General features: G+C 70.9%; 50 protein-coding genes and 2 pseudogenes (1 of these 52 cut by a window edge). 18 read left to right on the plus strand and 34 right to left on the minus strand.

All coding sequences use genetic code 11. The annotated features are described in order from the left end of the window. Together hisS and O7620_RS12550 are read right to left on the minus strand one after the other, a co-directional pair. A protein-coding gene (hisS, locus tag O7620_RS12545) for a histidine--tRNA ligase (RefSeq protein WP_278123154.1) crosses the window boundary here: on the minus strand, positions 1–915 show its 5' portion. The gene continues 411 nt to the left of window position 1, outside the view; only the first 915 of its 1326 coding nucleotides appear in the window; the start codon lies at positions 913–915; the stop codon falls past the left edge of the window. Positions 916–986: 71 nt separating this feature from the next. After that, the gene (locus O7620_RS12550) at positions 987–1697 is read right to left on the minus strand and encodes an MBL fold metallo-hydrolase (RefSeq protein WP_278123155.1); all 711 of its coding nucleotides are present in this window, start codon (positions 1695–1697) and stop codon (positions 987–989) included. A 266-nt stretch (positions 1698–1963) separates the two neighbouring features. Between O7620_RS12550 and O7620_RS12555 the strand changes: the two genes are divergently transcribed. After that, entirely contained in the window at positions 1964–2842 is an 879-nt protein-coding gene (locus O7620_RS12555; RefSeq protein WP_151492082.1) for a peptidylprolyl isomerase, read from the plus strand. 58 nt (positions 2843–2900) lie between these two features. Continuing rightward, positions 2901–3740, plus strand: coding sequence for a peptidylprolyl isomerase (locus O7620_RS12560; RefSeq protein WP_151492083.1), 840 nt, complete (start codon positions 2901–2903; stop codon positions 3738–3740). A 66-nt stretch (positions 3741–3806) separates the two neighbouring features. Here O7620_RS12560 and O7620_RS12565 read toward each other — a convergent pair whose 3' ends face one another. The 8 genes from O7620_RS12565 to ruvC all read right to left on the minus strand — a co-directional run bounded on the left by O7620_RS12565 (position 3807) and on the right by ruvC (position 13204). Beyond that, the gene (locus O7620_RS12565; protein WP_192580432.1) at positions 3807–6296 is read right to left on the minus strand and encodes a bifunctional (p)ppGpp synthetase/guanosine-3',5'-bis(diphosphate) 3'-pyrophosphohydrolase; all 2490 of its coding nucleotides are present in this window, start codon (positions 6294–6296) and stop codon (positions 3807–3809) included. Between the two features lie 194 nt (positions 6297–6490). Beyond that, positions 6491–7057 (minus strand): adenine phosphoribosyltransferase, encoded by a 567-nt coding sequence (locus O7620_RS12570; RefSeq protein ID WP_151492085.1) that lies wholly within the window; start codon positions 7055–7057, stop codon positions 6491–6493. Between the two features lie 99 nt (positions 7058–7156). Beyond that, complete coding sequence (gene secF, locus O7620_RS12575) at positions 7157–8350, minus strand: protein translocase subunit SecF (protein ID WP_278123156.1); 1194 nt, start codon at positions 8348–8350, stop codon at positions 7157–7159. 1 nt (position 8351) lies between these two features. Further along, positions 8352–10256 carry a protein translocase subunit SecD gene (secD, locus tag O7620_RS12580; RefSeq protein ID WP_278123157.1) on the minus strand — a complete coding sequence of 635 codons (1905 nt, stop codon included), beginning with the start codon at positions 10254–10256 and terminating at the stop codon, positions 8352–8354. Between the two features lie 278 nt (positions 10257–10534). Next, a complete protein-coding gene (gene yajC / locus O7620_RS12585; RefSeq protein WP_151492087.1) occupies positions 10535–10891 on the minus strand; it encodes a preprotein translocase subunit YajC in 357 nt (118 codons plus the stop codon). 122 nt (positions 10892–11013) lie between these two features. Then, a complete protein-coding gene (gene ruvB, locus O7620_RS12590; RefSeq protein ID WP_151492088.1) occupies positions 11014–12081 on the minus strand; it encodes a Holliday junction branch migration DNA helicase RuvB in 1068 nt (355 codons plus the stop codon). Continuing rightward, positions 12078–12680 (minus strand): Holliday junction branch migration protein RuvA, encoded by a 603-nt coding sequence (ruvA, locus tag O7620_RS12595; RefSeq protein WP_278123158.1) that lies wholly within the window; start codon positions 12678–12680, stop codon positions 12078–12080. The genes ruvB and ruvA overlap by 4 nt, the downstream gene beginning before the upstream one ends. Beyond that, complete coding sequence (ruvC, locus tag O7620_RS12600; RefSeq protein ID WP_278123159.1) at positions 12677–13204, minus strand: crossover junction endodeoxyribonuclease RuvC; 528 nt, start codon at positions 13202–13204, stop codon at positions 12677–12679. Before ruvC ends, ruvA begins: the two co-directional genes overlap by 4 nt. Positions 13205–13538: 334 nt before the next feature. Between ruvC and O7620_RS12605 the strand changes: the two genes are divergently transcribed. Next, the gene (locus O7620_RS12605) at positions 13539–14321 is read left to right on the plus strand and encodes a 3-hydroxybutyrate dehydrogenase (RefSeq protein ID WP_151488400.1); all 783 of its coding nucleotides are present in this window, start codon (positions 13539–13541) and stop codon (positions 14319–14321) included. 14 nt (positions 14322–14335) lie between these two features. Then, positions 14336–16255 (plus strand): helix-turn-helix domain-containing protein, encoded by a 1920-nt coding sequence (locus O7620_RS12610; protein WP_151488399.1) that lies wholly within the window; start codon positions 14336–14338, stop codon positions 16253–16255. A gap of 23 nt (positions 16256–16278) precedes the next feature. On the opposite strand, the gene O7620_RS12615 is transcribed toward O7620_RS12610, so the two are convergent. From O7620_RS12615 to O7620_RS12650, 8 genes are all read right to left on the minus strand, one after another. Next, positions 16279–16887 (minus strand): TetR/AcrR family transcriptional regulator, encoded by a 609-nt coding sequence (locus O7620_RS12615; RefSeq protein ID WP_278123160.1) that lies wholly within the window; start codon positions 16885–16887, stop codon positions 16279–16281. An 11-nt stretch (positions 16888–16898) separates the two neighbouring features. Next, a complete protein-coding gene (locus O7620_RS12620; RefSeq protein ID WP_278123161.1) occupies positions 16899–18467 on the minus strand; it encodes an MFS transporter in 1569 nt (522 codons plus the stop codon). 141 nt (positions 18468–18608) lie between these two features. Further along, complete coding sequence (locus O7620_RS12625) at positions 18609–19232, minus strand: transcriptional regulator (RefSeq protein WP_278123162.1); 624 nt, start codon at positions 19230–19232, stop codon at positions 18609–18611. A 76-nt stretch (positions 19233–19308) separates the two neighbouring features. After that, a complete protein-coding gene (locus O7620_RS12630) occupies positions 19309–20322 on the minus strand; it encodes a branched-chain amino acid ABC transporter permease (RefSeq protein ID WP_278123163.1) in 1014 nt (337 codons plus the stop codon). Further along, the gene (locus O7620_RS12635; protein WP_278123164.1) at positions 20319–21200 is read right to left on the minus strand and encodes a branched-chain amino acid ABC transporter permease; all 882 of its coding nucleotides are present in this window, start codon (positions 21198–21200) and stop codon (positions 20319–20321) included. Before O7620_RS12635 ends, O7620_RS12630 begins: the two co-directional genes overlap by 4 nt. Further along, a complete protein-coding gene (locus tag O7620_RS12640; RefSeq protein WP_278123165.1) occupies positions 21197–22447 on the minus strand; it encodes an ABC transporter substrate-binding protein in 1251 nt (416 codons plus the stop codon). The genes O7620_RS12635 and O7620_RS12640 overlap by 4 nt, the downstream gene beginning before the upstream one ends. A gap of 51 nt (positions 22448–22498) precedes the next feature. Continuing rightward, entirely contained in the window at positions 22499–23191 is a 693-nt protein-coding gene (locus O7620_RS12645; protein ID WP_151488393.1) for an ABC transporter ATP-binding protein, read from the minus strand. Further along, positions 23178–23939 carry an ABC transporter ATP-binding protein gene (locus tag O7620_RS12650; protein ID WP_278123166.1) on the minus strand — a complete coding sequence of 254 codons (762 nt, stop codon included), beginning with the start codon at positions 23937–23939 and terminating at the stop codon, positions 23178–23180. The genes O7620_RS12645 and O7620_RS12650 overlap by 14 nt, the downstream gene beginning before the upstream one ends. A gap of 224 nt (positions 23940–24163) precedes the next feature. On the opposite strand from O7620_RS12650, the gene O7620_RS12655 reads away from it, so the two are divergent. Further along, the gene (locus O7620_RS12655; RefSeq protein WP_151488391.1) at positions 24164–25021 is read left to right on the plus strand and encodes an SPFH domain-containing protein; all 858 of its coding nucleotides are present in this window, start codon (positions 24164–24166) and stop codon (positions 25019–25021) included. Positions 25022–25033: 12 nt separating this feature from the next. On the opposite strand, the gene O7620_RS12660 is transcribed toward O7620_RS12655, so the two are convergent. From O7620_RS12660 to O7620_RS12690, 7 genes are all read right to left on the minus strand, one after another. Then, the gene (locus O7620_RS12660; protein WP_278123167.1) at positions 25034–26302 is read right to left on the minus strand and encodes an FAD-dependent monooxygenase; all 1269 of its coding nucleotides are present in this window, start codon (positions 26300–26302) and stop codon (positions 25034–25036) included. Beyond that, a complete protein-coding gene (locus tag O7620_RS12665) occupies positions 26295–26858 on the minus strand; it encodes a TetR/AcrR family transcriptional regulator (protein ID WP_278123168.1) in 564 nt (187 codons plus the stop codon). The genes O7620_RS12660 and O7620_RS12665 overlap by 8 nt, the downstream gene beginning before the upstream one ends. A gap of 151 nt (positions 26859–27009) precedes the next feature. Further along, positions 27010–28386: a permease prefix domain 1-containing protein gene (locus O7620_RS12670; protein WP_278123169.1), complete on the minus strand. Its 1377-nt coding sequence runs from the start codon at positions 28384–28386 to the stop codon at positions 27010–27012. After that, on the minus strand, positions 28383–28748 hold the full coding sequence (locus O7620_RS12675; protein WP_278123170.1) for a PadR family transcriptional regulator: 366 nt from the start codon (positions 28746–28748) through the stop codon (positions 28383–28385). The genes O7620_RS12670 and O7620_RS12675 overlap by 4 nt, the downstream gene beginning before the upstream one ends. A gap of 144 nt (positions 28749–28892) precedes the next feature. Beyond that, a complete protein-coding gene (locus tag O7620_RS12680; RefSeq protein WP_278123172.1) occupies positions 28893–30086 on the minus strand; it encodes a zinc-binding dehydrogenase in 1194 nt (397 codons plus the stop codon). Then, positions 30083–31537 (minus strand): aldehyde dehydrogenase family protein, encoded by a 1455-nt coding sequence (locus tag O7620_RS12685; protein ID WP_278123173.1) that lies wholly within the window; start codon positions 31535–31537, stop codon positions 30083–30085. The genes O7620_RS12680 and O7620_RS12685 overlap by 4 nt, the downstream gene beginning before the upstream one ends. Positions 31538–31614: 77 nt before the next feature. Beyond that, positions 31615–32271, minus strand: a complete 657-nt coding sequence (locus O7620_RS12690) for a TetR/AcrR family transcriptional regulator C-terminal domain-containing protein (RefSeq protein ID WP_278123174.1) — start codon at positions 32269–32271, stop codon at positions 31615–31617. Between the two features lie 97 nt (positions 32272–32368). Between O7620_RS12690 and O7620_RS12695 the strand changes: the two genes are divergently transcribed. Then, a complete protein-coding gene (locus O7620_RS12695) occupies positions 32369–33541 on the plus strand; it encodes an acyl-CoA dehydrogenase family protein (protein ID WP_151488385.1) in 1173 nt (390 codons plus the stop codon). Positions 33542–33548: 7 nt separating this feature from the next. On the opposite strand, the gene O7620_RS12700 is transcribed toward O7620_RS12695, so the two are convergent. Continuing rightward, positions 33549–34586: an aminotransferase class V-fold PLP-dependent enzyme gene (locus tag O7620_RS12700; RefSeq protein WP_278123175.1), complete on the minus strand. Its 1038-nt coding sequence runs from the start codon at positions 34584–34586 to the stop codon at positions 33549–33551. 152 nt (positions 34587–34738) lie between these two features. On the opposite strand from O7620_RS12700, the gene O7620_RS12705 reads away from it, so the two are divergent. Both O7620_RS12705 and O7620_RS12710 read left to right on the plus strand, forming a co-directional pair. Continuing rightward, the gene (locus tag O7620_RS12705) at positions 34739–34876 is read left to right on the plus strand and encodes a hypothetical protein (RefSeq protein WP_278123176.1); all 138 of its coding nucleotides are present in this window, start codon (positions 34739–34741) and stop codon (positions 34874–34876) included. After that, on the plus strand, positions 34873–35214 hold the full coding sequence (locus tag O7620_RS12710) for a hypothetical protein (RefSeq protein WP_192580138.1): 342 nt from the start codon (positions 34873–34875) through the stop codon (positions 35212–35214). The genes O7620_RS12705 and O7620_RS12710 overlap by 4 nt, the downstream gene beginning before the upstream one ends. On the opposite strand, the gene O7620_RS12715 is transcribed toward O7620_RS12710, so the two are convergent. The 4 genes and pseudogenes from O7620_RS12715 to O7620_RS12725 all read right to left on the minus strand — a co-directional run bounded on the left by O7620_RS12715 (position 35197) and on the right by O7620_RS12725 (position 40606). Continuing rightward, positions 35197–36615, minus strand: a complete 1419-nt coding sequence (locus O7620_RS12715; RefSeq protein WP_278123177.1) for an FAD-dependent oxidoreductase — start codon at positions 36613–36615, stop codon at positions 35197–35199. The two genes, O7620_RS12710 and O7620_RS12715, sit on opposite strands and share 18 nt — an antisense overlap. A gap of 278 nt (positions 36616–36893) precedes the next feature. Continuing rightward, positions 36894–37409, minus strand: coding sequence for an RICIN domain-containing protein (locus O7620_RS32060; RefSeq protein WP_347403796.1), 516 nt, complete (start codon positions 37407–37409; stop codon positions 36894–36896). Next, positions 37407–39029 (minus strand): annotated as a pseudogene (locus tag O7620_RS12720) (serine/threonine-protein kinase); the annotation flags it as partial. The gene O7620_RS32060 and the pseudogene O7620_RS12720, both read right to left, overlap by 3 nt. Positions 39030–39217: 188 nt before the next feature. Beyond that, entirely contained in the window at positions 39218–40606 is a 1389-nt protein-coding gene (locus tag O7620_RS12725; protein ID WP_278123179.1) for a cation:dicarboxylase symporter family transporter, read from the minus strand. A 76-nt stretch (positions 40607–40682) separates the two neighbouring features. Here O7620_RS12725 and O7620_RS12730 point away from each other — a divergent pair, with 76 nt between their 5' ends. From O7620_RS12730 to abc-f, 3 genes are all read left to right on the plus strand, one after another. Further along, complete coding sequence (locus O7620_RS12730; RefSeq protein WP_278123181.1) at positions 40683–42272, plus strand: sensor histidine kinase; 1590 nt, start codon at positions 40683–40685, stop codon at positions 42270–42272. Beyond that, positions 42269–42964, plus strand: coding sequence for a response regulator (locus O7620_RS12735; RefSeq protein ID WP_278123182.1), 696 nt, complete (start codon positions 42269–42271; stop codon positions 42962–42964). The genes O7620_RS12730 and O7620_RS12735 overlap by 4 nt, the downstream gene beginning before the upstream one ends. 266 nt (positions 42965–43230) lie before the next feature. Continuing rightward, a complete protein-coding gene (gene abc-f, locus O7620_RS12740) occupies positions 43231–44868 on the plus strand; it encodes a ribosomal protection-like ABC-F family protein (RefSeq protein ID WP_278123183.1) in 1638 nt (545 codons plus the stop codon). A gap of 49 nt (positions 44869–44917) precedes the next feature. Here the strand turns inward: abc-f and dnaE are convergent, their stop codons facing one another. After that, on the minus strand, positions 44918–48448 hold the full coding sequence (dnaE, locus tag O7620_RS12745; RefSeq protein ID WP_278123184.1) for a DNA polymerase III subunit alpha: 3531 nt from the start codon (positions 48446–48448) through the stop codon (positions 44918–44920). Positions 48449–48592: 144 nt separating this feature from the next. Here dnaE and O7620_RS12750 point away from each other — a divergent pair, with 144 nt between their 5' ends. The 7 genes from O7620_RS12750 (at position 48593) to O7620_RS12780 (ending at position 54807) form a co-directional block, all read left to right on the plus strand. After that, positions 48593–49213, plus strand: coding sequence for an L-threonylcarbamoyladenylate synthase (locus O7620_RS12750; RefSeq protein ID WP_151488376.1), 621 nt, complete (start codon positions 48593–48595; stop codon positions 49211–49213). Between the two features lie 126 nt (positions 49214–49339). Then, positions 49340–49681, plus strand: a complete 342-nt coding sequence (locus tag O7620_RS12755) for a PadR family transcriptional regulator (protein ID WP_151488375.1) — start codon at positions 49340–49342, stop codon at positions 49679–49681. Next, the gene (locus O7620_RS12760; RefSeq protein WP_278123185.1) at positions 49678–50625 is read left to right on the plus strand and encodes a permease prefix domain 1-containing protein; all 948 of its coding nucleotides are present in this window, start codon (positions 49678–49680) and stop codon (positions 50623–50625) included. Before O7620_RS12755 ends, O7620_RS12760 begins: the two co-directional genes overlap by 4 nt. A gap of 122 nt (positions 50626–50747) precedes the next feature. Continuing rightward, positions 50748–52079 (plus strand): sensor histidine kinase, encoded by a 1332-nt coding sequence (locus O7620_RS12765; RefSeq protein ID WP_278123186.1) that lies wholly within the window; start codon positions 50748–50750, stop codon positions 52077–52079. After that, positions 52076–52774, plus strand: a complete 699-nt coding sequence (locus tag O7620_RS12770; protein ID WP_278123187.1) for a response regulator transcription factor — start codon at positions 52076–52078, stop codon at positions 52772–52774. The genes O7620_RS12765 and O7620_RS12770 overlap by 4 nt, the downstream gene beginning before the upstream one ends. An 81-nt stretch (positions 52775–52855) precedes the next feature. Next, the gene (locus O7620_RS12775; protein ID WP_151488372.1) at positions 52856–53749 is read left to right on the plus strand and encodes an ATP-binding cassette domain-containing protein; all 894 of its coding nucleotides are present in this window, start codon (positions 52856–52858) and stop codon (positions 53747–53749) included. Beyond that, positions 53746–54807: an ABC transporter permease gene (locus O7620_RS12780; protein ID WP_278123188.1), complete on the plus strand. Its 1062-nt coding sequence runs from the start codon at positions 53746–53748 to the stop codon at positions 54805–54807. Before O7620_RS12775 ends, O7620_RS12780 begins: the two co-directional genes overlap by 4 nt. Before the next feature lie 119 nt (positions 54808–54926). Here O7620_RS12780 and O7620_RS12785 read toward each other — a convergent pair whose 3' ends face one another. The 3 genes and pseudogenes from O7620_RS12785 to O7620_RS12795 form a co-directional block, all read right to left on the minus strand. Continuing rightward, positions 54927–55553, minus strand: a complete 627-nt coding sequence (locus O7620_RS12785; RefSeq protein WP_278123189.1) for a DUF402 domain-containing protein — start codon at positions 55551–55553, stop codon at positions 54927–54929. A gap of 179 nt (positions 55554–55732) precedes the next feature. Further along, positions 55733–55924 (minus strand): DUF397 domain-containing protein, encoded by a 192-nt coding sequence (locus O7620_RS12790; RefSeq protein WP_278123190.1) that lies wholly within the window; start codon positions 55922–55924, stop codon positions 55733–55735. Next, positions 55917–56782: pseudogene (locus O7620_RS12795) on the minus strand (helix-turn-helix transcriptional regulator). Before O7620_RS12795 ends, O7620_RS12790 begins: the two are co-directional and overlap by 8 nt. Positions 56783–57191: the final 409 nt, after the last annotated feature.

A 57191-nucleotide genomic window follows, 5' to 3' on the forward strand; every position in this document is an offset into this window, starting at 1 on the left:
GCCGCCGGAGCAGATCGACCCGAACCGCTCGTAACCGCGCAGCTGGGTCTCGTAGACGGTGCCGGTGTAGTAATCCAGGCCGCGGGCGATGCGCAGGTCCGCCACGCACAGGCCGGGCGAGTGCTCGGCGGCGGTCTGGACCACCCGGACCAGCTCGTCGATACCCTCGTCGAGCAGCGGGTCGGTGACCCCCAGCGCGCGTACGGCGTCGGCGAACGAGGCGTCCGGCGCGGAGATCTCGGCCAGCGCCAGGCACGCCTTGGCCTGCGCCTCGCTCGCCCCGGCGGTCTGGGCCAGCAACTCGGCCACCTTCGCCGGACCGATCTTGTCGAGCTTGTCCACGGCCCGCAGCGCCGCCTCCGGGTCGGTCAACCCGATGCCCCGGTAGAACCCCTCGCAGATTTTGCGGTTGTTGACCTGGATCGTCACCGGCGGGATCGGCAGCGAGCGCAGCGCGTCGCCGATGACCAGCGGCATCTCCGCCTCGTGGTGCGGAGCCAGGGTGTCCCGGTCGACGATGTCGATGTCGGCCTGGACGAACTCCCGGTAGCGCCCCTCCTGCGGCCGCTCCCCCCGCCACACCTTCTGGATCTGGTAGCGCCGGAACGGAAAGGCCAGCTTGCCGGCGTTCTCCAGCACGTACCGGGCGAACGGCACGGTCAGGTCGAAGTGCAGGCCCAGCTGGTCGTCGCCGGCACTGTCGGCGTCGGCGTGCAGCCGCCGGATCACGTAGACCTCCTTCGAGGTCTCCCCCTTGCGCAGGAGCTGGTCGAGGGGCTCCACCGCGCGGGTCTCCAGCGGGGCGAAGCCGTACAGCTCGAAGGTGGCCCGGATCTTGTCGAGCACGTACTGCTCGACCATCCGTTGGCCGGGGGTCCACTCCGGGAAACCGGAGATGGGCGTGGGCTTGCTCATCGTCGTACTCCTTGCGGTCCCGCGCCCGCGGCGCGGTGGTGTCGTGGGTCCGCGCGCGGCGCGGACAAGAACTAGAGGCCCCGGGTGGGCGCGGCCGGTGACGTGCCGGCCACCTCGACGAGGTACGGGTTGCTGGCGCGCTCGCGGCCGATGGTGGTGCTGGGGCCGTGGCCGGGCAGGACGACGGTGTCGTCGGCCAGCGGGAGGACCTTGTCGCGCAGGCTGGTGAGCATGGCCGGCATGCTCCCGCCCGGCAGGTCGGTGCGGCCGATCGACCCGGCGAAGAGCACGTCGCCGGAGAGGCAGATCTCGTCGGCCTCCCAGCCCGAGTCGGCGCCGGGCAGCCGGAACAGCACCGACCCGCCGGTATGGCCCGGGGCATGGTCGACGGCGATCTCCAGGCCGGCGAGGGTGAGGGTGCCGCCGTCGGTCAGCTCCGCCACGTCCTCCGGCTCGGTGTAGCTCAACCGGCCGCCAAAGAGCGACGTCAGGTCGGTGGACAGGCCCTTGGCGGGGTCGGCCAGCATCTCCCGGTCGCCGGGGTGGACGTACGCGGTGATGCCGCGCGCACCGCAGACCGGCGCGACCGAGAAGGTGTGGTCGAGGTGCCCGTGGGTCAGCAGCACGGCGGCCGGATGCAGGCGGTGCTCGGCGAGCAACGCGTCGAGCTGGTCGAGCACCCCGATGCCGGGGTCGACCACCACGCACTGCTCCCCCGGCGCGGTCGCCACCACGTAGCAGTTGGTGCCGAACGCGTCGGCGGGAAAGCCGGCCACGAGCACGGGCGCTGTCCTTCCGTCGAACTGTGGTCCTGCCCAGCAGCCTAACCGGCCCGGCGAACCGGTTTGTCGCGTCCGTCCCGCCGGCCCCGCCGGGCACAGTGACAACTCCCGATAAGCGCTGCTCGTAGCGGGGTGGACCTCGTACACCACATTCCCAGTCGCTAGCCGTACACTCTGGCGGGCGTGTGGCGCGGCACACGTGACGCCCGGACGGGCCGGGACGCCCGGCCGCCGGCGACGACCAGGCAGAGGAAAGGGGAGCACGGGTGGCTTCCAGCAGGGACCGGCAGCGCAAACTGGCGCGGGCCAAGCTCGATCGGCAGTTGGCCCGCCGGGCCGCCGCCACGCGGCGCCGTCGGCAGATCCAGGCCGGTGTCGGCGCCGCCCTGGTCCTCGTGCTGATCGTGGCCGGCTCGGCGTGGGCGCTCGGGGCGTTCGACTCCGACCCGAAGCAGAACACGGCCGCCGAGGACACCTGCCTCTGGACGCCGCAGGACGCGGCGGCCAACACCAACCTCAAGGACGTCGGCACGCCGGAGACCAAGGGCCTGCCCACCGCCGGCACCCGGGCGATGACCGTGACCACCAACCAGGGCGGTCCGATCACCGCCGAGCTCAACCTCACCAGCTCGCCGTGTGCCGCGGCGAGCATCGCCCACCTGGCGAGCCGGTCGTTCTACGACAACACCACCTGTCACGAGATCACCGCCGACGGCGCGCTGCGATGCGGCGACCCCAGCGGCACCGGCCTCGGCGGGCCCACCTACTCGTTCTACGACGAGGACGTGCCGACCGTGCCGTCGGCCTCCCCGTCGGCCAGCCCGGCGCCCGGCCAGCCGCCGACGTACCCCAAGGGGACCGTGGCGATGATCTCCAACCCGCCGGGCAGCAACGGCAGCCAGTTCCTGATCTTCTTCAAGGACTTCACCACCACCGACCCGAAGTTCCCGGTGATCGGCAAGGTCACCGGCGGGCTGGACGTGGTCGAGAAGATCGGCGCCCTGCCGACCGTGGACAATGGGACCGGGGCGAAGGTCAAGCCCAAGACCGACGTGGTGATCCAGAGCCTCACGGTCGGCGAGCCGGCCACCGACGCGGCACCGTCGCCGTCCGGTGCCCCGGCCAGCAGCCCGAGCGCCGGCTGACCGGTCGCACCACCCACCCGAGCGGCACCCGGAAACAGACAGCCAGGAGGATCCAGGCGTGACGTCCACCAGAGAGCGGCAGCGCGCGGCGGCACGCGCCCGGCTCGAGAAGGAGATGGCCGAGCGTGCGGGCAAGGCCCGCAAGCGTCGGCAGACGCAGGCGATCGTCAGCGCGGGCGCCGCGCTGGTGCTCGTGGTCGCCGGCACGGTCTGGCTGGCGATGAGCCTCGGCGGCGACGACGACAAGACCGACACCGCCGCACCGGCGGCCGGCGCGTCCGAGTGCGTCTACAACGAGGTGCCGGCGGACCAGCGGTCGCCGCAGATCAAGGATGTCGGGCTGCCGAGCAACCAGCAGTCCGCCAAGGGTGTGCAGACCATGACGATCACCACCAACCTCGGGCCGATCACGGCCAAGGTCGACCGGTCGCTGGTGCCGTGCACGGCGGGGGCCTTCACGCTCCTCGCGGACAAGAACTTCTTCGACAACACCAAGTGCCACCGCCTGGTTACCCAGGGCATCAACGTGTTGCAGTGCGGTGACCCGAGCGCCACCGGCAAGGGCTGGCGCGACACCGACGGCACGGGTGGCCCGAGCTTCCGGCTGCCCGAGGAGAACCTGCCCACCGACAAGCGCCCGCCGTACCCGGAGGGCGTCATCGCGATGGCCAACTCCGGCCAGCCGGGCAGCACCGGCAGCCAGTTCTTCATCGTCTACGGCGACTCGCCGCTGGACCCCGCGTACACGGTCCTGGGCAGCGTCACCGGCGGCATGGACATCGTCAAGGACGTCGCCAAGGCCGGCGACGACGGGGCGTTCGCCCAGCAGGCCGGCGGTGGTCACCCGAAGAAGGAGGTCGTCATCACCGACCTCACCATGAGCCCGCCGCAGGGCTGAGGCCCCGAGCAACGACGAAGCGCCCGCCGGCTGAGCCGGCGGGCGCTGTCGTGTCCGGGGTACGCGTCAGGCGCCGGAGGTGACCCGGTACGCGTCGAACACGCCGTCGACCTTGCGGACCGTGGCCAGCAGGTGGCCCAGGTGCTTCGGGTCGGCCATCTCGAAGCTGAACCGGCTCACCGCCACCCGGTCGCGGGTGGTGGTGACGGTGGCGGAGAGGATGTTGACCCGCTCGTCGGAGAGCACCCGGGTGACGTCGGCCAACAGCTTGTGCCGGTCCAGAGCCTCCACCTGGATGGCGACCAGGAACGTCGAGGCGGACGTGAGCTTCCAGCTCACCTCGACGACCCGCTCGGCCTGGGCGCGCAGGTCCTCGGCGTTGGCGCAGTCGTCGCGGTGCACGCTCACCCCGCCGGAGCGGGTGACGAAGCCGAACACCGAGTCCGGTGGGACCGGGGTGCAGCACCGGGCCAGCTTGATCCAGACGTCGCTGACGCCCCGGACCACGACACCGGGGTCGCTGCTGCTCTGCCGGCTGCGCGGCGGCCGGGTGGCGACGGCGGTCTCGGCGATGTCCTCCGCCGCGCCCTCCTCGCCGCCGTACGCGGCCATCAGCTTCTGCACCACCGACTGCGCGGAGACCTGGCTGTCACCGACCGCCGCGTACAGCGACGCCACATCGGCCAGGTGCAGGTCGCGGGCGATCGACATCAACGCGTCGGAGGTGAGCATCCGCTGCAGGGGCATGCCCTGCTTGCGCATCGCCTTGACGATCGCGTCCTTGCCGGCCTCGATCGCCTCCTCGCGCCGCTCCTTGTTGAAGTACTGGCGGATCTTCGTCCGTGCCCGCGGGCTCTTGACGAAGCCCAGCCAGTCCTGGGTCGGGCCGGCCGTCTCGGACTTCGACGTGAAGATCTCGATCACGTCGCCGTTGGACAGCGTCGACTCCAGGGGCACCAGCTTGCCGTTGACCCGCGCGCCGATGCACTTGTGCCCGACCTCGGTGTGCACCGCGTACGCGAAGTCGACAGGCGTCGACCCGGTCGGCAGCGGGATGACGTCACCCTTCGGGGTGAAGACGTACACCTCCTGGCTGGACAGGTCGAAGCGCAGCGCGTCGAGGAACTCGCTCGGGTCGGCCGCCTCGCGCTGCCAGTCGAGCAACTGCCGCAGCCAGGTCATCTCGTCGATATGCGCCGGCGGGCCGACGATCTGGGTGCCCTTGTGCTCCTTGTACTTCCAGTGCGCGGCGATGCCGAACTCCGCGGTGCGGTGCATCGCGTACGTGCGGATCTGCATCTCCACCGGCTTGCCGGTGGGCCCGATGACCGTCGTGTGCAACGACTGGTACATGTTGAACTTGGGCATCGCGATGTAGTCCTTGAAGCGGCCCGGCACCGGCTGCCAGTTGGCGTGGATGACTCCCAGCGCCGCGTAGCAGTCGCGCACCGTGTCGACCAGGATCCGCACGCCCACCAGGTCGTAGATGTCGTTGAAGTCGCGACCCCGCACGATCATCTTCTGGTAGATCGAGTAGAGGTGCTTCGGCCGGCCGGTCGTCTCGGCCTTGATCTTGGCGGCCTTGAGGTCGGTGCCGACCTTCTGGGTGACCTGCCGCAACAGCGACTCCCGCTGCGGCTGGTGCTCCCCGATCAGTCGGTTGATCTCCTCGTAGCGCTTCGGAAACAGCGTCCCGAACGCCAGATCCTCCAGCTCCCACTTGATCGTGTTCATACCGAGCCGGTGCGCCAGCGGCGCCAGGATCTCCAGCGTCTCCTTGGCCTTCTGCTCCTGCTTGGGGCGGGGCAGGAAGGTCAGGGTGCGCATGTTGTGCAGGCGGTCGGCCAGCTTGATCACCAGCACCCGCGGGTCCTTGGCCATCGCCACGACCATCTTGCGGATCGTCTCGGCCTTCGCCGCGTCGCCCAGCTTGACCTTGTCGAGCTTGGTGACGCCGTCGACCAGCAGGGCGACCTCGCCGCCGAAGTCGGCACGCATCGCGTCGAGCGTGTATTCGGTGTCCTCGATGGTGTCGTGCAGCAGCGCCGCCACCAGCGTGGTGGTGTCCATCCCCAGGTTGCCCAGGATGGTCGCCACGGCCAGGGGGTGCGTGATGTACGGGTCACCGGACTTGCGGTACTGCCCGGAGTGCCACCGCGCGGCCGTGTCGAAGGCGCGCTGGAGCAGCCGCGCGTCGGCCTTCGGGTGGTTTTCCCGGTGGCTCGCGATGAGCGGCTCCAGCACCTCGCTGACCTGCGACGTCTGCCACGGCGCGTTGAACCGGGCCAGCCGGGCACGGACCCGCCGGCCGGTGGGCGCGTTGGACAGCGCGAAACCACCACTCGGCGACGGGTCGACGCCGGCGTCGGTCGGGAACGGGACCACCACCCCGTCCGCACCGGGGGACGCCTCGACGGCACCGGACTGCAGCGCCGCGCTCTCGCCCGGGGCTCTGCCAGCGCCGCTGCCGTTGCCCGTCACCCCGGCCGACGTGTCACCCGTCCGCTCGGTCACCGAGCCGTCAGCGTCGCCTGTCGGATGCACCGTGCCCTCCACCGGAGGGACGACATCGTGGGACACCGGCCTCCTCACCGCTCGCCGGAAACACACCGGCCGAACATCGGCCGGCCTGGTCTCGCGTCGCCGGACGGGGTACCGCCGACGTCAGCAAAGGGCAATGCTACCCGCACGGACGGTCCCCTGCCGCTCCGCCGGACGGCCGACGCCCGGCCCGGACAGCGGTACCGGGCTCAAACGGTCAGCAGGGCATGGACGGGACGCGGCGCCAGCCGCTCCCGGCCGCCCAGGAAGCCGAGCTCCAGCAACACCGTGAAACCGGTGACGGTGCCGCCGGCCCGCTCGACCAGGTCCAGTGTCGCCTCGGCGGTGCCGCCGGTGGCGAGCACGTCGTCGACCACCAGGGCCCGGTGCCCGGCGGTGAAGGCGTCCTCGTGCACCTCCAGGGTGGCCTCGCCGTACTCCAGGGCGTAGGAGACCGAGTGCGCCACGCGCGGCAGCTTGCCGGCCTTACGCACCGGCACCACACCCACCCCGGCCGCGTACGCGACGGCCGCCGCGACGACGAACCCCCGCGCCTCGATGCCGACCACGACGTCGAAGCCGTCCCGCCCGTGATACGCGACGATCCCGTCGACCACCTCGCGGAACGCCTTCCCGTCGGCGAACAGCGGCATCAGGTCCTTGAACAGGACGCCGGGCTGGGGAAAGTCGGGCACGTCCAGCACACGGCTGGCGACCAGCCGGGCGGCCTCCGGGCCGCTGTCCCCGCGGGCGGCGGTGCTGTGGGTCTCCGTCACGACTGTCTCGCTTCCCTTCCAACGACGACGGCGTCCGGCAATGCTGCTCGCACAGCATGCCGGACGCCGTTCGGGCGTTTCCTCCCGGGTCAGCCCCGGTCAGCGTCGCTTGGCGCCACCGGGCCGGTTGCCGCCGCCACCGGGGCGACCGCCCCGGGTGCCGGTCTGCCGCTTGCCCGCCGGTCGCGCGCCCACCTTCGGCGCGGCGCCGGCCAGCGCGGCCGCCTCCGGGTCCACGTCCGCGTCGATCGCGTCGGTCGTGGCCGGGCTCGGGGCGCCCTTGGGCGTGACCTCGCCGCGGGCCAACGCGCCCCGGCGGGTCAGCACCCGCTTGTTGTGCGCCTGGATCCGCGGATCGTAGTTCTTCAGCAGCGCCAGCAGCGGCGTCGCCACCAGGATGGAGGTGAGGAACGCCACCGCCATACCGACGAACAGCACCAGGCCGAGGTCCTTCAGCGTGCCCGCGCCGAGCAGGCCGGCACCGATGAAGAGCAGACCACCGACGGGCAGCAGGGCCACCACGGAGGTGTTCAGCGACCGCATCAGGCTCTGGTTGATCGCCAGGTTGGCCGCCTCGCCGTACGTCTGGTTGTTGTTGGCGGTGATGCCCCGGGTGTTCTCCTGCACCTTGTCGAAGACCACCACCACGTCGTAGAGCGCGAAGCCCAGAATGGTGAGGAAGCCGATGATCGTCGACGGGGTGACCTCGAAGCCGACCAGCGAGTAGATGCCGGCGGTGAGGATCAGGTTCATGAACAGCGAGGAGACGGCGGCGACGGCCATCCGCCACTCGAAGCGCAGGATCAGGTAGACCATCACCAGCGCGATGAAGATGACCAGACCGAGCACGGCCCGCTCGGTGACCTGGCTGCCCCACGCCTCGCTGACCTGGTTGCCGCTGATCTGATCAGCGTTGATGCCGAGATCCTCGGCGATCTGCGCCTTGACCGCGTTGGCCTGCTCGACGCTGAGCTGCGGCGTGCGCAGCTCGTACGAGTCGCCACCGGGGCCGCCGATCTTCTGGGTCGTGGCCACCTCGACGCCGGTGTTCTCGGCGGCGAGCGCCGAGTTGACCTCCCGCTCGGCGTCATCGAGGGTGCCGACGCTGGCCGGCACCTGGAACGAGTTGCCGCCGGCGAACTCGATGCCGAGGCTGAAGCCACGGATCGAGAAGCTGAGGATCGCGATCAGGACCAGGACTCCGGCGATGCCGAACCAGAGCTTGCGCCGGCCGACGATGTTGAGACCGGCCTCACCGTTGTAGAGGCGGCTCGCCAGACCGTTTTGAGCCATCTCAGGCCTCCTTGGCGCGCGGGTTGCGGGGCTGAGTCTGCTGGGTGCGGGCCGGAAGCGCCCGGCCCAGACCGCTGACCCGCGGGGACAGGAACGCCCGGGTCCGGGCGAACATCGTCATGATCGGGTGCCGGAAGAGGAACACCACCACGAGGTCCAGCACGGTGGCCAGGCCGAGGGCGAAGGCGAAGCCCTTGACCGTGCCGACCGAGACCACGTAGAGCACGACCGCGGAGAGCAGCGTGATCGCGTTGGCCGAGATGATCGTCCGACGGGCCCGGATCCAGGCACGGGGCACCGCGCTACGCGGGCTGCGTCCCTCGCGGATCTCGTCCTTCAACCGTTCGAAGTAGATGACGAACGAGTCCGCCGCCACACCGAGCGAGACGATCATTCCGGCGATGCCGGCGAGGGTGAGCGTGAAGCCGATCTGCCGGCCGAGCACCACCAGCGCGCCGAAGACCAGCAGCGCGGAGAGGATCAGGCTCAGGAAGATCACCGAGCCGAGCAGCCGGTAGTAGAAGAACGCGTAGATGATGACCAGCAGCATGCCGATGCCGGCCGCGAGCAGACCCGCGCGCAGGTGGCTGGCACCCAGCGTGGCGGTGACGTTCTGCGCCTCCTGCTGCTCGAAGGTCACCGGCAGCGCACCGTAACGGAGCTGGCCGGCGAGGGCGCTGGCGTCCTTCTGGGTGAAGTTGCCGGTGATCTGGGAGTTGCCGGTCAGCACGCCCTGGATCTCCGGGGAGGAGACGATCTCGTTGTCCAGCACGACGGCCACCCGGCACTTGCCGTCCTGACCGAGCGCGGTCGCGTCGCAGGCCTGGCCCTCGTTGTTGAACGCCTCGCGGGTCAGCGCGGTCCACTTGCCCTGGCCGTCGCCGGTGAAGTCGAGGCTGACCACCCAGGCGTTGGTCTGGTCGAGCACGGCGTCGGCGTCGTCCACGTCGGTGCCCAGCACCTTGGCCTGGTCGAGCAGGTACTTGGAGGCGCCGTCCTCGCAGGAGACCACCTGCTGCTTGGCGTCGGAGATCGACGCCGGGGGACGCTTGTCGAGCTGCGCGCAGGTGATCATCGGCACGTTGAACTGCATCTGCGCCGGCAGCACGGCCACCTCTTGCGGCGTCAACGCGCCGAACGGCTTGAGCTTGTCGGCGAGCGACGGGTCGGACGCCAGGTCGGCCGGAGCCTGCAAACCGTTGGCGGCCTGCCACGACGCGGCGCCGACCTTCTGCTCGACGGCCTTGCGCTGCTGCTCGATGCTGGCCGGCACCGGCTCGGCGCTGGCGCTCGGCGACGGCGCGGCGGCGCTCGGCGAGGTCGACGGGGTCGGGGTCGGGGTGGCGCTGGGCGACGCCGGGGCCATGCCGCCCTGGCCGCCGCTGGGCGACGCGGTCGCCTTCGGCGCGTTGCCCGACGGGGTCGGCGACGCGGCGCCGGACGGGGTCGGGTTGGCGCTGCCCGACGGGGCCGGCGTGGCGGCCGGCGGCGCGGCGGCCGCGCCGCTGCCGTCGGCGGCCTTGAGCACCTTGCGGAAGCGCAGCTCGGCGGCGCTGCCCACGTCGGTCAGATCCCGGTTCTCACCGGGCAGGGAGATGACGATGTTCCGGTTGCCCTCGGTGACCACCTCGGCCTCGGCCACGCCGAACGCGTTGACCCGGCTCTCGATGATCTGGCGGGCCTCCTCGAGGTTGTCCGCGGTCGGTGGCTTGCCGTCGACGGAGTTGGTCGCCTCCAGCGTCACCCGGGTGCCGCCGATCAGGTCCAGGCCGAGCCGTGGCTCAAGCCGGTCCTTCAAGCTGCCGCTGGCGCCGGAGAAGAACACCAAAAGATAAAGGACCACGAAGATGAACCCGAGCACGGCGAGCTGCCGCCCGGGGCGCATCTGTCCCTGAGGTGGTGCCACGGCTGTCCTGTCTCCCTGTACGGTCGCGCCGCTGTGTGCAGCGGCGGCGGTGTCGGGCCGGGGGTCCCGGCCGACGGGTCTGACCTGGGTCGGCGGGGTGCCGACACGGCTGGCCGGACGCGCCGACGGGACGCCGACGGTCACGGGAACGTGCCGACGCCCGGCGTCGACCCAACTATCCAGTTTTCACGTCTCGTCCGCTGCCCCGTCGGGCGCGGTGCCCCCGGGAGAATGCTCGACCGGCCGTACGCCGGACCGCACCACCCCGGGAGGGAGGGTCACTCCTTGATGGTGTCCGCGTCCCCGAGGGCCGGCTCGCTCGGCAGCTCCGCGCGGGTGACCACCCGGGCGATGGCGGGCCGGGCGTAGCGCGTCTGCACGCCGGGGGCGACCTCGATCAGGACGGTGTCGTCCTCGATGCCGGTCACCGTGCCGTAGAGCCCGCCGATGGTGACGACCTCGTCGCCGGGGCCGAGCGCGGACTGCATCGCCTCCGCCTCGCGGCGGCGCTTCTGCTGGGGTCGGATCATCATGAAGTACATGACGCCGAAGAGCAGGGCGATCATCAGGATCGGCGTGAAACCGCCGGCCCCGCCACCCGCTGCTGCGTATCGCACGGTTACTGACCTTCCCATTGGCCACCTGTCCGGCACGGGGAGTGCCGGAGCGGAGGCGGAATCTCACGTCCTGTACAGACCGCGGCGAAGTCTAATCCCTGCACCTGAGAACACCGAATGCGGCACAGATCACGTTCACATCACGGCTGATCGGTGTCCAACGAGAACAGATCGGGCGCGGGAGGGACATCTACACCAAATGTACCATTCGGTGGAGTTCGCCCCAGGTGCCGCCAAGCCGCCTCGGTGGCCACCCGCCCCCTCGGCGTCCGTGCCAGCAGGCCAGCCCGGACCAGGAACGGCTCGCAGACCTCCTCCACCGTGTCCGGCTGCTCCCCCACCGCCACGGCAAGCGTCGACAACCCCACCGGGCCACCCCGGAACGAGTCGACAAGCGCGGTCAGCACCGCCCGGTCCAGCCGGTCCAGGCCCAGCGCGTCCACGTCGTACACCAGCAGGGCGGCACGGGCGGTCTTCAGAGTGACCACGCCGTCGGCCCGGACCTCGGCGTAGTCGCGGACCCGGCGCAGCAGCCGGTTGGCGATCCGCGGGGTGCCCCGGGACCGGCCCGCGATCTCGGACGCGCCGTCGGCGGTGATCGGCACACCCAGGATCCGGGCCGAACGGTGCAGCAGCGTCTCCAGGTCGGCCGGGGCGTAGAAGTCCAGGTGCGCGACGAAACCGAACCGGTCCCGCATCGGCCCGGTCAGCAGACCCGAGCGGGTCGTCGCCCCGACCAGGGTGAACGGCTCGACGTCCAACGGGATCGCGGTAGCGCCCGGACCCTTGCCGACCACCACGTCGACCCGGAAGTCCTCCATCGCGCTGTACAACAGCTCCTCGGCCGGGCGCGCGATCCGGTGAATCTCGTCGATGAAGAGCACGTCGCCCTCGGCCAGGCTGGTCAGGATCGCGGCCAGGTCACCCGAGCGTTCGATCGCCGGGCCGCTGGTCACCCGGATGCCCGCACCCAGCTCGGCGGCGACGATGTTCGCCAGACTCGTCTTGCCCAGGCCCGGTGGACCGGAGAGCAGGATGTGGTCCGGCGGCGAACCCCGCCGCATCGCGCCCTGCAACAACAGGTCGAGCTGGTCACGCACCCGATCCTGGGCGATGAACTCGGACAGCCGTTTCGGCCGTACCGTGGCCTCCGCGTCCAGATCCGCGTCGCTCACGTACGCCGAGACGAGGCCGTCGGTCTCGCTCATCGGGTCCGGCCCAGCAGGCGGATGGCCTGCTTGAGCAGGACCGGCACGGGCGGTGTCGGACCGTCGATGGTCTCCGCGACGGCGGCCACCGCCTGGTCGGCCTGCCCGGCCGTCCAGCCCAGCCCGACCAGCGCTTGGCGGACCTGCTCGGACCAGCCGCCGCCGGTCACCCCGGCCACGCCGTCGGCGCCGATCGGCACCGGGCCGATCCGGTCGCGCAGCTCCAGCACCAGGCGCTCGGCGCCCTTCTTGCCGATCCCGGGCACCCGGGTCAACGCGCCCGTGTCGGCGTTGGCGATCGCCTTGCGGACCGCGTCCGGGGTGTGCACCGCCAGCACCGCCTGGGCCAGCCGGGGGCCGACCCCACTGGCGGTCTGGAGCAGCTCGAACAGCGCCTTGGCGTCGTCGTCGGCGAAGCCGTACAGGGTCAGCGAGTCTTCCCGGACGATCAGGCTGGTGGCGAGTCGCGCGGTCTGACCGACCCGCAGCTCGGCGAGCGTCCCGGGCGCGCAGTGCACGGCCAGGCCCACCCCGCCGACCTCGATCACCGCCTGGTCCGGACCCGTCGCGGTCACCGTGCCACGCACGCTGGCGATCATCGCGTTCCTCCTCGTCGTGCCCGGTCGGCCGCCGCCGCCAGCTTGGAGCGCGTCCCGCCGCGCCACACGTGGCAGATGGCCAGGGCGAGCGCGTCCGCGGCGTCGGCCGGCTTCGGCGGCTCGGCCAGTCGCAGCAGTCGCGTCACCATCGCGGTCATCTGCGCCTTGTCGGCCTGACCGGACCCGGTCACGGCCGCCTTCACCTCACTCGGTGTGTACGTCTGCACGGGCAACCCGGCGCGCGCTCCAGCCAGCACGGCGATGCCACTGGCCTGCGCAGTGCCCATCACCGTACGCACGTTGTGCTGGCTGAACACCCGCTCGACGGCGACACTCTCCGGCTGGTGCTCGGCGACCAGCTTGCCGAGCGACCGGTCCAGGTGCAGCAGGCGCAGGGCCAGGTCGTCCGCCGGGTCGGTGTAGACCACGTAGTAGGCGACCAGGGTGCAGGGCCGGCCGGGGACGCCCTCGACCACGCCCACCCCACACCGGGTCAAGCCCGGGTCGACTCCGAGTACGCGCACGCCGCCCCCTCCCCAACCCTCAGCAGTACGTGTGTTCGACACCCTAACCGTCGGCCTTCCCACCAGCCCCACGGGACACGCCCCCCGCGCCCTCGCGCCCTCACGCCCGGGCGTCGGGGGCCGACAGCTGGCAAGGTCATGCTCGAACCAGGATGTAGTGGCCACGAAGCGCCGGTAAGCCACTACATCCTGGATGTAGCACGATCTTGCAGGGCGCGAGGCGCGGCGGGGCCGCGGGGCGGGCGGCGGGGCGGGCGGGCCACACAGCTTTGGTACGGAGTATGTGTTGCCGGCCCATGTGCCGGAGAGCACACAGCTCGTAACTTCTTGCGCCATGACGGCAGAACCCGTGGCGGTCCCCCACGTCGTACAGGTCGACCTCGCCGGTCGCACCGCCCTGGTCACCGGGGGCGGCAGCGGCATCGGGCGGGCGTGCGCGCTGCGTCTGGGCGCGGCCGGCGCCAAGGTGCTCGTGGTGGACCGCAACCTGGATGCGGCCAAGGCGGTGGCCGCCGAGGCCGGCGGTCGGGCCGAGGGGGTGGATCTGGCGGACCCCGCCGCGGTGGACCGACTCGACGTGGACGTGGACATCGTGGTCAACAACGCCGGGCTCCAGCACGTCGCCCCGCTGCAGGACTTCCCCGTCGAACGCTTCGAGTACATCCAGCGGGTGATGGTCGAGGCGCCGTTCCTGCTGATCCGTCGCGCGCTGCCGCACATGTACGCCCGCGGCTGGGGCCGGATCGTCAACATCTCCTCGGTGCACGGGCTGCGCGCCTCGCCGTACAAGGCGGCGTACGTGTCGGCCAAGCACGCCCTGGAGGGGCTGTCGAAGGTGGTGGCGTTGGAGGGCGCCGCGCACGGGGTGACCGCGAACTGCATCAACCCGGCGTACGTGCGGACGGCGCTGGTGGAGAGCCAGATCGCCGATCAGGCGGCCAGCCACGGCATCGACGAGGCCGAGGTGGTCGAGAAGATCATGCTGGCCCGGGCCGCGATCAAGCGGCTGATCGAGCCGGACGAGGTGGCGGAGCTTCTGGCGTACCTCTGTTCGCCGCCGGCGGCCTTCATCACCGGCGCGTCGATCGCCCTCGACGGGGGCTGGACGGCCAACTAGTGCGCCCGAGCACAATGTCGACCATGTCGTCGCCGGTGGAGTTCCTGGAGCTGCTCGCCCGTGAGGCCGCTCCGGTCGAGTTCGAGGGACCGTTGGTGGCCGCGCGGGCCGCCGGGGTGTCCGCCGACCGGCTGGCCGAGCTGGAGCAGGCCAAGGCCGTGGCGCTGCGGGTCCGCGCGCTGCTGGAGCGCCGCCGCCGCCGGGAGACCGAGCTGTCCGGCCTGTACGACACGGTCAGCGATCTGGCCGGGCTGCGCGACCTGGACGACGTGTTGCGGGCGATCGTGCACCGGGCCCGCAACCTGCTCAGCGCCGACGTGGCCTACATGACGCTCAACGACGACGAGCGTGGCGACACCTACATGCGGGTGACCGACGGGTCGGTCTCGGCCCGCTTCCAGCGGCTGCGGCTGCCGATGGGCGCGGGCCTGGGTGGTCTGGTGGCGCAGTCCGGCGCCCCGTACGTCACGGCGAACTACGGCGAGGACGAGCGTTTCCACCACACCGGGGAGATCGACGCCGGGGTCGGCGAGGAGGGCCTGGTGGCGATCCTCGGGGTGCCGCTGCGGCTCGGGTCCACCTCGATCGGAGTGCTCTACGCGGCCAACCGCTCCGCCCGACCGTTCGCCCGGGAGGAGGTGGCGCTGCTGGTGTCCCTCGCCGCGCACGCCGCGGTGGCGATCGACACCGCCCGGTTGCTGGCCGAGACGCGTTCGGCGCTGGCCGAGCTGTCGGCGGCGAACACCACGATCCGGGCGCACAGCAGCTCGGTGGAGCGGGCCGCGGCGGCGCACGACCGGATGACCGCGTTGGTGCTGCGGGGCGGCGGGGTGGAGGACGTGGCCGCCGCGGTGACCGAGGTGCTGGGCGGGGCGCTGCTGGCGTTGGACGCCGAGGGGCGGCTGCTGGCCCGGGTGGGTGAGATCAACGAGCCGGATCGGACGGACATCGTCGAGGCGGTGGCCGCCTCGCGTACCGAGGGGCGCAGCGTGCGCCGCGGTCCACTGTGGTACGCGGCGGTGGTGGCGGGCGCGGAGAACCTGGGTGCCCTGGTGCTGCGCCCGGACGACGAGTTGGTCGACGCCGACCAGCGGATCCTGGAGCGGGCGGCGCTGGTGACCGCGCTGCTGCTGCTGTTCCGGCGGACCGTGGCGGAGGCGGAGGGTCGGGTCCGCGGCGAGCTGTTGGACGACCTGATCGCCCGGCCGTTGCGCGACACCGACGCGTTGCGCAGCCGGGCGCGCCGGCTCGGGGTGGACCTGGACGCACCGCACGTGCTGGTGGCGGTGGACGACGACGCGATCGCGGCGACGGGCTCGGCCCGGCAGCGGGTGCTGTCGTGGGCCACCACGTACGCCTCGGCGCGGGGCGGGCTGGCGGCGGCGCGCGACGGTCGGGTCGTCCTGATGCTGCCCGGCCAGGACGCCGGTGGCAGCGCCCGGGCAGTGGCCCGGGACCTGTCCCGGGTGACCGGCCGCCCGGTGACCGCCGGTGCGAGCGGACCGGCCACCGGGCCGACGGCGCTGGCCGGCACGTTCCACGAGGCGGACCGGTGCCTCACCGCGCTCGGGGCGCTGGGGCGGGCCGGTCAGGGGGCGAGCACCGCGGAGCTGGGCTTCGTCGGGTTGCTGCTGGGCACGGTGGGTGACCGGGGTGAGAAGGACGTGACCCAGTTCCTCACCGCCACGGTGGGGCCGGTGGTCGACTACGACGCCCGGCGCGGGACGGCGCTGGTCAAGACCCTGGAGGCGTATTTCGGGGTGGGCGGCAGCCTGGCCCGGGCCGCCGAGCAGCTGCACGTGCACGTCAACACGGTGACCCAGCGGTTGGAGCGGGTCGGGCAGTTGCTCGGCGCGGACTGGCAGCGGCCGGAGCGGGCGCTGGAGGTGCAGTTGGCGCTGCGCCTGCACCGCCTGCGCGCCCCGGCGGGCTGACCCACCGGGGCGGCGCGGGCCGGTCAGCGGGCGCGGATCCCGTCCAGGACGGCGTCGACGACCTGCGCCGGCAGGGTCTTCGCGTCCAGCTCCGGGTTCCACTGCAGCACCCGTTGGATCAGCATCGGGCCGGTGAGCAGCGCCATGGTGACCTCCACGTCGATGTCGGGCCGGAGCAGGCCCTCGTCGATGCCACGCCGCAGCACCTCGCGCATCAGCTGCCGACGCGGGGAGATGATGTTCTGGTAGAGCCGGAAGTGGTCCGGACTGCGGTTCACCTCGGGCACCAGACACGGCATGATCTTCGATGCGCGCGGGTCGACGTTCTTGCCGACCGCGCCGACCAGCAGGATCAGGTCGTCGCGGACCGAGTGCCCCTCGGGCTGCGCCATGATGCCCTTGAGCCGGCGCAGCGCGTCCAGCAGTAGTGCTTCCTTACCGGCCCAGCGGCGGTAGATGGTGGCCTTGCCGACTCCGGCGCGGGCGGCGATCGCCTCGATCGAGAGCGCCTCGATGGTGCTGCCCTCGGCGAGCAGGTCGAGGGTGGCCTCGATGATCGCCTCATCGGCGCGGACGCTCCGCGGTCGCCCGGGCGACCGCGGAGCGTCGGCAGTGGACGTCATGTCCGACATTGTCGCCGAACCTAGGCCATGCCGGCCAACTCGGGCTCGGTGGCGGGTGCCGCCGAAGCCGGAGCCAGGGCCTCGCGACCCGGCATCCACCGCAGCACCACCAGCATCCCGAGCGCCGCGACCACCGCGGACAGGGCCGCCGCCCAGTGCATGGCGGTGACGAAGGCGTCGTTGGCCGCCGAGATCAGCGTCGGCGCCGCCGGACCGAGCTGCCCGGCCGCCGCGTACGCCCCGGAGATGGACTCGTCGGCCGCGTCACGAGCCTGTGCGGGCAGGCCGGTCAGCGCGTCGCCGATGTCACTGCGGTAGACCGCGGAGAGCACCGAGCCGAGGACCGCCACGCCGAGCGCGCCGGCCACCTGGCGGACGGTGTTGCTCACCGCGGAGCCCACGCCGGCCTTCTCGCGGGGCAGCGCCGACATGATCGACTCAGTGGCCGGCGGCATGATGTTGGCCATTCCGACGCCCTGGATGAAGAAGACGACGAGCACGACCCAGATCGGGGTGGACGCGCCGATGAAGGCGAACGCGGCCAGCGCCACCACGGTCAGCCCCAGCCCGACGGCGGCGACCGCCCGACCGCCGTGGCGGCGGACCATCGCGGCGCTGCGCGGCGCGAAGATCAGCTGGGCGCCGGCGAAGGGCAGGAAGAGCAGGCCGGTCTGCAGCGGGCTGTAGTCGCGCACCAGCTGCAGGTAGAACGAGCTGAAGAACATCACGCCCATCGCGGCGAAGAACACCAGGCCGACGATCGCCACCGGCGCGGCGAAGCGCGGCACCTTGAACAGCCGGACGTCCAGCGACGGGTGGTCGGAGCGGAGCTCGTGCCGCACGAACCAGGCCAGCACCGCGATGCCCACCAGGATCGAGCCCCAGGCCACCGGACGGTCGAAGCCGTGCTCACCACCGTCGATGATGCCGTAGGAGAGAGCCACCAGGCCGACCACGGAGAGCAGGACGCCGAGCAGGTCGACGCGGCCGGGGCGCGGGTCACGCGACTCGGGGACCAGCAGTGCCACCAGGACCACGCCGGCGACGACCACCGGGACGTTGATCAGGAAGACCGAGCCCCACCAGAAGTGCTCCAGCAGCGTGCCGCCGAGGATCGGGCCGATCGCCACGGCCAGGCCGACCGCTCCGGCCCAGACGCCGATGGCCCGGCCGCGCTCGCGCGGGTCGAACACGTTGGAGATGATCGAGAGCGTCACCGGCATGATGGCCGCGCCGCCGACCCCCATCAGGGCGCGGGCCGCGATGAGCTGCGCGGGGCTGTCGGCGTACGCGGAGAGCAGTGACGCCAGGCCGAACAGCGCCAGCCCGATCATCAGGAAGCGCTTGCGGCCGGCGCGGTCGCCGAGCACCCCGAAGGTGAACAGCAGTCCGGCGAAGACCAGCGTGTAGGAGTTGATGGACCACTCCAGCTCGCCCTGGCTGGCACCGAGGCCGTGCACCGGGTCGGCCAGGGTGCGTAGGGCGACGTTGAGGATCGTGTTGTCGAGGACGACCACGAGGAGGCTGATCACCAGCACCCCCAGGATCGCCCACCTCCTCGGGTGTCCCGTGTTGTCGTGCAGTTCCATGCCCGGTTCTCCCCCCGGTTTCACCCGCCACAGAATTCGAGACGGGCCAGACTCGTAACTGCGAACAGACTACGGGCGGCATTAACGATACGGAACCGATCCGTATCGCATGTGGTGGGCGTCACTCCCCGTACGGCGGGTTCAGCGGGCGGCCAGGCAGGCGTCGACGGCGGCCGGCAACGTGCCCAGGTGGCTCGCCGGAACGCCGGGCGGCTCGATCCAGCCCGGCCCGGCGCCGTACACCCGCAGGAACGGAAAGTCCCGGGCGAACCGCACCAGGCGGTACGCGCGGCCGGTGACCGGCGTCTGCGACCAGAGCACGACGGTGTGCGGCCGGGCCCTGCGCACCGCGCTGGCCAACGCCGACCAGGGCAGCGCGGGGCCGAGGTGCAGACAGCCGCGTCCCTGCTCCCGCAGCGCCGCGGCGAGCGCGTGCAGGCCGAGAGCGTGCGCCTCCATCTCGGCGCCGGCGAGCAGGACCCCGCCGGTGGGCAGCGACCGGCCCGGCTCCCGGCGGTGCACGTCCAATCCGACCCGGACGCCCTCGCACAGGGCGCGCTCGATGGCGATCTCGGTGGCGCTACGCCCGGACAGCCGGCCCAGCAGCGGTTGGCAGACCCGCTCCCACACGGCCGGCACGCCCCACTCGTCGGCCAGTTCCAGCATCAGCGTGGCGACACGGTTACCGTCCAGGTCCTCGGCCGCCAGGCGGACCCGCTTGTGCGCGGTCTCCACGGCCTCGGCCGGCATCGGATCGGTCAGCACAGACGTACCCCCGGGTAGACGGTCTCTACCCGGGGGTTCGCTCCGACGGCGCGCGGCGGATGCGCCCGCGCCGGATTTACCGGCGGCGGGCCGCCAGCCGCTGCGCCAGCGTGGCGGCGCTGCCCCAGATGCCGCGCCGGAACAGCACCACCACGAGGACGAAGATGCCGCCGGTGACCAGGCCGATCGCCTCGAACCCGGAGAACGACAACCAGTCCTCCAGGCGCACGACGATGGCGGCGCCGAGCACCCCGCCCCAGAGGGTGCCGATCCCACCGAGCACCACCACGATGACGGCCTTGCCGGAGGTGGTCCAGTGCAGCACGTCCAGCGAGACGAAGCGGTGGCCGACCGCGAACAGCCCACCGCCGAGGCCGGCGATGAAACCGGAGAGGACGAACGCGGTCAGCTTGTAGCGGTGCACCGGATAGCCCAGCGCCCGGGCCCGGGCCGGGTTGTCCCGGATGCCGACCAGCACCCGGCCGAACGGCGAGTGCACGATCCGCCAGGCCGCGGCCAGCCCGAGCAGCACGATCGGCAGGATCGCGTAGTAGAAGTAGTAGTCGTCGGTGAGATCGGCGCCGAAGAACTCGCGGGGCACGCCCTGCAGCCCGTTCTCGCCCTGCGTGACCGACCGCCACTCGTTGGCGACGTAGTAGACCATCTGCGCGAAGGCCAGGGTCACCATCGCGAAGTAGATGCCGGTCCGCTTGACCGCCAGGTACCCGATCGGCACGGCGAGGACGGCCGCGGCGAGCGCCCCGGCCAGCACGGCGAGCGGGAACGGCAGGCCGGCGTGGATGGCCACCAACCCGGTGACGTACGCCGAGGTGCCCCAGAACGCGGCGTGCCCGAACGACATCAACCCGGTGAAGCCCAGCAGCAGGTCCACCGCCACGGCGAACAACGCCCAGCAGAGGATGTCCACCGCCACCGCCGGGTAGAGGCCGTTGGGCAGCCACGCCGCGACGGCCAGCCCGACGGCGAGCAGCGCGTAGCGCACCCAGCCGGGGGCGCGGGCGACGGCGACCAGCCCGGACGGCGGGGCCGGGCGGGACGCGTCGGCGGGCGTGTCCACGGTACTGGTCATGCCGGCGCCTCCTCACGGCCGAACAGCCCGGCCGGACGCCAGAGCAGCACACCGGCCATCACGATGAAGACGATCGTCTGCGACACGATCGGGAAGTGCGACAGGTACGCCTCGCCCCACGCCTGCACCAGGCCGATGCCGAAGCCGGCGGCGACCGAACCGAAGATCGAGCCCAGCCCACCGATCACCACCACCGCGAAGACCACGATGATCAGGTCGGCGCCCATCAGCGGGTTGACCGCGCGCATCGGCGCGGCCAGCACCCCGGCCAGGCCGGCCAGCCCGATGCCGAAGCCGAAGACCGGGGTGACCCAGCGCCCGACGTCGATGCCGAACGCGCGGGTCAGATCCGGCCGCTCGGTGGACGCGCGGACCACCACGCCGATCCGGGTCCGGGTGAGCACCCACCACACCGCGACGCAGAGCAGCACCGCGAAGCCGAGGATGAACACCCGGTAGGTCGGGAAGTCGAACAACCCGAAGTTCACCGTCCCACTCAAGCCCGACGGGGTGGCGTACGGGCTGGACTGCACGCCGTAGCGCAGCTTCACGAGGTCCTGCAGGATCAGCGTCAGGCCGAAGGTGAGCAGGAAGTTGTAGAGCGGATCCAGCTTGGTCAGCCGGTGGATCACGGCCCGTTCGAGCGCCATGCCGAGCAGACCCAGCCCCACCGGCATGATCACCAGGGCCGCCCAGAACGGCACACCCGCCTCGGTGAGCAGCACGTACGCCCCGAAGGCGCCGAGCATGTAGAACGCGCCGTGCGCGAAGTTGACCACCCGCAGCATGCCGAAGATGACCGCGAGCCCGAGGGCGAGCAGGGCGTAGAACGCCCCGCTCACCAGCCCGTTGAACGTGTTCTGCGCGAAACCACTCATAGCTTGCAGTCCGCGGACGGCGCGCGGAACGCCTCCGCGGCGGGGATGGTCTTGAGCACCTTCACGTAGTCCCACGGCTCGGTGACCTCGGACTGCGGCTTCACCTGGGCCAGGTACGCGTCGTGCACCACCCGGTGGTCCTCTGCGCGGATCGTGCCATTGCGCAGGAAGACGTCCTCGACCGTCTTGCCCTCCAGGCCCTTGACCACGGCGTCCGCGTCGTCGGTGCCGGCGGCCTGCACCGCCTCCAGGTACTGCAACGCCGCCGAGTAGTTGGCCGCGTGCGCGAACGTCGGCCGGGTGCCGGCCTTCTGCTGGAACCGGTCGGCGAACTCCCGGTTCTTCGCGTCGAAGTTCCAGTACCAGGCGTCGGTGTACGTGGTGCCGGCCAGCGCCGCCGGGGTGAGCGAGTGAATGTCGGTGAGGAACATCAGCCCCACCGCCAGGCCGACGCCCTTGTCGCGCAGCTTGAACTCGTTGTACTGCTTGACCACGTTGACCAGTTCCGCGCCGGCCTGCATGGTGCCCAGCACGTCCGGCTTCGGGTTCAGCGTCGGCGCCTTGAGCAGGAAGGTGGAGAAGTCGCCGCTGGTGTTCGGGAACGGCGCGCCGTCCTTGCCGACGACCTTGCCGCCGGCCGCCGTGATCGCGGTGGAGAAGCTCTTCTCCATGTCCTGACCGAAGGCGTAATTCGGGTACAGGATGTACCAGTTCTTGCCGATCTGCTCGGTGGTGGTCTTCCCCGTGCCGTTGGCCAGCATGTACGTGTCGTACGCGTAGTGGAAGGTGTACCTGTTGCAGCTCTTGCCGGTCAGGTCGGTGGTCGCCGCGCCGATGTTGAAGTAGAGCTTCTTCTTCTCCTTCGCCACGTCGGCGACCTTCAGCGCCGCCGACGAGGTGGGCACGTCGAGGATCAGGTCGACGCCCTTACGGTCGTACATCTCCTGGGCCTTGGAGTTCGCCACGTCCGGCTTGTTCTGGTGGTCGGCGGTCTCCACGGTGATGTCCTTGGTCACCGCCTTGTCGCCGTACTTCGCGGTGAAGTCGGCGATGGCCATCTCCACCGCCGTCACCGAGTTCTTACCGGACAACTCCGAGTACGCCCCGGACTGGTCGTTGAGCACGCCCAGCACGATCTTGTCGCCGGTCAGTTTCCCCTCGCCGCCCGACTGGGGGCCACCGCCGCCGCAACCGGCGACCAGCACCACCGCGGCCGACGCCGCGGCCACACCCACCGTCCTGCGCATGCCCACTCCATCCATCCCGCGCGTCGTCGCGCGGATCGTCGTTGAGAGAAATCAGATCCCGAGGTACGCGAGCAGTTCGCGCTCACGCGAGCGCACCTCGGAGTTGTCCATCGCCTCGGCGACACGTCCCTCGGCCAGCAGGTAGTGCCGGTCGGCGACACCGGTGGCGAAGTGCAGGTTCTGTTCGACCAGCAGCACGGTCACCCCGTGCTGCTTGGCCTCGCGCAGCAGGTCGCCGACCTGCTGCACCAGCAGTGGCGACAGCCCCTCGGTGGGCTCGTCGCAGAGCAGCAGCCGGGCGCCCATCCGCAGCACCCGGGCCAGCGCGAGCATCTGCTGCTCGCCTCCGGAGAGCATGGTGGCCGCCGAGTCCCGCCGGGTGTAGAGGGCCGGGAACGCGTCGTACACCCGCTGCAGCGACCACGGGTCCGGGCCGACGGTCGGCGGCAGCGTGAGGTTCTCGGTGACGGTCAGCGTGGCGTAGCTGCCCCGGTCGTCGGGCACCCAACCCAACCCGAGGCGGGCCCGTTTGTGGGCCGGCAGCCTGCCGATGTCGCGCCCGTCCAACTCCACCGTGCCGCGCTGACCGGGATGCAGCCCCATCACGCAGCGCAGCAGGGTGGACTTGCCGGCGCCGTTGCGCCCGACCAGGGTGACCACCTCGCCGGCGGACACCTGGAGGCTGACGTCCCGCAGCACCTGCGCCTCACCGTAGAAGGCGGACAGATTCTCAATGCGCAGCATCGGCGGCTCCCAGGTAGGCGGTGATCACACGCTCGTCGGCGCGAACCTGCTCGTACGGGCCCTCGACGAGGACCCTGCCGGCCTGCAGCACGGTGACGGTGTCGGCGAGACGGCCGACCACGCTCATGTTGTGCTCCACCATCACCACGGTCCGACCCTCGCGGACGCGGCTGATCAGCTCGACGGTGCGGTCGACGTCCTCCAGCCCCATGCCGGCGGTCGGCTCGTCGAGCAGCAGCACCTTCGGGTCCAACGCCAACGCGACGGCCAGCTCCAGGGCCCGCTTGCGGCCGTACGCGAGGGCTGCGGAGGGGGCCTCCGCCAGGTCGGCCAGCCCCACCATGGCCAGCAGCTCGTCGGCCCGCTCGGTGTAGCGGCCCATCAGCTTCGCCGAGCGCCAGAACCGCCAGCCCAGCCCGCTCGACGACTGCAACGCCAGCGCCACGTGTTCCCGTGCGGACAGTTGCGGGAAGAGGCTGGTGATTTGGAACGAGCGGGCCACGCCGAGCCGTGCCACCTGCTCCGGGGGCAGCCCGGTGACGTCCCGCCCGGCCAGTTCGATCCGCCCGCCGCTGGGTGCGAGGAACCCGGTGAGCAGGTTGAACAGGGTGGTCTTGCCGGCACCGTTGGGGCCGACCAGCGCGTGCACGCTGTCCGGCGCGACGTCGAGGTCGACATCGTCGACCGCCCGGAAGCCCCGGAAGTCCCGGGTCAGCCCGCGGGCCGACAGGAGCGCTTGCCCGGCCATCGCCTCATCCTCCGCACGGTCACGGCGACGGTCGATCCGGTGACCGTGGTCACATGCCCGTCGCGTGGAGGAAACCTACGGCCGGTCGCGCGAGTCGAGCCATGTCGATGCGATCCATATTCAGCCCGGTAAAGACGTGCGCGGCCACCACCTGTCGCCGGCGCGGACTTGACCGGACGCTCTACCTTGATGATCCAGACAGCCCGAGGAAAGGCCCCCAACCCATGCCCGTCGGCTTCACCATGGCGATCGTCTTCGCCGTCGCCCTGGTCGTCTGCGCCGTCCTCGCACTCGTCGCCCCCGCGCGGTCCCTGAAGCGGATCGGCGCCCTCGCGGCGCTCGGCTTCCTCGCCCTCACGCTGCTGGTCGGTGTCACCTCCAGCGCCCACTCCGTACCGATCCGCTCGGTGGGCATCGTGACCAGCTTCGGCAAGCCCACCGGCGAGGTGACCGGCTCGGGCCTGAAGTGGGTGGCCCCCTGGCAGAAGGTCGGCGAGTGGGACGCGGGCCGACAGAAGTACGACCACATCGGTGGCGACACCTGCGTACGGGTGCGCACCGGCACGCTCGCCGACGCGTGCGTCGAGGTGCTCATCGAGTGGCAGGTCAAGCCGGAGAACGCGCCGAAGCAGTTCATGGACTACAAGGGAGACTTCGACAGCTTCCGGGGCCAGCGGGTGGGCGTGCAACTGGACAGCGCGGTCAACGACGCCTTCGCCGCGTACAACCCCCTGGAGAAGATCGACGCGCAGACCGGCGACCTCAACGTCGACCTGAAACCGTTCGCCGCCAACATCAAGACCAGCGCGGAGACCCGGCTCGCCACCGACGTCGACATCCTCTCGGTGACCATCACCCGCGTGAACCACGACGACAAGACCGAGGGCAACATCAAGGCGTTCCAGGACAAGCTGGCGCAGACCCGCAACCTGGAGCAGGACCGCAAGAACGCCGAGATCTCCAAGCAGATCACCGAGACCAACGCGAAGGTCGACAAGGTGACCCGCTGCCTGGAGATCGCCGAGAAGAACGGGGCCAACCCGGGGCTCTGCATCAACCCCGGCATCGTCACCGGCAAGTGAGGCAAGCGCTCGTCAGGCGGAGCGCTCCCACCGGCGGGGCGCACTGATCTCGGCCCAGCTCGCGCCGAAGGTCATCCGGCGCAGCGGTGCCGCGATGCCGCAGAGGCTGAACCAGCCACGGGTCAGACCCACGGTCACCGGGTTGCTCGTCAGGCCCTGCCGCAGGGTCCTCATGGCCAGTTCGACGGCGTGGAATCCGTACTCGCGCATCTCGGTCTCGTAGTCGCCGATCGCGTCCAGCAGCGGCAGGTGCCCGCCGTCGGCCAGCGACAACTGGCGGGTGAGCAGGGCGGCGTCGCGCAGTGCGGTGTTGGCGCCGTTACCGCCGGCCGGTGGCATGCCGTGCACGGCGTCACCGAGCACGGTGACCCGCGAGGGCGCCCAGGGTGCGGGACGGTCGGACGCCTGGAACGGAAACGCGCTCACCTCGTGCGGTGGACACTCGTCGACCATCTGGCGTAGCGCGGGGTGCCAGTCCGTGATCAGCTCGGCGACGTACGCCTTCAGCCGTTGGCCGTCGAGGCGCTCCGGGCGCGAGGGGAACAGGTCGTTGCGGGCGACGAACGCGCACAGCAGATAGTCGTCCCCCGTCGGCTCCTGCCGTTCGAACACGGAGGTGAACAGGAAGTGCGGCGCACCGGTCAGGATGAGGTTCATGCCCTCCGCCAGCCGGGCGGGCAACCAGGCTCGGGTGTCGTCGTTCAGCGGCAACTTGAGCCCGACGCCCACCGCACCGGCATCCCGCTGGGTGGCGGCCGGCAGGTACTGCGCGCGTACCCGGGAATTGATCCCGTCGGCGCCGACCAGGACGTCGCCGCTGGCGGACGTTCCGTCGGTGAAGTGCGCGGTGGGGCGTCCGTCAGCGGCGAGCTCGTAGCGTTCGAACGCCTTGTCGTAGTGCACGGCGTCGTCGAGTCCGTCGAGGAGAACGCCACGCAGCGTCTGACGGTCAACCGGGTAGGCCCGCTCGGCGGGGTCGGGATCGGCGGGATACATGACCGCGTCCTCGACGAGGACGAGCGTGCGCAGGTCGGTGCCCAGGAATCCGAAACCGCCGCCGGGTCGGCCCGCGGTGTCCGTGAACGCCTGCCAGTGCCGGTCGGGCAGGCAGGCACGCAGCGACCGGCTCCCGGCCGGGTTGATGGCGAGCCGGTAACGGTCCACCCGCTCGTCGCGGCGCCGGTCACGCTCGTACACGGTGACGGCGATGCCGTGTCTCCGCAGACCCTGGGCGAGAGCGAGGCCGCCGATCCCACCGCCGACGATGAGCACGTCAATCATGGGTGGCTCCCTCTGGTGCGAAGAGATCGCACAGTTGGTTGACGACCGACTCGGCCCTGTCGGGACGCAGGCGAATGCCTTTGACGGTGGCGATCACCAGCTCGACGCTGGCAGCGACGTCGAGGCTCACCGACCAGACGTGCCGCGCGACGCCTTCGGTGAAGATCGCCGCGAGTGCGTCGCGCCACCCCTGTTCGTCGCGCTCGATGGCGAGCCCGGTGGACTCGTCACGTCGAGCGCGAAGATCGAGCTCGTCGAGCACGATGAACAGCTCGGGTCGTTCCGCGACGGCGGTGGCGATCTCGCTGAGGTGCTGCCGCAATCGGGCGGCGGGGTCCAGGTCGTTGTGTATCGTCGCCTCGAATTGTGTGGTCACGTGCTCGAGCACTGCGGCGATCAGGTCGGCCTTGGTGCGGAAGTAGTGGTGCAGGGTGGAGTGATCGATGCCGGCCGCGGCAGCGATCGGTCGCAGCCGGAACCCTTCGAAGCCACCCTCGGCGATCGCCGAAAATGCCGCTTGGACCAGCGCCTGTCGGCGGTCGAGCTGTTCAGTCATCCCCCACCATCCCCAACCAAGTGGTTGGTTGATAGTTCAGCATCGGTGCGACGAACTGTCAACCAGGTGGTTGATGAACCCCAATGTGGCAGCCAGCGCCGGCGCTCCCCGGTCCCGGGTCGGACGACCCGTGGACCGAGGAGCGCTACGCCTAGGCGTAGGTGAACAGTGGGGGAAAGACGAGAACCACGATCCAAGCCCACGCGGCGTACACCGGCAGGTAGCTGGTCTGCCACCGTTCGAGCGACGCGAACGGCGTACGCCGGCGGATGAAGGTCAGCAGGAGCCACGCCGACCAGGCGAGGTTGACGAGCAAAATGACGTTCTCGCCGAGCGCGGCCGCCCGGTTGGGCGTGCTGCCGTACTCGTCGGTGATACGCCCGGTGATCTCCAGCAGGACCAGCACGTCGATGGCCAACGCGCTGACCACGAGCGCGAGTTGGAGTTTGTCGAACGGGCCGGGCGGGGCCAGCGGATCGCGGGCCGAGAGCGAGTAAAGCAGCAGCCCCAGCACCACGACCAGCAGGACGTCGAACAGGATCAGCGCTTCGCGCTCGACGTCGATGCCGTGGCTGGTCCAGACGACGGCCACGAGGAACGCGACGAGGGCGGCCGTGAAGAGCGGGGTGAACAGGCGCGTGAGGACCGGCGCGATGTTCTCGACGACACTCTGCTTGGCTTCGACGAGCCACCCGGCCACGACGACCGCGGCCGCGGCGCCGCAGGGCAGGAGCCATTGCGAGATGAACTCCTCCGCATCGACGCCGATGGCGTCGAAGGTGTTGAACAGGAGCGCGGAGAGGACGCCGCCGCCGAGCCCCATGAGGACGACGTAGATGAACCATTCGCCGGTGAAGCGGATGAAGTCCATGCGACGACGGGAGGAGCGCCAGTCGTCGGCGACGTAGGCCAGACCGACCACGAGCCACAGGGCGATGGGAAGGTGGAGGCTGGTGACGACAATGGACTGCGAGTCGTCTGCCAGCGGGTAGACGTTGGCGGCCACGACGCCGAGAGCGAACAGCGCCGCCAACGTCGCGATCATCGGCCGTCGGGCTCCACGCCGCCAGGCCAGGAACGCCGCAAGCCAGGGCAGCGCGAACAGGGTGAAGTTCCGCGCGTAGAACGAGCCGTCGTCGTCGAAGGTCAGCCCGAACAGCGCTGGCACCTTGACGGACGCCACCGCGCCCGCCGCGCAGGCGAGCATGGCCCACAGGTCCCGCCGCGAGCGCGTGGCAGCGACCGGGTTATCCGCGTCCCCGGTCAGCACCAGTTGCTTCCATAGCCGTTCCGAATGCTCGCGGGCAAACTCGCGGGAGAGTTCGTCGAGGCTGCCCATCCTCTTGACCGCGACCAGGAAGGCCTCGTCCGGGCTCAGCCCTGCTGCGACGAGCTCGTCCACCGAGCCACGAAGGTGATCTTCGAGTTCGTCGGCGTCCGACGATTGCAGCTCCCTACGGCGAAGCACGTACTGGCGCCACTGCGCGAACTGCGCTTCCAATTCCTCGGGCCCGTCGTGCGCCGTCATGCCAGACCCTCCAGCGGGTTCACCGTCAGCGGCGCACGGTCATGCCAGATCTCCTTGAGCGCGCCCACGACGGTGGCCCACTGCCGGCGCTGCTCGGCCAGCTCAGCCCGGCCCGTGTCGGTGATGCGGTAGTACTTGCGCTTCCGCTCGCCGGCGACCGCCTGCCAGCTCGACTCCACGAGACCCAGGCGCTCGAGCCGGTGCAGCAATGGGTACAGCAGCCCTTCGGTCCAGCTCAGCTCACCCCCCGACAGCTCGTTGATCCGCCGGAGGATGGCGTAGCCGTAGCTCTCGCCCTCGGTCAGGATGCCGAGCACCATCGGTGTCGCCGAGGCGGCCACCAGATCCTTAGCGACCTTCATGGGGCCTCACCCCGCCCTAAACCCTAGAAGCATGATGCATAGTACTGCTAGGTATGCGAGGCCGCAACGGACTGATCACCCGGCCCCGGAGCGGAGCGGGACGTGCCGGCGAGCGCAACTCAGTCGATCGCGAACCTGTTCGACTCAGCTCAGGGTGACCACCCAGCGAGCGCCCTCACCCCGGGCCAGCCGGTCGAACGCCATGGGTGCCTCGTCCAACGAGATCGTGCCGCTGACCAGCACACGCAGATCCAGCACACCGTCGGACAGTTCGGCAGCCAGCGCCGGCACCTCCCGGTCCGGGTCGGACGAGCCGTACACCGAGGAGCGCAGCGTACGGGCGGAGTGGAAGATGTCGAGCGCGCCGAGGCTGACCATGTCGTCCTTCGCGCCCATGCCGACCACGATCACCGCTCCCCCGCGCCGGGTCAGCCGCCAGGCGGCGCGGATGGTGGCGGCGCGGCCGACGCACTCGAAGGCGTGGTCGACGCCCCGACCCTCGGTGCGCGCCCGGACCTCCTTGGAGAGCCGGTCGTCGGAGAGCAGGAAGTCGGTCGCGCCGGCGGCGAGGGCCAGCTCCCGTTTCGCCTCGGCGACGTCGATGGCCAGGATCGTCGTGGCACCGGCCCGACGGGCGGCGGTCAGCACGGCGAGGCCGACCCCACCGAGGCCGACGACCGCCACCGACTCGCCGGGCGCCACCCGTGCGGTGTTACGGACCGCGCCGACGCCGGTGAGCACCGCGCAGCCGAGCAGCGCGGCGCGCTCGGGCGGCAGCCCGGCGGGCACGGGGATGACGGCACGCTCGGGCACCACCACCGCCTCGGCGAGCGCGCCGAGGCCGAGGGTCAGGTGCAGCGGTACGCCGTCGTCGGTCTCGCCGCGCGGCACGGTCGGGGCCGTGGTGTCGGCGCAGAGCCACGGCTCGCCGCGTCGGCACCACCAGCAGGCCCGGCAGGCCGGCGCCCAGTTGAGCACCACCGGGGTGCCGACCGCCAGGCTGCTGCCGGGGCCGGTCTCGGCGATCACGCCGGTCGCCTCGTGCCCGAGCACCAACGGGAACCTCGCGGCGATGGTCCCGTTCACCATGGACAGATCCGAATGGCACACGCCGGCGGCGCGGATCGTCACCCGCACCTCGCCGGGACCGGGCGCGGGCAGGCGTACCCGCTCGACCCGCAACTCGGCACCGGACCCGCGCGCGACGAGCGCGCGGACGGTGACCGGCGCGGCCGCCGGCTCGATGCCGCCCCCCGGCTCGCTGTCGCCCGCCGGCACGGCCAGTGACAGCTCGGCGCGGCCCGCCGGCATGGCCCGGGACAGCTCGGGGCCGGTCATCGCTGGATCGCCTTCAGCTCGGAGAACTCGGCGAGGCCGTGCACCCCCAACTCGCGGCCGAGGCCGGACTGCTTGTAACCGCCGAACGGGGCGAGCGGGTTGAACGGTGCGCCGTTGATGTCGACGGCGCCGGTACGCAGCCGCCGCGCCACCGCGAGCGCCGCGTCGGTGTCGGCGGACCAGACCGCGCCGGCCAGCCCGTAGCGCGAGTTGTTGGCGATGGCGACCGCCTCGTCGGTGTCGGTGAACGGGAGGATGGCGAGCACCGGGCCGAACACCTCCTCCTGGGCGAGCGCGCTGTCCGGGTGCACGTCGGCGAAGACGGTCGGGGCGACGAAGTGGCCCCGGGCCGGCACGGGTGCGTCGGGGCCGCCGGTGACCAGCCGGGCGCCGTCGGCCAGGGCCCGGTCGATGTGGCCGCGGACCCGCTCGGCCTGGGCCGCCGAGACCAGCGGGCCGAGCCGGGTGGCCGGGTCGAACGGGTCGCCGAGCCGGTAGCCGGCCACCGCCGTGGCGATCAGGTCGAGCGCGTCGTCGTACCGGTCGCGGTGCACCAGCATCCGGGTCCACGCCGTGCAGGTCTGCCCGGAGTTGAGCAGGGCGTTGCCGACGCCCACCTTGACGGCGGTGGCCAGGTCGGCGTCGGGCAGGATCAGGTTGGCGGACTTGCCGCCCAGCTCCAGGGACACCCGGGCGATCCGGTCGGCGGCGAGACGCATGATCCGCGAGCCGGTGGCGGTGCTACCGGTGAACGAGACCAGGTCGACGTCGAGATGCCCGGCCAGGGCCTCGCCGACCACCGGCCCGGTGCCGGGGACCAGGTTGAGCACACCCGGTGGCAGGCCCGCCTCGGTGACCGCGTCGAAGAGCAGGTACGCGGTCAACGGGGTCAGCTCGCTGGGCTTGAGCACCACCGTGCAGCCGGCGGCCAGCGCGGGCGCGAGCTTCGCCATCACCTGGTGCAGCGGGTAGTTCCACGGGGTGATCGCGCCGACCACGCCGATCGGCTCGCGGACCACGAGGGAGTTGCCGATGCTCTCCTCGACCGCTGGGCGGGCGGCGAGCGTGACGTGGTCGCGCAGCACGGTCAGTGGCAGCCCGACCTGCACCCGGGTGGCGAGCTTCAGCGGGGCGCCCAGCTCAACGGCGATGGTGCGGGCGAGGTCGTCGGCCCGCGCGGCGAGCGCGGCGTGCAGCCGGTCGAGGTGCGCGGCGCGTTCGGCGGGCGCGGTGGCGGCCCAGGCCGGGAACGCGGCGCGGGCGGCCGCCACGGCACGGTCCACATCGGCTGCCGTGCCGGCGGGCACCTGCCCGATCAGCTCGCCGGTGCTCGGGGCTTCCACGTCGGTCACGTCGGTGCCGGCGGGAGAGGCCCACTCGCCGCCGATGTGCAGGTGGCGCCGGAGGCGCAGGGCGTCGGGCAGCTGCGACGGCGGGGCGGCGAGGTCCATGGCGTCCCTTCGGGGGTGGGGCGATGGCGACGGCGGGGTTGGCGGCGGCGGTGAAACTAGCGCTGGGAGTTTGGACGCTACCCGCTGGGCCGGCCGGACTCCACCGGGTCGACGGTGCGGGCGTACTCGGCGGCCAGTCCGTGCAGCAGGGCGTCCAGGCCGAGGGCGAAGGCGCCCTCGTCGACGCTCTGCTGGTGTTCGGCGAGCCGGTGCGCCTGACGCAGGTGCGGGTAGTGCGCCGCGTACAGCTCGGGGTCCTCGACGAAGCCGCGGGCGAACGAGCCGAGCGCCGACCCGGCCACGAAGTAGCGCAGTGCCGCGCCGATGTGGGTGGCCCGCGCGGGCGGCCAGCCGGCGCGGACGAGGCCGCCGTAGACCGCGTCGGCCATGGCGAGGGCGGCCGGTCGGCGACCGGGGCCCTGCGCCAGGTACGGCACGATGTTCGGGTGCGCGGTGAGCGCGCGCCGGTACGACCAGGCCCAGTCGCGCAGTGCCGCGACCCAGTCCCGGCCGACGAAGCCGCTGGTGTCGACGGCGCCGGTGACGGTGTCGGCGACCGCGTCGAGGATCTCGTCCTTGGTGGCGAAGTGGTTGTAGAGCGAGGGCCCCCGCACGCCCAGCTCGGCGGCGAGCCGGCGGGTGGAGAACGCCGGCATGCCCTCGGCGTCGATGAGCGCGGTGGCGGTCTCGACGATGAGCTGCCGGGTGAGCCGGGGCTGACGGGGTCGGGGCACTGCGCTCCTCGCGGTCGCGGCGGCCGGGTCTGGACGCGGCAAAACTTACACCGCTAGTTTAAGGGTGACCGGGAGTGCCGACGCCAGGAGGACCACCGTGGACTTTTCGCTCACCGACGAGGAGCGGGCGGTACGGGACACCGTCCGGTCGTTCATCAGCCGCGAGGTGATGCCGCTGGAGGCGGAGGTGCTCCGCCGGGAACGGGCGCACCAGCCCGGCCTGGACCACTCCGAGCTGCGCGAGCTGCAACTCAAGGCCCGCAAGTTCGGCTTCTGGGGCCTGGCCACCCCCGAGGAGTACGGCGGCATGAACCTGCCGGCCGTCCTCCAGTCGTTGATCTGGACGGAGCTGGGCCGCACGTTCGTGCCGTTCCGCTTCGGCGGCGAGGCGGACAACATCCTGTTCCACGCCACCGAGGAGCAGAAGCGGGAGTTCCTGATCCCGACGATCGAGGGTGAGCGGCGTTCCTGCTTCGCCATCACCGAACCGGGCGCCGGGTCGGACGCGGCGAACATCCGGCTGTCGGCCCGGCGCGACGGCGACGACTGGGTCCTCGACGGTGAGAAGACCTTCATCACCGGCGGCCACGATGCCGACTTCGCCATCGTGGTGGCGGTGACCGACCGGGAGAAGGGCGCCCGCAACGGCGGCGCCACCGCGTTCCTGGTGGACCGGGCGATGGGCTGGCGCTCGGAGTTCATCCAGACCATGGGCGAGGGCGGGCCCGCGTCGCTCATCTTCGAGGGGGTACGCGTGCCGCACCGCAACATCCTCGGCGAGATCGGGCAGGGCTTCACCCTCGGCATGGAGTGGATCGGCAAGGGCCGCTACACCATCCCGTCACACGCCATCGGCATCGCCGAGCGGGTGCTGCAGATGGCGATCGACTACGCCAACACCCGGGAGACCTTCGGCGCGAAGATCGGCACCAACCAGGCCATCCAGTGGATGATCGCCGACTCGGAGACCGAACTGGAGGCGGCGCGCTGGCTGGTGCTGCGCTCTGCGTGGACGGTCGATCAGGGCCTGGACCCCCGGCACGCCTCGTCGATGGGCAAGCTCTACGGCGCCGGGATGGTCAACCGGGTGGTCGACCGGGTGCTCCAGATCCACGGCGGCATGGGCTACACCCGCGAGCTGCCCATCGAACGCTGGTATCGGCAGGTCCGGCTGTACCGGATCTTCGAGGGCACCGACGAGATGCAGCGCCTGATCATCTCTCGGGACCTGCTGCGCGGGTACACGAAGATCGGCGGTCACCTGGCCTGAGCCGGGGTCACCCCGTCAGCGCCTCCAGTGCGGCGTCCACGTCCGCCTCAGTGGAGTAGAGGTGGAACGAGGCGCGGACCCGGCCGGCCCGGACCGCCGCCCGGATGCCGGCCGCCGCGAGGCGCTGCTCGGCGTCCGGCACGTCGACGGTGACGATGGCGCTGTCCCCCGCCGGCCGACCCAGGCCGGTCAGGAACCGGTTGGCCAACGCCACGTCGTGCGCCTGGACCGCCGGCACGCCGATCTCGGCGACCAACTCCATGGCCGGGGCCGCGCCCACCCAACTGAACCAGGCCGGCGAGATGTCGAACCGGCGGGCATCCTCGGCCAACCGCAACGGCAGGCCGTAGTAGGAGGCGTGCGGGTCCTGGCCGGCGAACCAGCCGGCCGCGTCCGGACGCAGATGCTCGCGCAGCGCGGGGGCGAGATAGGCGTACGCGGTGCCGCGCGGGTTCATCAGCCACTTGTAGCCGCCCACGGCCACCACGTCGGCCCGGCCGCCGTCGAACGGCAGCCACCCGCACGCCTGGGTCGCGTCCACCACCACCAGCGCGTCGTGCGCGCGGGCTGCGGCCACGATCTCGTCGTACCCGGCGACGGATCCGTCGGACGACTGCACCAGGCTGAACGCGACCACGTCCGTGTCGGCGTCGACGGCGTCGGCCAGCCGGTCCGCCGGCACGGTGCGGACGGTCACCCCCCGCTCCTGCTGCACCAACCACGGGAACAGGTTCGAGGTGAACTCGACCTCCGGAACGACCACGGTGGCGCCGGCCGGCAGCGACGCCGCCACCGGCGCGAGCATCTGGGAGACCGTCGCCCCGACCGCCACATCGACGTCGGGCACCCCGATCAGGCCGGCGAACGCGGTACGGGCCCGCTGCACCGAGTCGCCCCAGCCCTCCCAGGAGGTGCTGCCGACACGCCACTGGGCGAGGGAGTCCTGCAACGCCGTCCAGGCCGGCTTGGGCGGCAACCCGTAAGAGGCGGTGTTCAACCAGCCGGGCTCCGGCTTCCACAACTGCTGCGCCTGTGCGATCTCCATGCCACCGACGCTATGCCTGGTCAGCGCAGGTCAGCCACGGCCAATCGGCGGTCGGCGGCCTGCCAGCGGGTCTTCCCGGTCGCGGCCCGGAGGCAGCGAGGCCGCCCCGGTCGGTGATACCGACTGTGCACAAGGGACTACGCTGCTTCGGCGTGGACGACGGCGCGCTTGTCAAGGCCAGGCACCGCACAGCTGCCGCTACCAACGGGCATGTCAAGCTCGGCGGCCTCGACCTTACCAGCGGCGATCTTGCCGAGCTGCTGTGCGAGAGTCCGGCTCGGCTCGCGTGAGTGCCCTCGACCTGTCCGACAACAACCTGGACACCCTGCCAGACACCGTCATTGCCTGGACCTCGCTCAGATCCCTCGACCTGAATGACAACAGGCTCAGCGCGTTACCGGACGCCGTCGCCGCCTGGACCTCCCTCACCGCGCTGGGCCGACCACAACTGCCCGGGGTGTCCCGCAGCAGGGCCGTCGGACGGGTCGACGAAGACCATCCGCCTGCCGGCCAGGTCGAAGTCGCGCCCGGGTGTGGGGCCGCGGCCACGCACGCGCCGCAGCCCCTCAGGGGCACCCTGCCCGACCAGGACGCGAGGTTCGGCGGATGGTCAGGGGATCACCGGTGATGGCGGCAACGTGCCCAGCCGGCGGCGGTTCGCTGAGAGCGGAGACAGCTTGGCGGCCACCCGGATAGCGGTGACGAGGGCGCTCTCCTGGCTGTCCACGTCGAGAACGTGACTGCCAGCGAACCAGAGCCCATCGCGGCCGTTGCTGTCGTGCAGCACGGACTGCGCCCGGATGAAGTCCGGCGTGATCACGGGGTGGCGGAAGGTCGTCTCCGCCAGCAGTTGCGTCGGCTCCTGCCGGCGGTTGAGCGCCCAACTCTTGTAGAGGGTGACGTCGCCGCGCAGTTGCTGGTAGGCGATCGACGCCTCTGCGTAGTCGCCGTCGCGCAGGATGTTGAACGACGACCAGTCCGCGGACGCGGCCGGCATGTAGATGGGGTCCCGGTGCACGGCGATACGCGCCGGCATGTACCCGAAGCGACGGTAGGCCCGAACGAGCGGATCGGCACCGGGTAGCTGAGCGACAAGCGTCGCCGCCGGCTCCGGTGGCAGCGCCAGCACCACGTGCTCCGCGACGTACACCCGACCCACCGCATCGACGACCCGGTACAGCCCGCCGTCCCGACCGAGCCCCACGGCCGCCGAGTTGGTCAGCGCGGTCACGGTGGTGAACTCACCGGCGAGCGCCGCGATGACGGCTTGCAGACCGTCCCGTGCGTTGACGTACTCCGTCCGTTGCTCGGCACCGTCGCCGACAAGCGGGCGGACCCCGAGCGCCAACGCGGCGCGCGCCGAGAAGGCCTTGACCTGGGTGATCGACGCGCCATTCAAGGACGCCACAAACGGATAAACAAGGTTCTGTTTCAGAGTTTCATCGATGGCCAATGCCTCGACGAAGTCGGCGACGGTGGTATCCCAGTCTTGGCGGGTTTCCAGGTCCATTGCCCCGGCCATGACCACGCCGATGGCCTGCAGCCCGGGCAGGTAGGGCAGCACGTCGGTGATCGGACGCCCGGCCCAGGGTGAGACCATGACCGGGGTGGGCACCCCATACTGCGCGACGGTGTTGTACAAGGCGTTCGGTACGGTCGGCAACTGCAGAACCGACGTCACGAGTTTGTGATAGATCGGGTGTGAGGCTGGCCCGAAGAACTGCGCGCCGAGATCGACGGCCACCTGACGGCCGTCGACGTCGAGCTGGACGGTGGCGTTGTGACCACCCAGCGTGGACGCCGCCTCCAGCAGCGTCACATTGCAGTTCCCATCCATCAGCCAGGCGGCGGCGACCCCGGCGATCCCACCGCCGATCACCACGACCCGCGTCCCGGCACGGCCGGGCAAGGCGGCTTCGGCGACCCCGGGCCGCCCAGCAGCGCCCAACAGCGCCGCCGCCGCACCGGCACCCGCCGACGCGAGAACACCCCGCCTCGAAAGCTGCGGTGAACTGCGGTATTTGGTCATCTACCGATCTCCCCTTCTGGCAAGACTAGGAATCAGGAGTCGAGCGCCGCGGAATACCGAGTGCGGCCCGCAGCAATGCAGGGGAATTATTCGATTCGTGGATGCCGCCTGTCAACAGTTCCCTCAATCATGGCCGGAAACCCGCATTCCAGCTGGGAATAAACTAAAAATAAAGTAGCTGCTCTACAATGGACTATGCTTCGGACCCGATCCGCTGGGCAGCAGAAACCTCCGGCACCGCTAGCGGGGCAGACCCAATCCGTGACCGGCATGCGCGCTCAACTGGTCCGCCATTTCTGATTGGATTTGCCATTGCACTGCCAGATCTGCAGCCGGGCACCGTTGTCGGTGTTCGCGTCGAGCACGTCAACGCACTTGGTCGCCTGGATGTTGACCAGGTCGTGGGCCTTGTTCAGGTTGAACCTCTGCGAACTGGCGCCGGAGCAGTCGGCCAGTTGAACGGCAGCACCCTCCGCGGTGGAGTGACCGGCGACGTCCAGGCACTTGCCCATCGAGCGGACCGTACCGTCACCGGGGAAAGTCCACAGCTGCGTCGCCGTCCGACTACAGTCCCCGATCTGAAGTCGGACACCGGCCGTGGCGTTGCCGCCCGGAATCTCGATGCAACGATTGCTGGCGAACCCGATGATCTGCTTCCCGACGCCAGCGGCGCCCTGCAACGGGGCCGACGACTGCGGGGCCGTCGCGCCGAGGCTGCCGTTTTCCGGCGCGGATTTCGCGGGCGCCGGCGAGGATGGCTCCACGGCGGGTCCCGACCGGGGGCCGCCCACCACCGGCAAGCCTTGGAAGCCGTCCGTGATCAGCGCATAAACATCCGCGCTCGCCGACCATTCGGCGGCCGAGGTGGTCCAGCCGATCGTGTACCCGTGCCCGTTCTGCCCCACGAATGCCCGACTCACCGCCCGCATCGGCGTGCCGTCCTCGTCAGTGTACGTCCACTCCCACTCGGCGGCCCGCACCTGAAAACGCAGCGCAGCGAGCCGTACCTGCCGGTAGTCGGCGTACCGCTCGCGCTCGGACGCCTCCCGCGTCCGCAGGTCGGCAGGAAGGTCCGCGGGGATGGACCGGAGTTCGTCGACGACGAGCAGCCGCCTGCCGTCCGGTTCACGGAAATCGACCCGCCCACCGTCACGCCGCGGCTGCCAGCCGTCCGGCAACGGTACGAGAAAGCGGGGATCGTCGCGGTAGTAGTGCCAACCCGCAGACGGCAGCGCCCTGAGCTCCGACAAGCCGCTCGCCGACGGGTTCACGGTCGGTGCCGCAGCCGAGCTGTCGCTCACGCCGCCGCGCAGCCCACCGTTCAGCACCGTCGCGGTCACCAGCACCACCAGGAGGCCGGCGGCCAACGCGCCGATCAGCCAGGTCCGACGCGTGCGCCCCGCCGTTGATACGGGCACTTCGGTAGCGCCCCGCGGCGCGGGCAGACTGACCTCGGCGGTGACCAGATCGGACACGATCTCCGGCCGGAGCACCGTACGGATGTCGTCCGTCCCGGCGATCGAACCGTCGCCGGCGCCACCCCCCGCAGCGACCGGGCCGTCAACGTTGCTGCCCTCCGGAACGTCCGGCTCGCCCAGGCCAGCGACCTGGCGGAGCAGCCGCTCAGCCTCCTCGCCACTGATCCGCTGGTTCGGATCCCGCCGCAGCAGCCCTTCAAGCAGTGGGGTCAGCTGACCCGCCCGCTGGGCTGGCGGCGGCGGCTCGGTCGCGAGCGCCGCCAGTGTGGCGATCGACGACGATCGCTGGTAGGGGGTGCGGCCCTCGACCGCCGCGTAGAGGGTGGCACCGAGCGACCAGAGGTCCGCGGCTGGGCCCACCGTCCCGTCGGTGGCTCGCTCCGGGGGGAGGAACGCTGGCGAGCCGAGCACCATCCCGGTCTGGGTCATCCGCGGGTCGCCGGGGAGGGTTGCCAGACCGAAGTCGGTCAACACCACCCTGCCGTCGTGGGCGAGCAGCACATTGGCCGGCTTGACGTCCCGATGCAGAACGCCGGCCCGGTGCGCGGCCCGCAACGCGGCCAGCACGCCCAACCCGATCCTCGCGGCACGGGGCACCGGTATCGGCCCCTCGGCCTTGAGTACCTCCTGCAGGGACCGGGACGGGACCAGTTCCATGACGATCCACGGGTCCTCGCCCGCGTGCAGCACGTCGAAGACCCGTACCACGTTGACGTGGCCCAGCTGGGCGACCACCCGCGCCTCGCGCATGGACCGCTCCCGCATCACCCCCCGCTCGACGTCAGGCAGACCCGGCGACACCATCAACTCCTTGATGGCGACGTCCCGGTGGAGCATCTCGTCCCGAGCGAGCCACACGCGGCCCATTCCGCCCTGGCCGAGTGGACGGACCAGCCGGTAACGGTCGGCGATCAACTGTCGAGAGGCGTCAGGCACTCAGGCAAGATACTTGGGCGGTGTTTCCGCGCCCAATCCGTGCCGCAATCGAGAAGACAACAGTTGGGTACGTCACGATTGTCGCCGGCACGTAACCAACAGGCGGTGATCGGCACAAGGTCGGCGATGTGGGGGTGTCCGGTGGGCTGGATACCCCCACATCGTCGATCTGGAGTCGATCCTCCCTCTCAGGCCGGCGCCCCCGCGGGCACCGTCGCCGATTCCTCGTCGGGCCGCCGCGGCTCGGGCCCGTCGTCTTGGTCGTCAACCATGGTGGCCTCGTCGAACGGGTCGTCGCCGCGCAGGACCCCGGCCGCCCGGTCCCGGTCGAACTCGCCGGTCCAGGTTCCCACCAGCACCGTCGCCACCGCGTTGCCGGCGAAGTTGGTCAGCGCCCGCGCCTCCGACATGAACCGGTCGATGCCGACGATCAGACCGACCCCGTCGACCAGGTCCGGGCGGTGCGACTGGAGGCCACCGGCCAGCGTGGCCAGGCCGGCGCCGGTGACGCCGGCCGCCCCCTTGGACGCGATCACCATGAACAGCAGCAGCGAGATCTGCTCGCCGACGGCGAGCGGCTTGCCCAGCGCGTCGGCGATGAACAACGACGCCATGGTCAGGTAGATGGCCGTGCCGTCGAGGTTGAAGGAGTACCCGGTCGGCACGGTGATGCCGACGACCGACTTGCTGACGCCGAAGTGCTCCATCTTGGCGATCAGCCGGGGCAGCGCCGACTCCGACGACGACGTCGACAGGATCAGCAGGAACTCCCGGCCCAGGTAGCGCAGCAGCGAGAAGATCGAGATCCGGGCCACGAACCAGAGCAGCGCGCCCAGGACCACCAGCACGAAGATCAGGCAGGTGGCGTAGAAGCCGAGCATGATCTGGGCGAGGCTCTTGAGGGCGTCCACGCCGGTCGCGCCCACCACGGCGGCCATCGCGCCGAACGCGCCGACCGGCGCCAGCCACATGATCATGGCAAGGACCTTGAAGACGACCCGTTGGATGACGGCGATCGCGCCGAGAACCGGCTCACCCCGGCGGCCCAGCGCCTGCACGGCGAATCCGACGAGCAGCGCGACCAGCAGCGTCTGGAGCACCTCTCCCTCGGTGAGCGCGGAGAACAGGGTCGTCGGGATGATCCCGAGGAGGAATTCCGTCGTACCCCCGGCCTCGTCCCCGGCGGCGGCCTTGCCGGCGCCCGCGAGGTCCGTACCCAGATCCAGGCCGGAGCCGGGGTGGATGAGGTTGCCGACGACCAGGCCGATGGCGAGCGCGACGGTCGACATGGTCAGGAAGTAACCGAGAGCCAGACCGCCGACCTTGCCGACCTTCGCGGCCTGCCGGACGGAACCGACGCCGAGCACGATGGTGCAGAAGATGACCGGGCTGATCATCATCTTGATCAGGTTGACGAAGCCCGTGCCGATCGGCTTGAGTTCCTTGCCGAAATCGGGGGCGACCAGGCCGACCACGATGCCGGCGAGCACGGCCACGACGACGGCCAGGTACAGGTAACGGGTACGGTCCCGGCGGGCCGACGGTTCCGCCGTGGTGGTGGATGCGGTGGAGTCCATGCCGACAATGTGAAGCGCGTCTCACCCGTTGACAGCCTTGCGGTCATTATGTTCACGACGAAGAAGCGAGGAGACGATGGCGGTGACCCGACGGCAGTGGAGCATCGCGGGGCAACTCTTCGCCCTCCAGGCGGTGGTGGTGACGCTGCTCGTGCTGGCCGGCGCGGCGGGCGCCGTCTGGCTGGCCCGCGCCGACTCCCGCCAGGCCGCCCAGGAGGAGGTGCTCGCGGTGGCGCAGACCGTGGCCAACTCCCCCGATGTCCGCGCCGCCCTCACCACCGCCGATCCCGCCAGCATCCTGCAGCCGTACGCCGAGTCGACCCGGCACGCCACGGGCACCGACTTCGTGGTGGTGATGGCCCCCGACCGGACCCGCTTCTCCCACCCCACGCCGGAGCGGATCGGCGAGCCGTTCGTCGGCGAGATCGCGCCTGCTCTGGCCGGCCACCCGTTCACCACCACAAACGTCGGGACGCTCGGCGAGTCGGTGCGCGCGGTCGTCCCGGTGTACGACCAGCGGCGGCACATCGTCGGCCTGGTCTCGGTGGGCATCACCACCCGCGAGATCAACCGCAAGCTGCTGCGCCAACTCCCCGTGCTGCTCGGCGTCGCGGCGCCGGCGCTCGCACTCGCCGCGACCGGATCGTGGCTGCTCAGCCGCCGGCTGCGCCGCCAGACCCACGGCCTGGGCCCGGCGCAGATGACCCGGATGTACGAGTACTACGACGCGGTCCTGCACTCGGTGCGCGAGGGTCTCGTCGTGCTGACCACCGACCGGCGGGTGGCGCTGGTCAACGACGAGGGCCGGCGGCTGCTGGGGCTCGACGCCGACGAGCCGGTCACCGACCAACCGGTGACCGAGGTCGACCTGCCACCGGCGGTGGCCGAGCTGCTCGCGGCCGGCCGGGACGCCCTCGACGAGCCGCTGCTGGCCGGTGACCGGGTGCTGGTGGCCAACCAGCGGACCGCCCGCTTCGAGGGGGCGGCTCTCGGCACCGTGCTGACCCTGCGCGACCAGACCGAGCTACGCGCCCTGGCCAGCGAGCTGGACTCGGTACGCGCACTCACCCAGGCGTTGCAGGCGCAGACGCACGAGTCGGCCAACCGGCTGCACACCGTCCTGACCCTGGTGGAGCTGGGCCGGGCCGACGAGGCCGTCCGGCTCGGCACCCGGGACCTGGCCCTCGCCCAGCAGCTCACCGACCGGGTCGTCGACGCGGTCACCGAGCCGGCCCTGGCCGCCCTGCTGCTCGGCAAGTCCGCGCAGGCCGGCGAACGGGGCGTGGACCTGGTGATCGAGCCGGACTGCCACCTCGACGACAGCCCGCTGCCGACCAACGACCTGCTCACCGTCGTCGGCAACCTCGTCGACAACGCCCTGGAGGCGGTCGCCGGTACGCCCCCGCCGCGCACCGTACGGGTCTTCGTCGGCACCGTCGACGACGAGCTGGTGGTCCGGGTCGCCGACAGCGGACCCGGGTTGACGAAAGAGCGGGTGGCGGACGCCTTCCGGCGCGGCTGGTCGACCAAGAGCACCGGACGAGGGCTCGGGCTGGCGCTGATCGGGCAGGTGGTCCGCCGCCACGGCGGCAGCACCGAGGTGACCCGCTCGGACGCGGGCGGCAGCCTGTTCACCGTCCGCCTACCGGCCCGGGGCCCACGATGACCGACATCCGGGTGCTCGTGGTCGAGGACGAGCAGCTGCTCGCGGAGGCGCACGCCGCGTACACCGAGCGGGTGCCCGGTTTCACGGTGGTGGGAGTGGCGCACACCGCACGGGCGGCGATGGCCGCTCTGCGCGCCAACGACGGCGGCGACGTGGACCTCGTACTCCTTGATTTTCGGCTGCCCGACCTGCACGGCCTGGACGTCTGCCGGGCGCTGCGCGCGGCCGGCAGCAGCGTCGACGTGCTCGCCGTGACCTCCGCGCGGGACCTGGCGGTGGTGCGCACCGCGGTGTCCCTCGGGGTGACCCACTACCTGCTCAAGCCGTTCACGTTCGCAGCGTTCCGCGACAAGCTGGAACGCTACGCCGACTACCGCGCCCAGGCCCTCGCCGACGGTGAGGTGGCCGCCCAGCACGACGTGGACCGGATGTTCGCCACCCTGCGCGGCACCGCCGGGCACAGCCTGCCCAAGGGGCTCGACGCGCAGACCCTCAATCGGGTACGCGCGGCACTGGCCGACGGGACCGGCACGCAGGCCGGGCTGTCCGCGACCGAGGTGAGCGCGGCGACCGGCATCTCCCGGGTGACCGCGCGCCGCTACCTGGAATACCTGGTGACCATCGACCGTGCCGCGCGCAGCCCCCGCTACGGCACCCCCGGCCGCCCCGAGGTCGAGTACCGACCCCGGTAGGCCGACGACCTCCGTCGCGCCCCGCCGGCCGGGAACCCGGTGGCGGGGCGAAGATCCGTTGTTAGACTTGCCGGGTTGGGTCAGCGGTACGACCAGGGAGACCAGACATGGCGGGTGACGACGACATCTCCGGGTGAGACCGGACATGGTCGGCCATCGGCTCGGCGCGCCTCCGCGCAGCCGCCGTGGCCATCTCGTCGTTGCAGTGGTCCCCGTTGTCGTCGGGCGGCTCTGGCGCGCCCACCCCACCCTCTGAGGTCACCCGCATGTCTGATGCGTTCATCGTCTGCTCGAACCTGTCCTTCTCCTGGCCGGATGACACCCCGGTCTTCGCGGAGTTGTCCTTCACCGTCCCCGGCGGTCGCACCGGGTTGGTCGCGCCCAACGGCGCCGGCAAGAGCACCCTGCTGCGGCTGATCGCCGGGGAGCTGCGGCCCAGTGGCGGTAGCGTCACCGTCGACGGCCTGCTCGGCTACCTTCCCCAGTCGCTGCCGCTGGCCGGCGACCTGACCGTCGCGCAGGTGCTGGGCGTCGCGGAGCGAATCGCGGCGCTGCACGCCATCGAGGCTGGCGACGCCGGCGAGGAGCACTTCGCCACCATCGGCGACGACTGGGACATCGAGGAGCGCACCCGCGCCGAGCTGGACCGCCTCGGCCTGGGTGAGCTGTCCCTCGACCGACGGCTGCACACGCTCAGCGGCGGCCAGGTGGTCTCCCTCGGCCTCGCGGCGCAACTGCTCCGCCGCCCGGACGTGCTGCTGCTCGACGAGCCCACGAACAACCTGGATCTGGACGCCCGGCACAAGCTCTACGACGTGCTGACCGACTGGGCCGGCTGCCTGCTGCTGGTCAGCCACGACCGGGAGCTGCTGGACCGGATGGACCGCATCGCCGAGTTGGACCGTGGCGAGATCCGCTGGTACGGCGGCACCTTCACCGCGTACACCGAGGCGGTGCAGGCGGCCCGGGAGGTCGCCGAGAGCAACCTGCGCAACGCCGAACAGGAGGTCAAGCGGGAGAAGCGGGAGATGCAGCAGGCCCGCGAGCGCGCCGACCGGCGGGCCAGCAACGCCTCCAAGAATCTGAAGAACGCCGGTCTGGCGCGGATCGTGGCCGGTGGGCTCAAGCGCAGCGCGCAGGAGTCGGCCGGCAAGGCGCAGGGGACGCACTCGGCTCGGCTCGGCGAGGCAAAGGCCCGGCTCGACGAGGCCGGCCGGGCGGTACGCGACGAGGACAAGATCACCGTCGATCTGCCTGACACCACTGTCCCGAGCGGACGGACGCTCTTCTCCGGCCAGGGTCTGCGGGCCCGCTTCGACGACCGGGAGTTGTTCGGCGACGACGGCGCCGACCTGGTGATCCGGGGGCCGGAGCGGATCGCTGTCACCGGGGCGAACGGCGTCGGCAAGTCGACCCTGCTGCGCCTGATCCAGGGCGACCTGCCACCGTCCGGCGGGGAGGTCAAGCGGGGCGACGGGCGCATCGCGTACCTGTCGCAGCGGCTGGACCTGCTGGACCTCGACCGTACGGTGGCGGAGAACTTCGCCGCGTACGCGCCGAGCCTGCCGGACGCCAGGCGGATGAATCTGCTCGCCCGGTTCCTGTTCCGGGGCGCCCGGGTGAACCTGCCCGTCGGGGTGCTCTCCGGCGGGGAGCGGCTACGCGCCACCCTGGCGTGTGTGCTGTGCGCCGAACCGGCGCCGCAACTGCTGCTGCTCGACGAGCCGACCAACAACCTGGACCTGGTCAGCGTCGCACAACTGGAGAGCGCGTTGACCGCGTACCAGGGGGCGTTCGTCGTGGTCAGCCACGACGAACGATTCCTCGCCGAGATCGGCGTGCAGCGCTGGTTGCGGCTGGCCGACGGCCAGTTGCGGGAGATCGCGGCCCCCGACCGGGGCTGAGCCGACGTCGCGGCCCGGCCAGGCACACGCCGGCCCGGCCGCGGCCGGGTCAGCTCACGTTGGCCGGGCCGAGGACGCTCTTCAGGTCACCCATCAGCGCGGTCGTCGCCGCCACCCGGAACGGACCGAGCCGTAGGGTGGTGGTGCGCCCGCCGTTGAGCAGTTTGACGTGCACCTCGGTGTCGCCGGGGTGCAGCACCAGGGTCTCCTTCAGGCGTTCCACCAGCGGCGGCGTGCACCGGTGCACCGGGATGGTGAGGGTGACCGGTTTGTTGGTGGCGCTGGTGCTGACGTCCGGCATGGACATGTCCATCGCCATGATCCGTGGCGTGTCGTCGCGGCGGTCCACGCGGCCCTTGACCACCACGATGGCGTCCTCGGCGATGTACTGCCCGATCACCTCGTAGGTGTTGGGGAAGAACAGCGTCTCCACGCCGCCGGCCAGGTCCTCCAGGGTGGCCGAGGCCCAGGCCCGGCCCTGCTTGGTGACCCGCCGCTGGACGCCGGACAGGATGCCGGCGAGGGTGACGACCGCCCCGTCGGGCACCGCGCCGTCCTCGGCCAGGGAGGCGATGGTGGTGTCGGCCGCCGCGTTGAGGATGTGTTCCAGGCCGAAGAGCGGGTGGTCGGAGACGTACAGGCCGAGCATCTCCCGCTCGAAGGCCAGCTTGTCGCGTTTGTCCCACTCGCTGTCGCCGATGGTCGGCATCACCGTCGTGCTGCCGGTGTCGGCGTCGCCGAAGCCGGCGCCGAACAGGTCGTACTGGCCGACGGCCTCCTTGCGCTTGACGTCGGCGTACGCGTCGATCGCGTCCGCGTGGACCGCGAGCAGGCCCTTGCGCGGGTGGTCGAGGGAGTCGAAGGCGCCCGCCTTGATCAGCGATTCGATGGTCTTCTTGTTGCAGACCACCGCGTCCACCTTGGACAGGAAGTCGTAGAAGTCGGTGTACTCGCCCTTCTCGTCCCGGCACCGCATGATCGAGGCGACCACGTTCGCGCCGACATTGCGCACGGCCGCCAGACCGAAGCGGATGTCCTTGCCGACCGGGGTGAACGGTCCGGCCGAGGTGTTCACGTCCGGCGGCAGCACCTGGATGCGCATCCGGCGACACTCGGACAGGTAGAGCGCCATCTTGTCCTTGTCGTCGCCGACGGACGTGAGCAACCCCGCCATGTACTCGGCCGGGTAGTGCGCCTTCAGGTACGCCGTCCAGTAGGAGACCAGGCCGTACGCGGCGGAGTGCGCCTTGTTGAAGGCGTACCCGGCGAACGGCACCAGGACGTCCCACACCGCCTGGATGGCCTCATCGGAGTAGCCGCGCTCGCGGCAGCCGTCCCGGAACGGGATGAACTCCTTGTCGAGGATCTCCTTCTTCTTCTTACCCATCGCCCGGCGCAGCAGGTCCGCCTGGCCGAGGGTGTAGCCGGCGAGGATCTGCGCGGCGCGCTGCACCTGCTCCTGATAGACGATCAGGCCGTGGGTGGGCGCCAGGATCTCCCGCAGCGGCTCCTCCAGCTCCGGGTGGATCGGGGTGATCTCCTGGAGGCCGTTCTTGCGCAGCGCGTAGTTGGTGTGCGAGTCGACGCCCATCGGTCCGGGCCGGTACAGCGCCAGGACGGCGGAGATGTCCTCGAAGTTGTCCGGCTTCATCAACCGCAGCAGCGACCGCATCGGCCCGCCGTCGAGCTGGAACACGCCGAGGGTGTCACCACGGGCCAGCAGCTCGTAGGCGGCCGGGTCGTCCAACGGCAGGGCCAGCAGGTCGAGCTTCTTGCCGTGGTTCAGCTCGATGTTCTTGACCGCGTCGTCGATGATCGTCAGGTTGCGCAGGCCGAGGAAGTCCATCTTCAGCAGCCCGAGCGACTCGCAGGTCGGGTAGTCGAACTGCGTGATGATCGCCCCGTCGGCGTCGCGGCGCATCAACGGGATGTGCTCGATGATCGGCTCGGCGGACATGATGACGCCGGCGGCGTGCACACCGGTCTGCCGGATCAGCCCCTCGATGCCCTTCGCGGTGTCGATCACCTTGCGGACGTCCGGGTCGGACTCGTACAGGCCACGGATCTCGCCGGCCTCGGCGTAGCGGGGATGCTTCGAGTCGAAGATGCCGGTGAGCGGGATGTCCTTGCCCATCACGGCCGGCGGCATCGCCTTGGTGATCCGGTCACCGACCGCGTACGGGAACCCCAGCACCCGCGCCGAGTCCTTGATCGCGGCCTTCGCCTTGATCGTGCCGAAGGTGGCGATCTGGGCGACCTTGTCCTCGCCCCACTTGTCGGTGACGTACTTGATCACCTCGCCACGCCGACGCTCGTCGAAGTCGATGTCGACATCGGGCATCGAGACCCGCTCGGGGTTGAGGAACCGCTCGAAGATCAGGCCGTGCGGGATCGGGTCCAGGTCGGTGATGCCCAGCGCGTACGCCACGAGGGAGCCGGCGGCCGAGCCACGACCCGGACCCACCGCGATGCCCTGGTTCTTCGCCCACTGGATGAAGTCGGCGACCACGAGGAAGTACGACGGGAAGCCCATCTGGTTGATGACGCCCAGCTCGTACTCGGCCTGGACGACGTGCCCCTCGGGGATGCCGTTCGGGTAGCGGCGGGCCAGACCGGCGAAGGTCTCCTTGCGGAACCAGGACTCCTCGGTCTCCCCCTCCGGGACCGGGAAACGCGGCATCAGGTTGTGGAACTCGAACATGCCCTTCGGGTCGACCTTCTCGGCGACCAGCAGGGTGTTGCGGCAACCCTGCTGCCACAGCTCGGACGAGTCGACCGCGCGCATCTGGTCGGCGCTCTTGACGAAGTAGCCGCCACCCTCGAACCGGAACCGGTTGGGGTCGTCGATGTTGCTGCCGGTCTGCACGCAGAGCAGCACGTCGTGCGCGGTGGCCTGCGCCTCGTGGGTGTAGTGCGAGTCGTTGGTGACCACCGGCGGGATGTCGAGCTTGCGGGCGATCTCGGTGAGCCCGTCACGGACCCGGCGCTCGATGGAGAGCCCGTGATCCATGATCTCCAGGAAGTAGTTGTCCTTGCCGAAGATGTCCTGGTAGCTGGCCGCGACCTTGAGCGCCTCGTCGAACTGCCCCAGCCGCAGCCGGGTCTGCACCGCGCCGGACGGGCAGCCGGTGGTGGCCATGATCCCCTCGGCGTGCTCGGCGATCAGCTCCATGTCCATCCGGGGCCACTTGACGTAGTGCCCCTCCATGGACGCGCGCGAGTTGAGGGTGAACAGGTTCTTCAGGCCCTGCGCGTTCTTCGCCCACATGGTCTTGTGGGTGATCGCGCCGTTACCCGAGACGTCGTCGCTCTTCTGCTCCGGCCGGCCCCACTTGACCCGCGCCTTGTGATAGCGCGACTCCGGCGCCACGTACGCCTCGACGCCCAGGATCGGGGTGATCCCGGCGGCCATCGCCTGGTTGTAGAAGTCGTTCGCGCCGTGCATGTTGCCGTGGTCGGTGATCGCCACGGCCGGCATGCCGAGCCGGTTGGCCTCGGCGAACAGGTCCTTGAGTCGGGCCGCTCCGTCGAGCATCGAGTACTCCGTGTGCACGTGCAGATGCGCGAACGAATCGGCCATGCCTGGCGCCCCCCGGCGGTGTGGATCTAGGTGGTCGGAGCCGACCGGGACCTACCCTACCGAGGTGATCTCGGCGGCTCCACCGTCCGCGCCGAGGGTGTCCCTCGTCTCCTGATCGCACCCGATGGGCCTAGGCTCTTCAGGATGGCGAGGTACTACGACGTACACCCGGAGAACCCGCAACCCCGGGTCATCGGCCAGGTCGCCGACCTGATCCGTGGCGGTGGGCTGGTCGCCTACCCGACGGACTCCTGCTACGCGCTCGGCATCCAGCTGGGCAACCGGGACGGGCTGGACCGGATCCGCGAGATCCGCCACCTCGACGACCGGCACCACTTCACCCTGGTCTGCCGGGACTTCGCGCAGCTCGGCCAGTTCGTCCAGATCAACAACGCGGTGTTCCGCCTGGTGAAGGCGACCACCCCGGGCAGCTACACGTTCATCCTGCCGGCCACCAAGGAGGTGCCGCGCCGCATGCTGCACCCGAAGAAGCGCACCGTCGGCGTCCGCGTACCCCGGCACACCGTGACCCAGGCGCTGCTCGCCGAGCTGGGCGAGCCGCTGGTGTCGAGCACCCTGGTCCTGCCCGGCGACGACGAGCCGATGACCCAGGGGTGGGAGATCAAGGAACGGCTCGACCACCAGCTCGACGCGGTGCTCGACGCCGGCGACTGCGGCAGGGAACCGACGACGGTGATCGACCTGTCCGGACCCGAACCGGAGATCCTGCGCCGAGGCGCGGGAGACGTGTCCCGCTTCGAATAACGCCAGTTCCGGTTTGCCAGCAGGGCCCGCACCATCAGGCGCGGGCCCTGCTTCGTGGTGCCCCCCCCTTCGACACAACGTTGTCTCTCTAGACAACAGTGTGTGCCACACAGTATGGTGTGACGCATGGTTAGCGAGGACGTTCTACGGACGCACCTGCAGGAGCTGCGTCGAGGCACGGTCGTGGTGGCCAGCCTGGTCGCGCTCCGGCACCCGGACTACGGCTACGCCCTGCTGCAACGGCTCACCGACCACGGCTTCCCGGTGGACGCCAACACGCTCTACCCGCTGCTGCGCCGCCTGGAGGACCAGGGGCTGCTGACCAGCGAGTGGAACACCGAGGAGAGCCGACCGCGCAAGTTCTACCGGACCAGCGACGAGGGCGAGTCGATGCTGAACCGGCTCCTCGATGATCTCGCCGCCGTGCAGACCTCCATCACCGGGCTCATCCAAGGAGTGGACCGATGAACACCCTGACCGACCGCTACCTCGCCGCCACCCTGCGCTCGGTGCCCGCGCCGCGCCGCAACGAGATCGCCAGCGAGCTGCGCGCCTCCATCGACGACATGATCGAGGGTCGGACCGACAGCGGTCAGGACGCCGCCGCGGCAGAGCGCGAGGTGCTGACCGAGCTGGGCAACCCGGACGTGCTGGCCGCCCGGTACGCCGACCGTCGGCTGCAACTCATCGGCCCGACCTACTACCTGATCTGGCTGCGACTGCTGAAGCTCCTGCTCAGCTTCATTCCGGCGCTCGTCGGCACGGTCGTCACAGTGGTCGAGGTGGCGGAGGGAAAGGGCTTCGGCGCCATCGGGCCCGGCGTCGCCGTGGCCATGCAGGTGGCCGTGCAGATCACCTTCTGGCTCACCCTGACCTTCGCCATCATCGAGCGCACTCAGACTGCCGTGGACCTGCCAGAGTGGACCGTCGACCAGCTGCCCGTCACTCCGGTGCGACGAGGCATCCCCCTCGCCGACACCATCGCCGCAGTGGTCATGCTGGTGGTGACCATCGGGTACCTGACGTTGCAGCAGTTCCAGTCCTGGGTACGCGACACCGACGGCGAGAACATTCCGATCCTCGACCCGGCACTGTGGTCGTTCTGGCTGCCGGCGCTGATCGTCGTGCTCGTCGCCAGCGCGATCTTCGAGGTCGTCAAGTACCGGGTCGGACGCTGGACCTGGACGCTGTTCGGCGTCAAGGCGCTGCTCAACCTGGCGTTCTCGGTGCCGGTGATCTGGCTGGCGCTCTCCGACCGGCTGCTCAACCCGGCCCTGGCCGAGCGCTTCAGCTGGCTGGCGGACGCGGACAACCGCAACGTCCTCGCAGCGATCATCGTGGTGAGCACGGCCGTGATCATGATCTGGGACCTGGTCGACACCGCGATCAAGACCCGCCGCCAGACGGCATGAACGACACCCCACCCGGCGGCCCGGCGCGTACCCCGCGCCGGGCCGCCGCCCGTGCAGGTGGCCGGAGCCGCACCGCCCTGCCCGGTCTGCGGGTGGGGCGGCTGACGTGGCATCGTTCCCGGATGGCTGTCGTCGTACCGCGAGAGGAATGGCGCCGTCCCGGGCCGACGCCGCAGCAGCGCCGCAACGACGTGTGGCTCGGGCTGGCGGTGACCGGGCTGGCGCTGGCCAGCCTCACCCTGGCCCGCAGCACCGGGGCGTTCCTGCTGGGGCCACCGCCGTCCGGGCCGGAGCAGCTGCTCTGGACCGTCGCGGTGACCCTGCCGCTGATCTGGCGCCGCCGCTGGCCGGCCGCGACCCTGCTGGCCGTCTCGGCGGCGTTCATCGCCGCGCAGGCACGATCGGCCCCGGAGACCCAGTTCTCCTCGTGGGCGCTGTTCTGTGCCCTCTACACCCTGGGCGCGTGGGGGCCCGATCACCGGTTGGCCCGCCGGCTGCGGATCGGCGTGACCGCCACGATGTTCGCCTGGCTGGGTGTGTACTACGCGGTGACGATCGACCACATCCCGCCCGACGCGTTCGCCGACGCGGTCGGGCCGGTGCCGCCGGTGCTCGCCGCGATGGTCACCGGCGTCCTGGTCAACGTGCTCGTCTTCGGGTTCGCGTACTTCTTCGGCGAGACCGCGTGGGTGGCCGCGCGGCGCGAGCACGAGCTGTGCGAACAGGCCGAGGACCTGCGCCGCTCCCAGGCCGAGGCCCGGGAACGGGCGGTGCTCGGTGAACGGGTCCGGATCGCCCGGGAGCTGCACGACGTGGTAGCCCACCACGTGTCGGTGATGGGCGTGCAGGCGTCCGCCTGCCGGCGGGTGTTCGACCGCGACCCGGGCAAGGCCCGCACCGCGCTCACCGCCATCGAGCAGAGCGCCCGCACGGCCGTCGACGAGCTGCGCCGGATGCTCGGCGTGCTGCGCGCCTCCGGCGACGCCGACGTCGAGCAGCCCACGGCCGGCGACGTCGAGCGGATCGCCGAGCTGGTCGAGCGGGCGCGGGCCGCGGGCCTGACGGCAACCCTCGGGGTGTACGGCGACCCGGTCGCGCTGCCCGAGTCGGTGTCGCAGGCGGCCTACCGGGTGACGCAGGAGGCGGTCACCAACACGCTGAAGCACGCCGGGGCGAGCCTGCTGGACGTGCGGGTCCGCTACCTGGCCCGGGAGGTGGAGGTCGACGTGACCGACGACGGGCGACCCGGTCGACCCGACGCCGCCGGGCTCGGCCTGATCGGCATGCGCGAGCGGGTCACCGCCCACGACGGCGAGTTGGAGGCCGGCCCCCGCGCCGGCGGCGGTTGGCGGGTACGCGCCCGCTTCCCGCTCGCGGACCAGCCGGCCGGCGGCCCCCGAAAGAGCACCGACGAGCGGTCGTCCGTCACCTCCGGCGCGGAGCGGTCGGCGTGAACGGCGCACCGGGTGCCCCGATCCGGGTGCTGCTCGCCGACGACCAGCACCTCGTCCGCACCGGATTCCGGATCATCCTCGAGGTGGAGGACGACATCGAGGTGGTCGGCGAGGCCGCCGACGGCGAGCGTGCCGTCACCGTGGCCCGCGCCACCCGACCCGACGTGGTGCTGATGGACGTCGAGATGCCCGGGATGGACGGGCTGGAGGCCACCCGGCGGATCACCGGCGACGGGGCCGGCGCCCCGGCGGTGCTGATCCTCACCACCTTCGACCGCGACGACTACCTGTTCGCCGCCCTGCGCGCCGGGGCCAGCGGCTTCCTGCTCAAGAACGGCACACCGGAGGAACTCATCGAGGCGATCCAGGTGCTCGCCCGGGGCGACGGCCTGCTCGCCCCGGAGATCACCCGCCGGGTCATCTCCACGTTCGCCCGCCCCGGCGACCCGGCCGGCACCGCCCACCGGGGGCCGGACGCCGACGCCGCACTGCGCGAGCTGACCCCGCGTGAGTCCGAGGTGCTGGTGCTGCTCGCCGCCGGGGCGAGCAACGCCGAGATCGCCGTCACGATGCACCTGGGCGAGGCGACGGTGAAGACCCACGTGAGCCGGGTACTGGCCAAACTCGGCCTGCGCGACCGGGTCCAGGCGGTGGTCTTCGCGTACGAGAACGGGGTGGTACGCCCCGGCAGGTGACCGGTATCCGTCGCGGGACGGACCCCGCACCTCAACCCTCGGGCGGACGGCACGCGGACGTACCCGATCTAGCGTGGGCGCGTGACCAGCACGCTGCGCCTGGACGGCGTCGACCGCAGCTTCGGCGACCGGCAGGTACTCAGGAACGTCTCCTTCGAGGTGGCCGCCGGCCGGATGACCGGCTTCGTGGGCGCCAACGGCGCCGGCAAGACCACCTCCATGCGCATCATTCTCGGCGTGCTCGCCCCGGACGCGGGCGAGGTGACCTGGGGCGGTGCGAAGTTGACCCGGCAGGACCGGCGGCGCTTCGGCTACATGCCGGAGGAGCGGGGTCTCTACCCCAAGATGACCACGCGGGAGCAGGTGACCTACCTGGGCCGGTTGCACGGCCTGGACGCCCCTGCCGCCCGGCGCGCCACCGACGCCCTGCTGGAACGGGTCGGTCTCGCCGAGCGGGGTGACGACCTGCTGGAGACGCTGTCGCTGGGCAACCAGCAGCGCGCCCAGATCGCCGCCGCCCTGGTGCACGATCCGGAGGTGCTGGTGCTCGACGAGCCGTTCTCCGGGCTGGACCCGCTGGCCGTCGACACGGTCGTCGCGGTGCTGCGGGAACGGGCCGCCGCCGGTGCGCCGGTGCTCTTCTCCAGCCACCAACTCGACGTGGTCGAGCGGCTCTGCGATGACCTGGTGATCATCGCGGACGGGGGTATCCGGGCGGCCGGCAGCCGCCGGCAGCTGCGCGACACGTACACCGTGCCCCGCTACGAACTCATCGTGGCGACCGACGCCGGGTGGGTACGCGACGAGCCCGGGGTGACCCTGGTCGAGTTGGACGGCGCGCGGGCGGTGTTCGACCTGCCGGCCGGCGCCGACGAACAGCCCGTGCTGCACGCCGCCCTGGCCCGGGGCCCGGTCCGTGCCTTCCGCCCGGTCAGCCCCTCGCTCACCGAGATCTTCCGAGAGGTCACCCAGTGAACGTCACCCAGGCCACCCGGCTGGTCGCCGAACGCGAGATCCGGGTCAAGCTGCGCGACCGTACCTTCCTGTTCGGCACGCTCTTCTTCCTGCTGATCGCCGCGGCGGGCACCATCCTGCCGCCGCTGCTCTCCGGCGGGCCGGACAGCGTCGCGGTGACCGAGAGCGCGGCCGGTCCGCTGCGCGCCGCCGGTCTCGACGTCCGTGTCGTGCCCGACGACCGGGCGGCCGAGCGGGCCGTCCGCGACGGGGACACCGACGCCGCGGTGGTCGCCGGGCCGACGGTGCTCGCCATGGACGAACCCCCCGAGGACGTCGTCCGCGCGCTGAGCAGCGCACCGCCGGTACGGTTGCTCGACCCGGACGCGGTCGACCCGGTGGTGGCGTTCCTGGTGCCGTTCGTCTTCGCGTTCGTCTTCTTCATCACCTCGCAGACCTTCGGCGTGCAGATCGCGCAGAGCGTCATCGAGGAGAAGCAGACCCGGATCGTGGAGATCCTGGTCGCCGCCGTACCGGTCCGGGCGCTGCTGGCCGGCAAGGTCGTGGCGGGGGCGCTGCTGGCGCTGGGTCAGATCGCGCTCATCGCGGTGGTGGCGGTACTCGGACTACAGCTCGGCGACAGCGGGGGCCTGCTCACCCTGCTCGCACCGGCGATCGGCTGGTTCGTGCCGTTCTTCCTGCTCGGATTCGTGCTGCTCGCCGCGATGTGGGCGGCGGCCGGCGCCCTGGCGAACCGGCAGGAGGACATCGCCGCCGTGTCGACGCCGGTGCAGTTCGCCGTCATGCTGCCGTTCTTCGCGGTGATCTTCCTGAACGACAACGACACCGCGATGCGGGTGCTGTCCTACCTGCCGTTCTCCTCGCCGACGGCCATGCCGCTGCGCCTGTTCACCGGGGACGCGGCCACGTGGGAGCCGATCGTCTCGCTGGCCGTCCTGCTGCTCGCCGCCGGTGCGTTCCTGGTCGCCGGCGCCCGGGTGTACGAGGGGTCGCTGCTGCGGACCAACGGCCGGACGTCGCTGCGCACCGCGTGGCGGGAGCGGGAGACGATCGGCTGAGCCGACGCCGTGCCTCCGCGGGCGCCGACGGCCGAAGCGCTGGTCGAAACCTGCACCGGCGGCGCGGACCAGGTGTTCCTGGTCGACGCCCTCCCGGAACGCTGACCGCCCCCACCGGGTCAGCGGGCCGGGGGCACCCGGTCCCAGCCGGCGGGCAACGGAGACGCCGACCAGGCGGGGTCGGGCTCCCACTGCGCCCAGCCCTCATCCCACCAGAGCTGCCCCGCGTCGAGCAGCGCCGCGATCCGGTCACCCTCGGCCCGGATGGCGTCCGCCATGCCCGGGTAGCGCCCCTCGACGAGGCGCTGGGCGAACATGTCCACGTCCTTCCAGACGTACCGGTCGGCGTCCGCCGCCCACCACAGGTCCAGCTCGTGGTCGAGGGTGTCCACCCCGATCGGCGTACGCCGCACCGGGTCCTGGAGGTTGAAGTACCAGCCGGCGAAGTCGCGCCCCGGGCCCGTCCAGAACACGTCGACCGAGTGCGCCTCGCCGGGGCGTTGCAGCATCACCTTGCCGTGCCCCGACCAGGCGCGGTGCCCGGCGGTTTCCCACGGATGCCGCCCACAGGGGAACCTACCCGTCTGCGGGAAGCCGAACTCGGCACCCGGCGGGAGGTAGAGGGCGAGCAGGTCGGGCGAATCCTCGACACAGATCGTCGGGCAGCCGAACCAGACCTCGCCCCGAAGGACCTCGCGCCGGACGACCACATCGCCCGGCGCGTACCGGCGCACCGTCGTTTCCATGACCCCGACCTCTCCCCGCTCCAGCCAACAACCCCAGGAGCGTACGGACCTGCGGGACGCCGTGCGCCGTCGACGCTGCTCAACGCCGCAGCAGCGAAGCGGCGAAGCGTTCAGGCTTCCGCGTACATCTCGACCTCTCGGCGACCCGATCCCTCGTTGCCGCGAAGTCGCGCGGCAGGCTATTCGGCTGCTTTGGCGAGCGTCACGAACGCGGACCACGCTGCCGGGGTGAAGGTGAGCGCCGGCCCCTGGGCGTCCTTACTGTCCCGTACGGCCACCACACCGCGGAGGTTGTCGGCCACCTCGACGCAGTTGCCCTGCGCTCCGCTCCGGGTGCTCTTGCGCCAGGCAGCGCCGGTCAGATCAATCATGGTGCCTCTCCTTGATTCCCTGCATCAGCTTCCGGGATTCCGCAACGCTCAACGCCTGAGCGGTGAGGGCCTTCCAAACTTCCGCGTACGTCTTGACCTCTTCGAGCCGATCAAGGTAGAGCGCGCCGGCAAGACCTTCGTTGTAGACCGTTGTGGGTTCGGCAGACCTCGCACCGTTCGTTGGGAAGTCGAGGATCACGAAGCCACCTGACACCACCACCTGAGTGATGGTGCCATTGAGCGGGATCACCCTGACGGACACGTTGGGTGCGTCGCTGGCCTTCACCAACTTGTCAATCTGCCCTGGCATGCCGGCCACGTTCTTATGCAACAGGGCTTCCTCGATGATCACGTCCAGCATAGGAGCGGCTGCCGCCTCCGGGTGAGCAAACGCTGACGCTCTATCCGTAGCTCTACGTGCTTGGCAGCTTCTTCGTCAGACACGTTCGGGCGCGTACGCACCACCTGCGCGGCGTACTCCGGCGTTTGTAGAAGCCCTGGTGCTACCGCGTGTTCGTAGCTTCGGATTCGACTCGCAGCCGACTCAAGGCCCACGTACAGCTCAAACCAGCGGGGAATTACTTCCCCGTAGGCGTGATACCACCCCTTGCTCTTGGATTCCTTGCCGAGGCTGACGAGGACCTCTGTCATGTCAGCAGGGGCACCGTAGAGTCGGCACATCTGGTCCACGTCCAGCGCCCGAATGGGAGTCTGTCCGGACTCGATGCGGTACATCTTCGCGCGTGACCACTCAAGGTCGGATGCTGCGGCTTCCAGCCCGATCCCGGCCTGCTCGCGGGTCTGCCGCAGCAACCGACCAAGCTCGCGTCTCGGCACCGTCGATCCCACCTCAGTCATCGGCACCATCCTCCCTGTCTCATCCTGAGCCGTCATCCGACGTGCCGTGAGACGGCTCTTGCATCATCAACCCTTAGGGACTTCTCTGCGTGAATGTCTCGCGTGGAATGTTGCACGTCGCATCGACCCTCCCGGATCGTAGCTGCTGAAGAGGCTGATCGATGATCACGGGAGGTTGGGCGTGGCCCGGTGGAAGTGGTTTCAGCGCAAGAGTGAGCCGGTCGACGTGGTGCAGCGACCCGGCGAACCGCACCCCGACAGTGCGCCAGGCTGGAACGTCCCCACCGCCCCGAATCTCTGGGATTCGATGCTTGCGCGGGCCCACCAGGCGGCAGCCAATGAGCGGGGCAAGTCGTGATGGCGGAAGAGCGGCGACCCGAACCGCCGTTCTTCGTGATCGCCGCCGGCT

Source organism: Micromonospora sp. WMMD710 (assembly GCF_029626045.1).
In the GTDB taxonomy this organism is placed as follows: domain Bacteria; phylum Actinomycetota; class Actinomycetes; order Mycobacteriales; family Micromonosporaceae; genus Micromonospora.

What these genes read in the sequence shown, in the direction of transcription:
- yajC (WP_151492087.1), bottom strand. Translation starts at nt 10,891, where the DNA reads ATGGGAAGGTCAGTAACCGTGCGATACGCAGCAGCGGGTGGCGGGGCC.
- ruvB (WP_151492088.1), bottom strand. Translation starts at nt 12,081, where the DNA reads ATGAGCGAGACCGACGGCCTCGTCTCGGCGTACGTGAGCGACGCGGAT.
- O7620_RS12680 (WP_278123172.1), bottom strand. Translation starts at nt 30,086, where the DNA reads ATGACCGGCCCCGAGCTGTCCCGGGCCATGCCGGCGGGCCGCGCCGAG.
- secF (WP_278123156.1), bottom strand. Translation starts at nt 8,350, where the DNA reads ATGGCTCAAAACGGTCTGGCGAGCCGCCTCTACAACGGTGAGGCCGGT.
- O7620_RS12610 (WP_151488399.1), top strand. Translation starts at nt 14,336, where the DNA reads ATGTCGACCATGTCGTCGCCGGTGGAGTTCCTGGAGCTGCTCGCCCGT.
- O7620_RS12790 (WP_278123190.1), bottom strand. Translation starts at nt 55,924, where the DNA reads ATGATTGATCTGACCGGCGCTGCCTGGCGCAAGAGCACCCGGAGCGGA.
- O7620_RS12725 (WP_278123179.1), bottom strand. Translation starts at nt 40,606, where the DNA reads ATGGACTCCACCGCATCCACCACCACGGCGGAACCGTCGGCCCGCCGG.
- O7620_RS12735 (WP_278123182.1), top strand. Translation starts at nt 42,269, where the DNA reads ATGACCGACATCCGGGTGCTCGTGGTCGAGGACGAGCAGCTGCTCGCG.
- O7620_RS12605 (WP_151488400.1), top strand. Translation starts at nt 13,539, where the DNA reads ATGACGGCAGAACCCGTGGCGGTCCCCCACGTCGTACAGGTCGACCTC.
- dnaE (WP_278123184.1), bottom strand. Translation starts at nt 48,448, where the DNA reads ATGGCCGATTCGTTCGCGCATCTGCACGTGCACACGGAGTACTCGATG.
- O7620_RS12730 (WP_278123181.1), top strand. Translation starts at nt 40,683, where the DNA reads ATGGCGGTGACCCGACGGCAGTGGAGCATCGCGGGGCAACTCTTCGCC.
- O7620_RS12635 (WP_278123164.1), bottom strand. Translation starts at nt 21,200, where the DNA reads ATGAGTGGTTTCGCGCAGAACACGTTCAACGGGCTGGTGAGCGGGGCG.
- O7620_RS12640 (WP_278123165.1), bottom strand. Translation starts at nt 22,447, where the DNA reads ATGCGCAGGACGGTGGGTGTGGCCGCGGCGTCGGCCGCGGTGGTGCTG.
- O7620_RS12685 (WP_278123173.1), bottom strand. Translation starts at nt 31,537, where the DNA reads ATGGACCTCGCCGCCCCGCCGTCGCAGCTGCCCGACGCCCTGCGCCTC.
- O7620_RS12675 (WP_278123170.1), bottom strand. Translation starts at nt 28,748, where the DNA reads ATGAAGGTCGCTAAGGATCTGGTGGCCGCCTCGGCGACACCGATGGTG.
- O7620_RS12665 (WP_278123168.1), bottom strand. Translation starts at nt 26,858, where the DNA reads ATGACTGAACAGCTCGACCGCCGACAGGCGCTGGTCCAAGCGGCATTT.
- O7620_RS12670 (WP_278123169.1), bottom strand. Translation starts at nt 28,386, where the DNA reads ATGACGGCGCACGACGGGCCCGAGGAATTGGAAGCGCAGTTCGCGCAG.
- O7620_RS12715 (WP_278123177.1), bottom strand. Translation starts at nt 36,615, where the DNA reads ATGACCAAATACCGCAGTTCACCGCAGCTTTCGAGGCGGGGTGTTCTC.
- O7620_RS12655 (WP_151488391.1), top strand. Translation starts at nt 24,164, where the DNA reads ATGCCCGTCGGCTTCACCATGGCGATCGTCTTCGCCGTCGCCCTGGTC.
- O7620_RS12645 (WP_151488393.1), bottom strand. Translation starts at nt 23,191, where the DNA reads ATGCTGCGCATTGAGAATCTGTCCGCCTTCTACGGTGAGGCGCAGGTG.
- O7620_RS12700 (WP_278123175.1), bottom strand. Translation starts at nt 34,586, where the DNA reads ATGGAGATCGCACAGGCGCAGCAGTTGTGGAAGCCGGAGCCCGGCTGG.
- O7620_RS12615 (WP_278123160.1), bottom strand. Translation starts at nt 16,887, where the DNA reads ATGTCGGACATGACGTCCACTGCCGACGCTCCGCGGTCGCCCGGGCGA.
- O7620_RS12750 (WP_151488376.1), top strand. Translation starts at nt 48,593, where the DNA reads ATGGCGAGGTACTACGACGTACACCCGGAGAACCCGCAACCCCGGGTC.
- O7620_RS12785 (WP_278123189.1), bottom strand. Translation starts at nt 55,553, where the DNA reads ATGGAAACGACGGTGCGCCGGTACGCGCCGGGCGATGTGGTCGTCCGG.
- abc-f (WP_278123183.1), top strand. Translation starts at nt 43,231, where the DNA reads ATGTCTGATGCGTTCATCGTCTGCTCGAACCTGTCCTTCTCCTGGCCG.
- O7620_RS12650 (WP_278123166.1), bottom strand. Translation starts at nt 23,939, where the DNA reads ATGGCCGGGCAAGCGCTCCTGTCGGCCCGCGGGCTGACCCGGGACTTC.
- O7620_RS12660 (WP_278123167.1), bottom strand. Translation starts at nt 26,302, where the DNA reads ATGATTGACGTGCTCATCGTCGGCGGTGGGATCGGCGGCCTCGCTCTC.
- O7620_RS12755 (WP_151488375.1), top strand. Translation starts at nt 49,340, where the DNA reads ATGGTTAGCGAGGACGTTCTACGGACGCACCTGCAGGAGCTGCGTCGA.
- O7620_RS12630 (WP_278123163.1), bottom strand. Translation starts at nt 20,322, where the DNA reads ATGACCAGTACCGTGGACACGCCCGCCGACGCGTCCCGCCCGGCCCCG.
- O7620_RS12620 (WP_278123161.1), bottom strand. Translation starts at nt 18,467, where the DNA reads ATGGAACTGCACGACAACACGGGACACCCGAGGAGGTGGGCGATCCTG.
- ruvA (WP_278123158.1), bottom strand. Translation starts at nt 12,680, where the DNA reads ATGATCGCCAGCGTGCGTGGCACGGTGACCGCGACGGGTCCGGACCAG.
- O7620_RS12765 (WP_278123186.1), top strand. Translation starts at nt 50,748, where the DNA reads ATGGCTGTCGTCGTACCGCGAGAGGAATGGCGCCGTCCCGGGCCGACG.
- O7620_RS12760 (WP_278123185.1), top strand. Translation starts at nt 49,678, where the DNA reads ATGAACACCCTGACCGACCGCTACCTCGCCGCCACCCTGCGCTCGGTG.